This window comes from Morganella sp. HSTU-ASny43, from assembly GCF_022819185.1.
Lineage (GTDB): Bacteria > Pseudomonadota > Gammaproteobacteria > Enterobacterales > Enterobacteriaceae > Morganella > Morganella morganii.
On record NZ_WSPG01000013.1, the window covers coordinates 1 to 56,152 of the forward strand.

The 56,152-nt window shown below is 49.1% G+C and carries 64 protein-coding genes, 1 tRNA gene and 1 pseudogene (1 of these 66 cut by a window edge); 51 read left to right on the forward strand and 15 right to left on the reverse strand.

Annotated features, from left to right (window positions below):
• Nucleotides 1–1,105 (forward strand): hypothetical protein (locus tag GN208_RS08680; RefSeq protein WP_243828337.1); only part of this gene is annotated, 1,105 nt, incomplete at its 5' end.
• 1 nt (nt 1,106) lies between these two features.
• On the forward strand, nt 1,107–1,760 hold the full coding sequence (locus tag GN208_RS08685) for a hypothetical protein (protein WP_015422801.1): 654 nt from the start codon (nt 1,107–1,109) through the stop codon (nt 1,758–1,760).
• On the opposite strand, the pseudogene GN208_RS08690 reads toward GN208_RS08685, so the two are convergent.
• Together GN208_RS08690 and GN208_RS08695 are read right to left on the reverse strand one after the other, a co-directional pair.
• Nucleotides 1,753–2,220: pseudogene (locus GN208_RS08690) on the reverse strand (tyrosine-type recombinase/integrase); the annotation flags it as partial. The gene GN208_RS08685 and the pseudogene GN208_RS08690 overlap by 8 nt on opposite strands.
• Nucleotides 2,221–2,284: 64 nt before the next feature.
• Entirely contained in the window at nt 2,285–2,665 is a 381-nt protein-coding gene (locus tag GN208_RS08695; protein ID WP_243828338.1) for a helix-turn-helix domain-containing protein, read from the reverse strand.
• A gap of 89 nt (nt 2,666–2,754) precedes the next feature.
• On the opposite strand from GN208_RS08695, the gene GN208_RS08700 reads away from it, so the two are divergent.
• From GN208_RS08700 to GN208_RS08755, 12 genes are all read left to right on the forward strand, one after another.
• Nucleotides 2,755–3,603, forward strand: coding sequence for an SDR family oxidoreductase (locus GN208_RS08700; RefSeq protein WP_004235028.1), 849 nt, complete (start codon nt 2,755–2,757; stop codon nt 3,601–3,603).
• Nucleotides 3,604–4,083: 480 nt separating this feature from the next.
• A complete protein-coding gene (locus GN208_RS08705) occupies nt 4,084–4,356 on the forward strand; it encodes a helix-turn-helix transcriptional regulator (protein ID WP_015422800.1) in 273 nt (90 codons plus the stop codon).
• 229 nt (nt 4,357–4,585) lie between these two features.
• Nucleotides 4,586–4,942, forward strand: a complete 357-nt coding sequence (locus GN208_RS08710) for an MmcQ/YjbR family DNA-binding protein (RefSeq protein ID WP_004235029.1) — start codon at nt 4,586–4,588, stop codon at nt 4,940–4,942.
• Nucleotides 4,943–5,232: 290 nt separating this feature from the next.
• Nucleotides 5,233–6,279 (forward strand): ABC transporter substrate-binding protein, encoded by a 1,047-nt coding sequence (locus GN208_RS08715; protein ID WP_004235031.1) that lies wholly within the window; start codon nt 5,233–5,235, stop codon nt 6,277–6,279.
• Nucleotides 6,279–6,992 (forward strand): substrate-binding domain-containing protein, encoded by a 714-nt coding sequence (locus GN208_RS08720; protein ID WP_004235032.1) that lies wholly within the window; start codon nt 6,279–6,281, stop codon nt 6,990–6,992. The genes GN208_RS08715 and GN208_RS08720 overlap by 1 nt, the downstream gene beginning before the upstream one ends.
• Nucleotides 6,993–7,093: 101 nt before the next feature.
• Nucleotides 7,094–7,666, forward strand: coding sequence for an alpha/beta hydrolase (locus GN208_RS08725; RefSeq protein ID WP_015422798.1), 573 nt, complete (start codon nt 7,094–7,096; stop codon nt 7,664–7,666).
• 330 nt (nt 7,667–7,996) lie between these two features.
• Nucleotides 7,997–8,305 (forward strand): DUF3088 family protein, encoded by a 309-nt coding sequence (locus tag GN208_RS08730; protein ID WP_004239806.1) that lies wholly within the window; start codon nt 7,997–7,999, stop codon nt 8,303–8,305.
• A gap of 440 nt (nt 8,306–8,745) precedes the next feature.
• The gene (locus GN208_RS08735) at nt 8,746–9,129 is read left to right on the forward strand and encodes a hypothetical protein (protein WP_015422797.1); all 384 of its coding nucleotides are present in this window, start codon (nt 8,746–8,748) and stop codon (nt 9,127–9,129) included.
• A gap of 153 nt (nt 9,130–9,282) precedes the next feature.
• Nucleotides 9,283–9,504, forward strand: a complete 222-nt coding sequence (locus GN208_RS08740; protein ID WP_004239807.1) for a DUF465 domain-containing protein — start codon at nt 9,283–9,285, stop codon at nt 9,502–9,504.
• 68 nt (nt 9,505–9,572) lie between these two features.
• Nucleotides 9,573–10,061 (forward strand): acetyltransferase, encoded by a 489-nt coding sequence (locus tag GN208_RS08745; protein WP_015422796.1) that lies wholly within the window; start codon nt 9,573–9,575, stop codon nt 10,059–10,061.
• A gap of 118 nt (nt 10,062–10,179) precedes the next feature.
• On the forward strand, nt 10,180–10,365 hold the full coding sequence (locus GN208_RS08750) for a YegP family protein (RefSeq protein ID WP_004235045.1): 186 nt from the start codon (nt 10,180–10,182) through the stop codon (nt 10,363–10,365).
• A 107-nt stretch (nt 10,366–10,472) separates the two neighbouring features.
• A complete protein-coding gene (locus GN208_RS08755) occupies nt 10,473–11,348 on the forward strand; it encodes a sulfite exporter TauE/SafE family protein (protein WP_004235047.1) in 876 nt (291 codons plus the stop codon).
• 364 nt (nt 11,349–11,712) lie between these two features.
• Here the strand turns inward: GN208_RS08755 and GN208_RS08760 are convergent, their stop codons facing one another.
• From GN208_RS08760 to GN208_RS08770, 3 genes are all read right to left on the reverse strand, one after another.
• Nucleotides 11,713–11,931 (reverse strand): hypothetical protein, encoded by a 219-nt coding sequence (locus tag GN208_RS08760; RefSeq protein WP_004235049.1) that lies wholly within the window; start codon nt 11,929–11,931, stop codon nt 11,713–11,715.
• Between the two features lie 245 nt (nt 11,932–12,176).
• Nucleotides 12,177–12,347 (reverse strand): hypothetical protein, encoded by a 171-nt coding sequence (locus tag GN208_RS08765; protein WP_004235050.1) that lies wholly within the window; start codon nt 12,345–12,347, stop codon nt 12,177–12,179.
• Nucleotides 12,348–12,477: 130 nt separating this feature from the next.
• Nucleotides 12,478–12,624: a hypothetical protein gene (locus tag GN208_RS08770; protein ID WP_160312183.1), complete on the reverse strand. Its 147-nt coding sequence runs from the start codon at nt 12,622–12,624 to the stop codon at nt 12,478–12,480.
• A 108-nt stretch (nt 12,625–12,732) separates the two neighbouring features.
• On the opposite strand from GN208_RS08770, the gene GN208_RS08775 reads away from it, so the two are divergent.
• Complete coding sequence (locus GN208_RS08775; RefSeq protein WP_311133471.1) at nt 12,733–13,938, forward strand: M24 family metallopeptidase; 1,206 nt, start codon at nt 12,733–12,735, stop codon at nt 13,936–13,938.
• Nucleotides 13,939–13,970: 32 nt separating this feature from the next.
• A complete protein-coding gene (locus tag GN208_RS08780) occupies nt 13,971–14,633 on the forward strand; it encodes a CerR family C-terminal domain-containing protein (RefSeq protein ID WP_015422794.1) in 663 nt (220 codons plus the stop codon).
• Between the two features lie 40 nt (nt 14,634–14,673).
• On the opposite strand, the gene nlpA is transcribed toward GN208_RS08780, so the two are convergent.
• Complete coding sequence (nlpA, locus tag GN208_RS08785; RefSeq protein ID WP_015422793.1) at nt 14,674–15,489, reverse strand: lipoprotein NlpA; 816 nt, start codon at nt 15,487–15,489, stop codon at nt 14,674–14,676.
• Nucleotides 15,490–15,908: 419 nt separating this feature from the next.
• Between nlpA and GN208_RS08790 the strand changes: the two genes are divergently transcribed.
• Nucleotides 15,909–16,160, forward strand: coding sequence for a hypothetical protein (locus tag GN208_RS08790; protein WP_004235059.1), 252 nt, complete (start codon nt 15,909–15,911; stop codon nt 16,158–16,160).
• A gap of 366 nt (nt 16,161–16,526) precedes the next feature.
• Here GN208_RS08790 and GN208_RS08795 read toward each other — a convergent pair whose 3' ends face one another.
• Nucleotides 16,527–17,234, reverse strand: coding sequence for a S24 family peptidase (locus GN208_RS08795; protein WP_004235063.1), 708 nt, complete (start codon nt 17,232–17,234; stop codon nt 16,527–16,529).
• 365 nt (nt 17,235–17,599) lie between these two features.
• Here GN208_RS08795 and GN208_RS08800 point away from each other — a divergent pair, with 365 nt between their 5' ends.
• The 5 genes from GN208_RS08800 to GN208_RS08820 all read left to right on the forward strand — a co-directional run bounded on the left by GN208_RS08800 (nt 17,600) and on the right by GN208_RS08820 (nt 19,453).
• Nucleotides 17,600–18,037, forward strand: a complete 438-nt coding sequence (locus GN208_RS08800) for a hypothetical protein (RefSeq protein ID WP_004235065.1) — start codon at nt 17,600–17,602, stop codon at nt 18,035–18,037.
• Between the two features lie 72 nt (nt 18,038–18,109).
• Nucleotides 18,110–18,304 (forward strand): phage holin family protein, encoded by a 195-nt coding sequence (locus tag GN208_RS08805; protein ID WP_004235068.1) that lies wholly within the window; start codon nt 18,110–18,112, stop codon nt 18,302–18,304.
• Nucleotides 18,294–18,770 carry a lysozyme gene (locus GN208_RS08810; protein ID WP_004235069.1) on the forward strand — a complete coding sequence of 159 codons (477 nt, stop codon included), beginning with the start codon at nt 18,294–18,296 and terminating at the stop codon, nt 18,768–18,770. The genes GN208_RS08805 and GN208_RS08810 overlap by 11 nt, the downstream gene beginning before the upstream one ends.
• On the forward strand, nt 18,752–18,910 hold the full coding sequence (locus GN208_RS08815) for a hypothetical protein (protein ID WP_004239826.1): 159 nt from the start codon (nt 18,752–18,754) through the stop codon (nt 18,908–18,910). Before GN208_RS08810 ends, GN208_RS08815 begins: the two co-directional genes overlap by 19 nt.
• Nucleotides 18,911–19,135: 225 nt before the next feature.
• Nucleotides 19,136–19,453, forward strand: a complete 318-nt coding sequence (locus tag GN208_RS08820; RefSeq protein WP_004235071.1) for a hypothetical protein — start codon at nt 19,136–19,138, stop codon at nt 19,451–19,453.
• Between the two features lie 385 nt (nt 19,454–19,838).
• On the opposite strand, the gene GN208_RS08825 is transcribed toward GN208_RS08820, so the two are convergent.
• A tRNA-Arg gene (locus GN208_RS08825) sits at nt 19,839–19,913 on the reverse strand.
• 192 nt (nt 19,914–20,105) lie between these two features.
• Nucleotides 20,106–21,071 (reverse strand): DNA-binding transcriptional regulator DsdC, encoded by a 966-nt coding sequence (gene dsdC, locus GN208_RS08830; protein WP_004235072.1) that lies wholly within the window; start codon nt 21,069–21,071, stop codon nt 20,106–20,108.
• A gap of 217 nt (nt 21,072–21,288) precedes the next feature.
• Here dsdC and dsdX point away from each other — a divergent pair, with 217 nt between their 5' ends.
• Both dsdX and GN208_RS08840 read left to right on the forward strand, forming a co-directional pair.
• Nucleotides 21,289–22,626, forward strand: a complete 1,338-nt coding sequence (dsdX, locus tag GN208_RS08835) for a D-serine transporter DsdX (RefSeq protein ID WP_243828339.1) — start codon at nt 21,289–21,291, stop codon at nt 22,624–22,626.
• 12 nt (nt 22,627–22,638) lie between these two features.
• Complete coding sequence (locus GN208_RS08840; RefSeq protein WP_061057463.1) at nt 22,639–23,973, forward strand: D-serine ammonia-lyase; 1,335 nt, start codon at nt 22,639–22,641, stop codon at nt 23,971–23,973.
• A 65-nt stretch (nt 23,974–24,038) separates the two neighbouring features.
• Here the strand turns inward: GN208_RS08840 and proC are convergent, their stop codons facing one another.
• A complete protein-coding gene (proC, locus tag GN208_RS08845) occupies nt 24,039–24,848 on the reverse strand; it encodes a pyrroline-5-carboxylate reductase (RefSeq protein ID WP_032098653.1) in 810 nt (269 codons plus the stop codon).
• 182 nt (nt 24,849–25,030) lie between these two features.
• Here proC and mlaA point away from each other — a divergent pair, with 182 nt between their 5' ends.
• On the forward strand, nt 25,031–25,789 hold the full coding sequence (gene mlaA, locus GN208_RS08850; protein ID WP_004239833.1) for a phospholipid-binding lipoprotein MlaA: 759 nt from the start codon (nt 25,031–25,033) through the stop codon (nt 25,787–25,789).
• A 73-nt stretch (nt 25,790–25,862) separates the two neighbouring features.
• Here mlaA and fadL read toward each other — a convergent pair whose 3' ends face one another.
• Nucleotides 25,863–27,203, reverse strand: coding sequence for a long-chain fatty acid transporter FadL (fadL, locus tag GN208_RS08855; protein WP_004235077.1), 1,341 nt, complete (start codon nt 27,201–27,203; stop codon nt 25,863–25,865).
• A gap of 338 nt (nt 27,204–27,541) precedes the next feature.
• Here fadL and GN208_RS08860 point away from each other — a divergent pair, with 338 nt between their 5' ends.
• The 4 genes from GN208_RS08860 (at nt 27,542) to sixA (ending at nt 32,223) form a co-directional block, all read left to right on the forward strand.
• The gene (locus GN208_RS08860; RefSeq protein WP_004235078.1) at nt 27,542–27,838 is read left to right on the forward strand and encodes a DUF406 family protein; all 297 of its coding nucleotides are present in this window, start codon (nt 27,542–27,544) and stop codon (nt 27,836–27,838) included.
• A gap of 210 nt (nt 27,839–28,048) precedes the next feature.
• Entirely contained in the window at nt 28,049–29,341 is a 1,293-nt protein-coding gene (gene fadI, locus GN208_RS08865) for an acetyl-CoA C-acyltransferase FadI (protein WP_004235079.1), read from the forward strand.
• 12 nt (nt 29,342–29,353) lie between these two features.
• The gene (fadJ, locus tag GN208_RS08870) at nt 29,354–31,507 is read left to right on the forward strand and encodes a fatty acid oxidation complex subunit alpha FadJ (protein WP_004235081.1); all 2,154 of its coding nucleotides are present in this window, start codon (nt 29,354–29,356) and stop codon (nt 31,505–31,507) included.
• 245 nt (nt 31,508–31,752) lie between these two features.
• The gene (gene sixA, locus GN208_RS08875) at nt 31,753–32,223 is read left to right on the forward strand and encodes a phosphohistidine phosphatase SixA (RefSeq protein ID WP_036417769.1); all 471 of its coding nucleotides are present in this window, start codon (nt 31,753–31,755) and stop codon (nt 32,221–32,223) included.
• Here sixA and smrB read toward each other — a convergent pair whose 3' ends face one another.
• Nucleotides 32,224–32,769 (reverse strand): endonuclease SmrB, encoded by a 546-nt coding sequence (smrB, locus tag GN208_RS08880; protein WP_004235084.1) that lies wholly within the window; start codon nt 32,767–32,769, stop codon nt 32,224–32,226.
• Nucleotides 32,770–32,963: 194 nt separating this feature from the next.
• Here smrB and prmB point away from each other — a divergent pair, with 194 nt between their 5' ends.
• The 7 genes from prmB to GN208_RS08915 all read left to right on the forward strand — a co-directional run bounded on the left by prmB (nt 32,964) and on the right by GN208_RS08915 (nt 37,988).
• Complete coding sequence (gene prmB / locus GN208_RS08885) at nt 32,964–33,893, forward strand: 50S ribosomal protein L3 N(5)-glutamine methyltransferase (protein ID WP_015422786.1); 930 nt, start codon at nt 32,964–32,966, stop codon at nt 33,891–33,893.
• Between the two features lie 79 nt (nt 33,894–33,972).
• Nucleotides 33,973–35,061: a chorismate synthase gene (aroC, locus tag GN208_RS08890; protein ID WP_004235086.1), complete on the forward strand. Its 1,089-nt coding sequence runs from the start codon at nt 33,973–33,975 to the stop codon at nt 35,059–35,061.
• 52 nt (nt 35,062–35,113) lie between these two features.
• On the forward strand, nt 35,114–35,914 hold the full coding sequence (locus tag GN208_RS08895) for a sulfite exporter TauE/SafE family protein (RefSeq protein ID WP_004235088.1): 801 nt from the start codon (nt 35,114–35,116) through the stop codon (nt 35,912–35,914).
• 25 nt (nt 35,915–35,939) lie between these two features.
• Nucleotides 35,940–36,491, forward strand: coding sequence for an elongation factor P hydroxylase (locus tag GN208_RS08900; protein WP_004235090.1), 552 nt, complete (start codon nt 35,940–35,942; stop codon nt 36,489–36,491).
• A 36-nt stretch (nt 36,492–36,527) separates the two neighbouring features.
• On the forward strand, nt 36,528–36,809 hold the full coding sequence (locus tag GN208_RS08905) for a YfcL family protein (RefSeq protein ID WP_004235092.1): 282 nt from the start codon (nt 36,528–36,530) through the stop codon (nt 36,807–36,809).
• Nucleotides 36,806–37,333: a GNAT family N-acetyltransferase gene (locus GN208_RS08910; RefSeq protein WP_004235093.1), complete on the forward strand. Its 528-nt coding sequence runs from the start codon at nt 36,806–36,808 to the stop codon at nt 37,331–37,333. The genes GN208_RS08905 and GN208_RS08910 overlap by 4 nt, the downstream gene beginning before the upstream one ends.
• A 391-nt stretch (nt 37,334–37,724) precedes the next feature.
• Nucleotides 37,725–37,988, forward strand: coding sequence for a hypothetical protein (locus GN208_RS08915; RefSeq protein WP_004239841.1), 264 nt, complete (start codon nt 37,725–37,727; stop codon nt 37,986–37,988).
• Between the two features lie 92 nt (nt 37,989–38,080).
• Here the strand turns inward: GN208_RS08915 and glsA are convergent, their stop codons facing one another.
• Together glsA and mnmC are read right to left on the reverse strand one after the other, a co-directional pair.
• Nucleotides 38,081–39,088 (reverse strand): glutaminase A, encoded by a 1,008-nt coding sequence (gene glsA, locus GN208_RS08920; protein WP_004235095.1) that lies wholly within the window; start codon nt 39,086–39,088, stop codon nt 38,081–38,083.
• A gap of 244 nt (nt 39,089–39,332) precedes the next feature.
• Nucleotides 39,333–41,360, reverse strand: coding sequence for a bifunctional tRNA (5-methylaminomethyl-2-thiouridine)(34)-methyltransferase MnmD/FAD-dependent 5-carboxymethylaminomethyl-2-thiouridine(34) oxidoreductase MnmC (gene mnmC, locus GN208_RS08925; RefSeq protein WP_170950670.1), 2,028 nt, complete (start codon nt 41,358–41,360; stop codon nt 39,333–39,335).
• 195 nt (nt 41,361–41,555) lie between these two features.
• Here mnmC and fabB point away from each other — a divergent pair, with 195 nt between their 5' ends.
• From fabB to GN208_RS08945, 4 genes are all read left to right on the forward strand, one after another.
• Nucleotides 41,556–42,770 carry a beta-ketoacyl-ACP synthase I gene (gene fabB / locus GN208_RS08930; RefSeq protein ID WP_004235099.1) on the forward strand — a complete coding sequence of 405 codons (1,215 nt, stop codon included), beginning with the start codon at nt 41,556–41,558 and terminating at the stop codon, nt 42,768–42,770.
• Nucleotides 42,771–42,888: 118 nt separating this feature from the next.
• Nucleotides 42,889–43,158, forward strand: a complete 270-nt coding sequence (locus GN208_RS08935) for a DUF3811 domain-containing protein (RefSeq protein ID WP_004235101.1) — start codon at nt 42,889–42,891, stop codon at nt 43,156–43,158.
• Between the two features lie 202 nt (nt 43,159–43,360).
• Entirely contained in the window at nt 43,361–43,657 is a 297-nt protein-coding gene (locus tag GN208_RS08940) for a hypothetical protein (RefSeq protein WP_243828340.1), read from the forward strand.
• Between the two features lie 35 nt (nt 43,658–43,692).
• The gene (locus GN208_RS08945) at nt 43,693–44,115 is read left to right on the forward strand and encodes a colicin-like pore-forming protein (RefSeq protein ID WP_232056911.1); all 423 of its coding nucleotides are present in this window, start codon (nt 43,693–43,695) and stop codon (nt 44,113–44,115) included.
• A 627-nt stretch (nt 44,116–44,742) separates the two neighbouring features.
• On the opposite strand, the gene GN208_RS08950 is transcribed toward GN208_RS08945, so the two are convergent.
• On the reverse strand, nt 44,743–45,672 hold the full coding sequence (locus GN208_RS08950) for an EamA family transporter (RefSeq protein WP_015422784.1): 930 nt from the start codon (nt 45,670–45,672) through the stop codon (nt 44,743–44,745).
• 101 nt (nt 45,673–45,773) lie between these two features.
• Here GN208_RS08950 and GN208_RS08955 point away from each other — a divergent pair, with 101 nt between their 5' ends.
• From GN208_RS08955 to GN208_RS09005, 11 genes are all read left to right on the forward strand, one after another.
• Nucleotides 45,774–46,550, forward strand: coding sequence for a helix-turn-helix transcriptional regulator (locus GN208_RS08955; protein ID WP_004235108.1), 777 nt, complete (start codon nt 45,774–45,776; stop codon nt 46,548–46,550).
• 144 nt (nt 46,551–46,694) lie between these two features.
• Complete coding sequence (gene pdxB, locus GN208_RS08960; RefSeq protein WP_048884177.1) at nt 46,695–47,825, forward strand: 4-phosphoerythronate dehydrogenase PdxB; 1,131 nt, start codon at nt 46,695–46,697, stop codon at nt 47,823–47,825.
• A gap of 72 nt (nt 47,826–47,897) precedes the next feature.
• Nucleotides 47,898–48,908, forward strand: a complete 1,011-nt coding sequence (locus GN208_RS08965; RefSeq protein ID WP_004235112.1) for an aspartate-semialdehyde dehydrogenase — start codon at nt 47,898–47,900, stop codon at nt 48,906–48,908.
• Nucleotides 48,908–49,729 carry a tRNA pseudouridine(38-40) synthase TruA gene (gene truA, locus GN208_RS08970; RefSeq protein ID WP_004235114.1) on the forward strand — a complete coding sequence of 274 codons (822 nt, stop codon included), beginning with the start codon at nt 48,908–48,910 and terminating at the stop codon, nt 49,727–49,729. Before GN208_RS08965 ends, truA begins: the two co-directional genes overlap by 1 nt.
• Nucleotides 49,730–49,774: 45 nt before the next feature.
• The gene (locus GN208_RS08975) at nt 49,775–50,446 is read left to right on the forward strand and encodes a DedA family protein (RefSeq protein WP_004235117.1); all 672 of its coding nucleotides are present in this window, start codon (nt 49,775–49,777) and stop codon (nt 50,444–50,446) included.
• 101 nt (nt 50,447–50,547) lie between these two features.
• A complete protein-coding gene (accD, locus tag GN208_RS08980) occupies nt 50,548–51,498 on the forward strand; it encodes an acetyl-CoA carboxylase, carboxyltransferase subunit beta (RefSeq protein ID WP_004235120.1) in 951 nt (316 codons plus the stop codon).
• On the forward strand, nt 51,491–52,789 hold the full coding sequence (folC, locus tag GN208_RS08985; protein WP_243828341.1) for a bifunctional tetrahydrofolate synthase/dihydrofolate synthase: 1,299 nt from the start codon (nt 51,491–51,493) through the stop codon (nt 52,787–52,789). Before accD ends, folC begins: the two co-directional genes overlap by 8 nt.
• Nucleotides 52,779–53,471, forward strand: a complete 693-nt coding sequence (gene dedD / locus GN208_RS08990; protein WP_015422782.1) for a cell division protein DedD — start codon at nt 52,779–52,781, stop codon at nt 53,469–53,471. The genes folC and dedD overlap by 11 nt, the downstream gene beginning before the upstream one ends.
• A 179-nt stretch (nt 53,472–53,650) precedes the next feature.
• On the forward strand, nt 53,651–54,157 hold the full coding sequence (gene cvpA, locus GN208_RS08995) for a colicin V production protein (RefSeq protein WP_004235126.1): 507 nt from the start codon (nt 53,651–53,653) through the stop codon (nt 54,155–54,157).
• Between the two features lie 15 nt (nt 54,158–54,172).
• The gene (gene purF / locus GN208_RS09000; protein WP_004235129.1) at nt 54,173–55,690 is read left to right on the forward strand and encodes an amidophosphoribosyltransferase; all 1,518 of its coding nucleotides are present in this window, start codon (nt 54,173–54,175) and stop codon (nt 55,688–55,690) included.
• A 23-nt stretch (nt 55,691–55,713) separates the two neighbouring features.
• On the forward strand, nt 55,714–56,152 hold the 5' portion of the coding sequence (locus GN208_RS09005; RefSeq protein ID WP_004235132.1) for a UbiX family flavin prenyltransferase. 155 nt of this gene lie beyond the right edge of the window; 439 of the gene's 594 nt are visible here — the first part of the coding sequence; it begins with the start codon at nt 55,714–55,716; its stop codon lies beyond the right edge, outside the window.

A 56,152-nucleotide genomic window follows, 5' to 3' on the forward strand; every position in this document is an offset into this window, starting at 1 on the left:
AAATAGAATTAATAGTAGTTATTTATGGGATATAATGAGTATGCCACTTAAAATTGGAATAGTTAATTTAGCATCAAAATGCTGGGTAGTTCGTCCTGGTGTTAGATATCGGTTTGCTAGTGAGTTTATTGAGAATGAGATAATTGCTACAGCACATTTAGATAATCTACAGATTAACGAGCTTACATTTAGTGACCCAATAACACAGGCAAATAAGGCTAGTTTACTTGAAGGTTTTAATGCTATAACAGCAAAGAATGTTAAGCCTCAAATTGAGAGCTTTGTTATTGATATGAAAGTTGGTGATGTTGTTTTCACATTAAATTCTAGCCAAGTAATACCAGGGATTATCAAATCAAATCCATATTATGCTACAGATATATTTCCTGCAAATGAAGGATTTAAAGTTCGTAGAGACGTACAATGGGGTGATCCTATACCTAGGAATAGAATACCAATAACAATTCAAAAATCGTTTAATGCGTATCAAGCGATATTTTCTTTAGGTGATAATTCTAAGGAGGTTTTTCACTGGCTTTCTTCATTTTTTATCGATGGGAATGATTATTATAGTAGTTTGAGGATAGAGCAATCTGCTGCTTTAAAACATCATACATTAAAACAATTAGCTGAACTGATTGATAGAATACAAGTTTTATCGATCATGATTTCTGAGCATCAATCAAATGATGAGAACCCATTAAATATAAATTATGAAGATCTGAAAAATGCTATGGTCAGATATTCAAATGGTGGGCTTCTGGATTTAACTTCTCAACAAATTTTAATGTCACCAGGTGATTTGTGGTTAAAGTTTAGCAGTCAATCAAGATATGCAGGAGTTGCATTTTTATATTTAATATTGACAACCATAAGTCCAGCCCAAGAATTAGAATTTACCAATCAAACCTATACTAGTAATCTCGCGGAAATAACTGAACTCATTGAATCTAATCGTAATGTCATTGAGTATGAGTTAGATATTCCGAGCATTAGAAGGCAGTTAATACTGAGTGCTGCAAATCAAAATAGTGAATTTGTTGATTCTAATATTGAGGAAGATGACTTTCCCAGTGATGGTAGTTCAACGCATATAGGTGGATGATATGAGCATAATGTCTATAGTCATTATTGCTATATTAATTTTTATCATAGGTCTTACAGTCTATTATTTTCGAGCTATTTGGAATGAACATTCCAACTTCAGCAATATAACTGTAGGGCTATGTACTATATTTACGTTACTTTGGGGGGCTTATACTTTTGATGCTTTAAATCAAAGAGATAAGGCTGCTGCAGAATTACAGGAAATACAAGAGAGAATAAAAGGCACAGAATCAACTTTATTTTCTATAAATATTACAGAGGAAAAAGGGGACGATGGATTCTATATTCTTCCAGTTGTTACTATTAAGAATAATGGAACTGAGCCAATACATATAGGTTTAGATAAAGAATCATTAACTATACAGAGTGTTAAGGTTGTTAATGATAAAATAAAAGCATTGGAGACTTATCATCCTAATTTTTATGAGGTTATTTCACAAGATAAAAAAACTGATCACACACCAATGTATGATCTGATTGTACCTATTTCTGCGGAAAGGAGCATAAGTTATGCACTGTATGTTAAAAATCCTGGACTTTATTATTTAACGTTTAAAGCAAAAACTGTAGACAAAAATGGTAACGAAGACGTTAAAGTAAAAAATGGTAAACCAATAATTTGGTTTACTTCACGGTATGTGTATATTAAATAGATACTATATGCCAATCTTTTCCACGATCATCATGATATTTATCGGTTTGCTGCTGGTTTTTATGGCCCAGCAGGTTTTGGGTATTAATTCCCTGTTCCCGGTATAAACGCTCAGACAATGACCGCATTTCATGAAATGTTGCAGGCGTACCTTCTCCCCAATTGATGTCGGTTTTATCCCTGGCTTTTTTAAAGTTGGTGGTCAGGGTATTTGCGGTTACCTGACCGCCGGGTTGTGATTGTGATGTGCTTCGTGTGTAGTGGACTAAATATTTGCTGACATACAGATCACGGCATCCGGCAATCACATCCCGCAGGCTGATATTGAGTGCCTGACACCGTAGGGAGAGAGGGATAGCAAGGCGCTGTCCGGTAACAACAGCCAGCAACATGGCGTTCCCGGGATATTTATGGTCCTTACAAGGGATATCGTAAATTTTCTGCCACTGAAAAGCGGACAGAAATTTAACGGGACAAAGCGTCCGGAATAATGCCTGACGACCCGGGAACCAATAGTGTAAAGCACTATGCTGTTTTATCTTCCTTTTGCGCCAGTATTTTCGAAAGATTTATCTCTATCCAGTCTGCCAGTATGGTGACTTTTTCACTTATCTGTTCACCAAGATCGGTCAGTGTATACTCGACGTGGGGCGGTAATACCGGATATGACACGCGATTAATGAAGCCATCCTGTTCCAGCGCCTGTAATGACTGAGCTAACATTTTCTCACTTATTCCGCCGATTTTGCGTCGTAAATCGCTGAAACGGTGTGTCCCGTCACGAAGGGAAATTAAAATCAGTATCCCCCAGCGGCTTGTTACATGTTTAAGAATTTCCCGGGAAGAGCACTGCGCGGCAAATAAATTACCGTCGCGTAACTGTTGGGATAATGTTGAAGCTGCCACGTTGAACTTACCTTTTTGTATGTACTTACTTTAAGTAAGTCTAGGTGTTATGTTAACGAAACACAAGTGATACATTAAGGAGCTATCTTATGATTGCAATTACCGGTGCGACAGGCCTCCTGGGCCAGCATGTTATTGAAAATCTGCTGCAAACAGTCCCGGCAGGCCAGATTGTGGCGATTGTCCGTAATCCGGCAAAAGGTGCATCCCTGAGCCGGAAAGGAATTTCTGTACGTCAGGCTGATTACAATGATGAAGCATCATTAATCAGGGCCTTACAGGGGGTTGAGAAATTGCTTTTGATTTCTTCCAGTGAAATCGGACAGCGTGTCACGCAACATCGTAATGTGATTAATGCGGCAAAATCAGCTAATGTGAAATTCATTGCTTACACCAGTTTGTTACATGCCGACACCTCTCCGCTGGGTTTACATACTGAGCATGTGGAAGCAGAAAAAATGCTGGCTGATTCCGGTATCCGGTATGCCCTTCTGCGCAATGGCTGGTATACGGAAAACTATCTGGCCAGTGTACCTGCTGCACTTGAGCATGGTGTCTTTATTGGTGCGGCCGGAGAAGGCAAAATCGCTTTCGCTGCCAGAGCTGATTATGCGGCGGCTGCCGCCTGTGTTATCAGTGAAGACGGGCATGCGGGTAAGGTGTATGAGCTTGCCGGAGATGAGGCCCGGACATTAAGCCACCTGGCGAAAGAACTGACTGAACAGAGCGGAAAGAATGTTGTGTATCAGAATTTAAGTCAGGCTGATTTTGTTGCCGCACTGAAAAATGCGGGCTTGCCTGATGAGTTGTCTGAAATGCTTGCTGACTCTGATGTTGGTGCGTCCGTAGGAGGATTATTCGATGATAGTCATACTCTGAGTAAACTGATTGGACGACCAACAACAACACTTGCTGAGAGCATCAAAGATATTCTGTAATCTCTCTTTCGGTACAGAACACAGTATTTTCTGGTGGTAAATACCTTCGGGAAAAAGAAACTACGGGGATGATATGCGGAGGGGAAAGTATATCAAACTGGCACCTGCCAGGTCGGATAAACAGACACGATAACCGATGGATATTATTAAAGCAGATACAACTGAAAAAAAACAGCCCGGCTATTGCCGGGCAAATTGATTAACGGAAGGGATACTTGCGACTTCTGCAACCGAATATACCTGCCAAAAGTTAAACGTAATATAAACAAGTATAAATACTTGGCATTAGGTTTATAATTAAGGCTAATGGGGTTAATTGGTCTTTTTGCTTGTCGTTAAATAATAATTTAAGATTTTTTTCCGTCAATGCCTTTTGTTTTTAGATAATTATTCTGAGTTGTATATTTTTTGTTGATAGCTTGGTTTGTCAGTCAGCATATTATGCTTTACCTTTAATATATGTTTATCAGGAGGTTCATAATGAAAGATATTAATTTTATTGTAGGGCAGAATATCCGCGACTTAAGACACCGTAATGGCTTGACTACAAAGATGTTAGCTAAAATGCTGGGGGTCTCACAGCAGCAGTTGTCAAGGTATGAACGAGGTGTTAATAAAATAGATGTCAGTGTTGTATTTAAGATAATAAATATATTTCATGTGTCTTATGAATTTCTGTTTCCTGAAACTCAGAATGATTATACTGAATCAGTAAAAAGCTCCTTTGTATATATGGAGCCTTTAGCAATCTGATAATGCAAAAAATACAATCATAAATGTTATTCATTACCATATAAAAAATGAATATCATTCTTATTTAAGAAGAACAAATACACAATAAAGCCAGCTTAACATATTGTGAGCTGGTTTTAATTTGTACAAAAATATCACTGCATAAAAACAGGATATATCAGAGCGCCATGATAAATGCTGTAATATCGGTATCTGACATAGCCATTAATGGTTTACTTAAGGTGCTGATATGAAAAAGAACGATCTGATTGAATATATCCGGACTAATTACGGCTCAGCCCCTGACTATCCGTGGATTAAATATCCGGATTATGCGGTATTCAGGCACCGCGGAAATGCCAAATGGTTTGCTATCATAATGTCAGTATCTGCTGATAAAATAGGCGCCGGAGACGCAGAGAAAGTAGTGGATATTGTTAATGTTAAGGCTGCGCCGGAAATGGTTGGCTCTCTTCGTTTAAAGGATGGTATCTATCCTGCGTATCACATGAACAAAGAACACTGGGTTACGATAATACTGGATGCTGAGTTCAGTAGTGAAGAACTGAAGTCATTAATTGATGATAGTTACAGACTGACCTGGTAACGATAATTTACAGGATAAACTCTCCGCAATTCCTTGATAGTTAGCATGTTTCGTTATTCCGGAGCCCATATATTAAATTTTCATTTTGTACCTTTATCCAATCTTTGTTGTGATCACCATGATATTTATCGGTTTGTTGCTGATTTTTATGTCCCGGCAGATTTTTGGTTTCCGGGGCATTTACTGGCATGCAGAATATCGCATTCCGGTGCTGTAATACCCCCGGAAACAGTTGACCCATGAAATCAATCGATATATAACCAAGTATATATCGGTTAAAGTGGGTAATAATGATGAAAAAGTATCTGATTGGGTTTATTGCTGTCATTTTTTCATTCTCCGGCCAGGCGGCGCGGGAGTTTACAGATCAGCTGGGGCGCAAGGTTGTTATTGATGATCATGTTGAGCGCGTGGCTGTTCTTCAGCATCAGACACTGAATTTACTGGTTCAGTTGGATGCAACGGACAAAATTGTGGGCGTGATGGGAAACTGGCGTGAGCAGCTCGGTCAAAATTATGAACGGCTGGCACCTGAATTAGTGAAAGTGCCCAATGTAGGCGATCTGAAAAGCGTCAATCTTGAAAGTCTGGTGCAGTTGAAACCGCAGGTAGTTTTTGTCACTAATTATGCGCCACAGGAAATGATCGATAAAATTACGCAGGTGGGTATCCCGGTTATCGCCATTTCACTGCAGAAAGACAACAGCAGCCACGCTAAAAATAATGTGAATCCTGAGCTTGATAATGAAGAGCAAGCCTACAATGACGGGCTGAAAGAAGGGATTACCCTGATTGGTGATATCGTTAATAAGCCGGACAATGCAAAAGAGCTGATTAAACAAACCTTTGACAGCAGGAATATAGTGACCCAACGTCTGAAAGATATCCATGAAAGTCAGCGTGTCCGGGCCTATATGGCAAACCCGGATTTAACCACTTACGGATCAGGAAAATATACCGGTTTAATGATGCAGCACGCCGGCGCAATGAATGTTGCCGCTGCGACCATTAAAGGGTATAAACAGGTTTCTCTCGAGCAGGTTATCAGCTGGAACCCGGAAGTTATTTTTATTCAGGATCGCTACCCGGGCGTTGTTGACGAAATTAATAATGACCCCCGCTGGCAGGTTATTGATGCAGTGAAAAACAAACGTGTTTATTTAATGCCGGAATATGCCAAAGCCTGGGGATATCCGATGCCGGAAGCGATGGCAATCGGTGAGCTTTGGATGGCTGCTAAATTGTATCCGCAGAAATTTGCCGATATTGATGTGGATGCTGATGTTAATAACTGGTATCAGAAATTCTATCGCACTCAATATCAGGGCAGTCATTAATGCATATTATGGCGGCCGGCAGTCTGCGGGGAGCGCTGACTGCCATTTTAACCCGTTATTCCGGTAATAAAATACCGCCGGTAACCTGTGATTTTGGTCCGGCCGGTTTATTGCGGCAAAAAATTGAATCCGGGGTAAAGTGTGACCTGTTTTTGTCTGCGGACCGGACACATCCGGAAGCATTACTCCGGAATAAGACAGCATTCAGTGTTGAGCCTTTTATTGCCAATTACTTAGGAATTACCACCACCATTGAATTAGCTGAACAATATCCTGACTGGCAGCAATTACTGCGTGCTCCGGATTTAATTATCGGTACCTCAACGCCGGTTGATGATCCCTGTGGGGATTATGTGGTGCAGTTTTATTCTGAACTCAGTAAAGCCGATCCGGAACTGGCGGAAAATATCCGCAATCGTACACGGCATCTGGTGGGCGGAAAAAATTCCCCGGTGATCCCTGCGGGACAAATGGCGTCTCAGTGGCTGATTCATTCTCATCAGGCAGATATATTTATTGGTTACCGGCACTATCAGAAAAAAATGTCAGAACTTCCCGGACTCGCGACAATAGCTATCCCGGAGGCGCATAATGTCAAAGCAATATATTGTATGGCCTTAATGTCGCCGATAGCTCAGACTTTTGTTGATTACCTGTTACAGACTGAATCACAACAGATTTTTATGGAAAATGGTTTTGTGTCTCTTAGTTGAAACAACTAAAAAACGGCTAAAAATATGACGGGAAATGTTATATTAAAACAGTCAGATAAAACCAATATGTTGAAAATTCAACCTGAATACCGGGGCTGAGAGTGAAAGGAAAAAACGTTATTATTGTTCATGGTTATACTGCATCACCGGCAGATAACTGGTTTCCGTGGTTAAAAAAAGAACTGGAATTGCTTGGTGCCACAGTTGCCGTTCCTGCGATGCCGGAACCGCATTCTCCTGATCCGCAAAAATGGCAGCAATGCCTTATCAGCAACAATATAACAGCGGATGAAAATACAATTTTTGTCGGGCACAGTCTTGGTTGTATTACGGTGCTGCGATATATCACTGAACATATTCCGGAAGGGACAAAACTGGGTGGTTATATTTTAGTCTCCGGTTTTGATTGCAGTCAGGAAACACTGCCTGAGCTGGAGGCGCATGTTCAGTATCCTCTGGATTATACTAAGCTGACAGAGATTTCTGATAAACGAATTTCAGTCATATCTTCTGACGACTGGGTGGTCAGTCCGCAGGCATCGAAAACGCTGGCGGAGTCGTTGCAGACTCAGGTTATTATTGAAAATAACGCCGGACATTTTTTGGACAGGGAAGGATATACTGAGTTTTCGGCGCTGCTTAATATATTCAGAACTGTCTTTTCTGTTTCCTGAAATGCAATTTATATTATTCCTTATTATTCATGTCGTGCTGACAGGATGTTCAACCTGGCCGGAGGTCGGGCACAACAAAACGGATTGGCCGCAACCCCATAAAAATTCACGTACAGCGGAGCAGAAAAGGGCTGACAGGGCACCGGTGCATGAACAGCAGCGGGCTGTTATGAGAGGGGAGCGCCCTGATTATGAGGTATTTGAACGCTACTGAACCTGTTTTGCGGAAAGAGAATATTTATCCTTTTTTTCATTGGATCTGAGTGAGTTATGGAAATTATTTCCACCGGATGAATGGTAGATTATTTTTATAACAAAACGGAGGAACACATGAAAAATACACTGTATCTTTTAAAAATGGGATTTTCTGACTTAAATTATCCCGGTAGTCTCTTTCTTTGCCCTGACTGCACGCTGTTAGAAGGCGTTCTTGCCACGAATCCTGAATTGCGTGAATCAACAGATGTTGTTTATGTTGATTTTGATAAACCAAGAAAACTGCTGGTGGATCTTATCGGGGAAGAAAACCAGTCATTGCCTGTATTAGTTTTCGCGGACGGACAAAACTTTATTAATGACGTTGATGGTATTCTGGCCGAATTTGCCATGACAAACGGATGTCCTGCAAAACATCCTTAAGCGTCATCGATACACCAGAAATCAGCCTCACTTCTGGTGAGGCTTTTTCTGTGTCTTATCCGGTTTTACATCAGTCAATAACGGTTATTTTTAAAGGACGGAATTTACTGTAGCACCATAATCCGATAAAAATCATTGTTCCGAAGATAACAGTAAACGCACCAATAAGCACCGCAATAATCTCACAGGCGGGAACAGGAAATCCTTATAACTGATTAAAATATTAAAAGATTTATTTCAGCGAATAAATCATCTATTAAATGGATAAATATAGGTTATTTATTTTACAAATAAAAGTAATAGTGGTGAAATTCATTTTATATTTTACTTAGTCTCAGGCGGTATTATCAGTTGGTAACATATCGTTATTTTTCATTGTGTTTACATATAAAATAATCTTATGTAATAATGCGTGGGTTAAATTATCAGGAATTAACCTTATGCATTATGTAGTTATATCTCATTTGTCATTATGTCTTCTTGTCGGATGTGCTGAAGCAGGCAATAAAACTAACGCCGAATTAACCGTCGCCACCAAAAAAACACCTGAAAATCTTATGAATAAGCCGACCTATATGCTTGCCGGTCATTCGAAATTTGAACAGGATGCAGAGAAAAGCCGAAATAAACAGAATGAACTTTTTAAAGCCGGATTAAAGGAGAGCAGAAATACCGGTATCGATAGTGATTTTTCTTATAAGCCTGCGAAATTTCCTTCTTATGCATATGGCCAGTATGCATCGCCGGAATTTGTCTGGAATAGTGAAAAACAGCTCTATGAAGTAAAACCATCAGCCAGTATGACCTTAACAATAACCCCTTGATTTGTTGTCCGGTCGGTCGCTGCATAATCTTCATGCAAAACGGATACGGTATTAAACCGCAAACCTATGTCAAATTTTTTAAATCCGGCCTTTGATTTGCGAACTGAAATCGCAGATGATGGCACTATAGTCACTGACAGGAGGTAAGTTGTTATGTTTCCGGAATACCGTGATTTGATCTCCCATCTTCGCCAGAATAGTCATCAGTTTCGCACGCTGTTTGATAAACACAACCAACTCGATCATGAAATTGCCCGTCTGGAAAAATCGGACAGAAGCGGCTACAGTGAGGAAGTGGTGGAGCTGAAAAAACAGAAATTACGCCTGAAAGAAGAAATCCACCAGCTTCTTAAAGATCCGCCGGAAGATGACTGAATTTCCTTAATATGCCATCGGTTAATCCGGTGGCTTTTTGTTTACAGGGACAAAAAAGAGGAGGAAACATGATTTGTTACCGGCAGATGGTTAATACAGATTGCGGGCAGGTGGCGGCATTATTACAGGAGAATGCTCAGTCACGGCAGGGCGGATTGCTGGGGGAATATCCCCTGAAGAAAGTTGAAAATATGTTTGCGCATGCACTGACGGTGATTATTGCGCAGGATGGTGACGTGATTGCCGGGGTGGTGTTCAGTTTTCCGGTGCAGTCCGCACAAATATCGCCGGTGACCGCGGTGATTTCACAGCAATTCGGTGAGTTACTGGAAAATAACTGGTTTTACGGCCCGGTCTGTATTGGGGCAGATTATCGCGGGCAGGGAATCTTACCGGCGCTGTATCAGCGGCTATGTGCGGAAAACAGCGGAAAACCGGTTGCCTTTATTAACCAGGATAATGAACGTTCGGTTCGTGCACATCTGAAATCCGGTATGAAAGAAGCCGGTCATTTTATCTGTGATAATACCCCTTACTTACTGATGATTGGCCGCTGAATATCAGTGAATTTTATCTTTTCCGGTTTTTATTTCCTGTTTTTACGTATTAGTGACTATACTGAAATCGTCATTATGATTTGCCGTATTAACATGATTTTCAACCGAGGAGCTTGTTATGGGGTATTACGAGTTAAAAAAATCAACCAAAGATACACCGCAGCCGTACTATTTTGTTCTGAAAGCCGGAAACCATGAAATTATTGCCACCAGCGAAATGTATGCCTCAAAGCAGGGGGCAATGAATGGTATCGCGTCTGTACAGAAAAATGGCCCTTCTGAAGTGATTAAAGATTTGACCTGATCAATAAGCAGCAGATTTATTAAGGCCCCTGAGCACATCAGCGGGCCTTTTCTTTTTCCTGTGCCGCTGAATTCATCCTGGCTGAAATACAATACCGGTTGTCCTGCATGCAAAAGCAGATTGCCTGTCTGCTGTTTATAGTATGGGTAACAATTATGTTCAGCGGGGCGGTTCCTGTGTTTTTACTCTTATTTGCGTGTGGCTGTATTGTCGGGTCGACAACGGTATTGTTTGGTTTTGGCGGCGGATTTTTTATTGTTCCGCTGCTTTATGCATTGTTAACAGCCACGGCAGACAGCCATACCGCGGCGGCGGCCATGCATATTGCAGTGGCGACATCCACCGGGGTGATGATATTCAGCGCATCATTGGCAACCCTTCGCCAGCATCGTGCCGGAATGATTAACTGGCCGCAGGTACGCCCGCTGGCGGGATATATTGCCGCCGGTGCGGTGGCAGGTGCATTGCTGGCGATTGCAGTTCAGGGGATATGGGTTAAGTGGATGTTTATTGCTTACCTTGCCATCACTATTCTGGACAGTATTTTCCGCCCCGGGTTTATGACACAGTCAGCGTCTCATCTGCGGACAATGCCAGCGGGTGCTGTTGCGGTGGCCGGTACTGTGATTGGTGTGGTGGCAGCGTTTCTGGGGGTGGGCGGCAGTGTGATGACCGTTCCGTTGATGCGCCGTCGTGGTGCGGAAATGGCACAGGCGACGGCGATGGCCAATCCGCTGTCTTTGCCGATGGCACTGGCCGGTACGCTGACTTATATTTTGCTGGCCCGCCATGAAACGGCAGAATTCGGCAGCGGTTTTGCCGGTTATGTGGATATTCAGGCTTTTATGTTACTGATTGCCGGATCCTGGCTGGGGCAAAAACTCAGCGCGCCGCTGATTGGCCGGATCCCGGATAAACTCTATGCTAAATCTTATCTGGCGCTGCTGATATTTGTTCTGCTGGTGATGGTGATTGTGCAGTAAGCAGGATATCTCCGCCGAAAAGTAATAATCTGCAGCGAATTAACAGAGTGCAGGTTGCCGGTTGATTTTGTGATCTATCAGCTTTACTTATATCTCCGGATGTCCTTAAATATCTGCGGGTTCTTTGTTTGTCAGATACTAAGTAAGGTTTACAGGAGATTCGATCATGTCACCAATGACGAAAAGTACGATGGTATACCCTATTGGTTTCTTCACCTGCATGGCACTCATTATCTTTATTGTTGCGTTAGTGATTTGATAACGGGTAATGAAGAAGAAAGGAAAACCTCCCGCGTGAACGGGAGGTTTTTTTACGGCCCCGGTATGGCGCCGGTTTAATCCGCGGATAACACCGTTATAATGATCAGATTGCGCCCTGTTTTTCCTCTTTAACTTTTTTCGCTTTTTTCCCTTTTTCACTTTTTACTTTTGCTTCATGTTTTACGGCTTTCGCATGGCTGTCCGCTTTAGTGGCGGTAATACCGGAATGCGCAGCGGAAACTGCCGGTGCCGGAGTCGATGCCATTGCACCGAAAGAGAATAAACCGGCCAGAGTTGCAACAATAAGGGCTGAATGTTTCATTATGATATCCTCAGGATTACGGGAGTATTTATACCTGCTCAGCGGGTATGGATGAAACATATTCCTGTTTTTTTCGCCGCACAACGGGATATACATAAACAGTGGCAATATTTTCAAATCTCCAGAAAACTGACAAATCCTGATATTCCGCTATAGTTAACAATATTGAATTTATTGTTTAAAATCATTTTGTTATGTCGGTATTTTTTGAAGTTTAAACGGTTCATCAACAGGAAATAAATTTATTATTTTCCCGGATTAAGTTTTTTTTGTAATTCTTCTGTCAGCCGGACCAGTTGCATCTTGTCTTTTTCTGAAAGATATGCAGTGTAATTATCCGCAAAGCGGTTAATACGCTCCATTCCTTTGATTATTTTTGCTGCTGCCTTATCGATATCACTCTGATTTGTATTCATTGTTTTTTCCTTTACAGTGCCGGTGTTATTACTATTATCATAAAAAATAGTGATTAATAGCTTAAATTGAATTAATCCGGTTCATCATAAAGAATTAAGAGAGTCTTCATTTTCTTTTTTCCGGAGAGGATTATTGTGGAAAGTTAAATAAGAAAATCCGTTTTTCCACATTGTATAATCCGCCTTCGCGCATTTCCATCGGGTGAACGAGCACCGCGTAGCGGGGAAGCCAGGTGTTGATCCGGATCTTGTCATTGACGGATTTCGGATCATTCACTACGATATTAATTCGTTCAAATGAATTAATAATGGGTGGCTTATGAAAACAGTAAACACAGCAATACCGGCAGGCTTCTCTTTACAGGAGCGGGATCGCCGCTGAGATCTGGCGCGCGACATCATGCGCCAGCGTAATCTGGATGTTCTGATTGTTTATGGTGACCGGGAATCTGCTGCCCCGGCACCGTTCTGCGTGGATCACTATTTTACCAATGACCGCCTCGGGTCTGTGGTGATCTTTTATCAGGACAATGACCCGGTTGTGGTGACATTTGCGCCGATGATGATTGCCGACCATATGCAGGCCGCATTACGCGGGGACAATCAGTGGTTGTCGCCGTCGCAGATTATGGTCGGTAAAACCGGACGTAATATCGGGGCACTGCTCCGGGAGATGAATGTACCGGCGGCGGCACAAATCGGGGTGATCGGGCTGGAGCCGTATCCGCCGTTCTATTTTGATGGTGCTATGCCGTTCAATACACTGACCGGGATTAAAGAGGCGTATCCGCAGGCGGCGATTCTGCCGGTTTACCGTGACTTTTTTGTCCGCGCTTCCGTAAAAAGTGAGGAAGAGCTGGCACATATCCGCCACGCTGCCGCCATCGGTGAAGCAATGAGTGAAGCCATGCGCGTGACAGCGGTACCGGGAAACAGTGAGGCGGATATTGCGGCGGCAGTCACCGCCACCTGTTTATCTGCGGGGGGATTTACGGCGGAGATCCTGATGGGGTCCGGCCCGGAATATATCGGCTGGGGTCAGCCTGCCTGGCAGTACCGCTCACAGAAACCCCGGGAGATTGAGCGCGGTGATATTGTGTTGTCAGAAATTTTCGCGCTGTACGGAATGTATGAAACCCAGCATCAGGCAGCGGTTGCGGTCGGTAATATTCACCCGCAGCTGGAGAAAGCGGCACAGGTCGCACGGGAATGTTATGACATCGGGGTGTCATATCTGAAAGAGGGCGTGACATTCGGGGAAGTGGTGGATGAGATGGAAAAACCGCTGCTGGCTTCCGGCGGCTGGCATGTGCATCCGCTGATCCACAGTATCAATCCGTATGGTCCGATCGGGTTCGGTACTGCGCCGGGAATTGAATCTCTGCCGCTGGTATCCCGTTACCGCAAAGTGGAGCGTCTGCCGAATCCCGGCCGGGAACTGGTGCTGAAGGCAGGGATGAGCTTTGCATTTGAACCGAATTGTGCCTTTGGTTATCATCTGTGTAACCTTGGTGGTACGGTCATTGTCGGGAAAAACGGCGGAATTGAGCTGAATGATAATTCCACCCGGCTGATGCGTGCTGATCTCTGATTATACCGGTGAATCTGCAGATGACGGAAAAGATGAATAAACATACGCTCTCCTCAGAGCAGACCAGAGAGAAACTGATACAGGCGGGGATCCGCCTGTTTGCCCTCAGCGGTGTCAGCGGTGTCCGGACCCGGCAGCTGGCGGAGGAGGCGGGTGTGAATCAGTCAGCTATTCCGTATCATCTGGGCGGTAAGTCGGGGGTGTATGCCGCAGTGATCCGGAAAATTACTGATGATCTGGCCGCTGTGACGGATGTCAGCAGGATCGATGCTGCCACAGAGGCACTGACGGCACAGGAGCAGCCGGGCAAAACGGCACTGAAAACAGTACTGGTCAGTATGGTCTCCGGGCTGTGCAAGGCATTGTTATCGCCGGAACGCGCTCTGTACGGCACGCTGATCCTGCGGGAACAGCTGGAGCAGACTGAAAATTATGATGTGATTTATCAGTCATTTATTGAACCCTTTCATAAGCGGCTCTCTCTGCTGGCACAGCTTGCAGACCCGCAGGCGGATACAAAAACAACCATTATCAGGGCGCATGCCCTGATAGGGCAGATTCTGGGGTTTGTGGTGGCACAAAAGGCGTATCTGTGCCGCAGTGAAGCGAAATCTGTCAGTGAGGATGAACTGGCGGAAATCACCGGGCAGATTGTACTGCTTTCCTGCCGGGCTCTGGGACTGGATGAGGCGTGAATGACAGTGCCGGAGAGTATCCGGCACTGTATTGTCGTGATTACCAGCCGGGAATGGCGCCGCCGTTAAACAGCGTTTCTGCGGCTTTGGCAACTTCCGGTGACTGATAAGCTTTAATAAATTTTTGTACATTCTCCGCGTCTTTATTATCTTCACGGGTCACAATAATATTGACGTACGGTGATTCTTTATCTTCGATAAACACACTGTCTTTTACCGGTGATAAGCCGGTTTGCTGAATATAGGTGGTACTGATAATGGCTACTGTGACTTTCGGATCTTTAATCACCCGGGGTAACTGAGCGCCTTCCAGCTCCATGATATTCAGTTTCAGCGGATTTTCAGTAATATCCAGCGCAGTCGGTAATAAACCGGTGCCGGATTTTAATTTAATCAGTTTCTCTTTTTCCATTAATAATAATGCACGGCCGAGGTTTGTCGGGTCATTCGGCATGGCAATGGTATCACCGGTTTTTAATTCACTGATATTTTTAATTTTATCGGAATAACCTGCCATCGGAAATACAAAGGTATTTGCCACAGCGACCAGGTTATAACCTCTGGCGTTATTATCCTGGGCCAGGAACGGGCGATGCTGGAAGACGTTGGCATCAAGATCCCCATTGGCCGTCGGATCATTCGGTAACAATGAACCGCTGAAACCGACCAGTTCGACATCCAGTCCGTATTTTTCTTTGGCCACTTTTTTGGCAACCTCAGCCACATCCTGCTCGGCGCCATTAATCACACCGACTTTAATTTTTGTCATGTCAGTTGTGCCCTTATCACAGCCTGACAGTAAAAATCCCAGTGCTAAAACAGCACCGGAAAAAAACAGAGAAAATTGCTTTTTCATTATGTTCACCATTCTGTTTACTGAAAGTATGTATCAGTAAATAGCGGTAAAATGAAAGAAAGGTCAACGGGAAGGGTGATGCAAAAATTTCATCTTGACAGAAATAAAAAAAAGCCCGCAATCCGCGGGCATAATCACAACATTTCTTCAGGGTACTCTCTACTTGGATGAACTTACTATACCGGAGCGGATGTGTAGTAGTGTCCGGCTTTTTAAAGCTTGATTAATGTATTATCGGGATTTGTCAGCAAACCATGACAAAGTGTGACAGATAGCACATTAATATCCGAAAGTTATCATGATAAGAAAAAAAGAATATAGCAAACCGGAAAACAGCCGTTGTATTGAACAAATACGCAGTTACTGACCTGTTCAGGCGATATACTCATTCCGGAAGCCTGCATAATGATAAGTAATGCATGTTGTTATTTATCAATGATAAACGGAGCAACAATATGCCAAATAAAATCTTTTCACCAAAATATAATCCGGTAGAGCGGGTCGCTTTTGATATGGCACTGGCTCTTGCATCAAAAATTGAATCAGTTAACACACCAGCACAATTAATGGCCGAGATCGCGGCACTGTATCCTGAATGCTACAAAGCGGCTGATAACCAGCGTAAGCGGGAATATCTCGGATCACACGTCAAACTGCATTCGGTCGGATAATGTTGTCAATACCGGGTGAATTACAGCATAAGTGCGACGGACAGAGAGTGCTTTTGTGACTCTGTCCATCGGACGTCTGTTCAGAGATAAAACCGGCGGTTTTTCATTGCATTCTCCGTTGATGGCGGCTTTCAGCGCTGCATTGAGCCGGTATTCCGCTTGTAGTTGTTGTCTGCGTGCAGCCCGGCGGGCTCTGGCGCACTGATATCCGCGGCAACTCATTTTTACCTCCCTTTATTTCTGAACCATCAGCATAAAAATACTAATGGTATTATTATAAGGTATTATTTTTTCCGAAAAATAAATACTAAGAGTATTATCTGTGAATAGTAAAATGCCCTCCGGCAGGAGGGCGGCAGGAGATGATTACAGTTTCATCATCATCTGAACGGCAACACCGATAATTTTACAGTCACCGTTAACTTTCATGGCCGGCCACGTCGGGTTGAGTCCTTTCAGATACCAGTTGCCGCCATCGATCACCAGTTTTTTGAACGTTGCTTCGTTAGAATCCGTCAGCTTTGCGACGACCAGGCTGCCATTTTCGGAATCTTTGCCGGTGTCGATCAGGATCAAAGAGCCGTCAGGCACACTCTTGCCGGTTGGTGCGGTCATGGATTCGCCTTCGACTCTCAGCCAGAATGCGGCCCCCTGAACATGGGTTTCTGATTCATACCATTCGTCGATTTGATCCAGCCCGTAAGCTTCATTCGCCTCATTCCAGGCACCCGCCTGTACCCAGCTGATTAACGGGTATCTCGGGGAGGGTTTGTAAGGGCGAAGGCCGGAAATATTGCTGTCAATAGCGGCACTCAGTGCCTGCGCCTCTGCGGCAAGAGACGGACTGAAATCAGAAATAGGGACATTGAGTTGCGTGGCGAACACACTTGCTGTCTGTAAATTCAATGCATTACGGCCGTTAAGATAGTGACCGACGGCGCCCTGGCTGATATTCAGTATGTCAGCAATGCTCTGTTGGGTGATACCCAGCTCTTTTTTCTTTGACTCATACAAAGCTTTCAGTCTTCGGCAGTCTGCCAGCTGTTCTGTCGTCAGTTGTCGTTTTTCATTCATACAATATTAATACCAAAATCAGAATTTTTGTCAATACTAAAGATATTGACATATTTAATAGTTATGATATTATTTGTCTATCAACAGATACTGTTGCCCGCTCTTTAACAGACTGCGCTGAAAAATGCGCACCAACAGCCTGAACCACTCCGTGTGTGAACAGGCTCCGGCATGCTGAATGCATTGCCATCAAAAAAGCATCCCGTAAGCGGGATGGTCGCCGGTATTTCCCGGCACTATTTATATTCAGTAACTTTATTTAAATTTGCCCTGCACATTATTTTTATTTAATGACATCCGGCTCTGCTTCGTTTAATACGCAGCGCAGCCGGTAATTTACAGGATGATACTTCAGAGGATATATTATGACTGAGGAAAAATTTAAAATATACGTCAATATTATCCGGGCCTGCCGGGATTATGATTGCTTTACCAACAGTGATGCTGCGCGATATACAGAGACATCTGAAATATTTATCCGCACATATACCACTATCCTGCATAAAATCGGCAGTCTGATAAAAACAGGGATGGTTAAGCAGGGACGGCATTATATTCCGCAATATGCGGTGGCACCGGATGCTGTCACGCGTCTGTACCGCTATGTCCGTGAAATCAGGGGAGAACCTGAACCTAATCCTGTAATGAAATGTCCGTCAAAGGGAATGAAACGGATTAAATTCTGCGGGCGTGTGGTCAATAAAGCCTTTATTTCTCCGGGGTTCGGATGTTCTGCAATTACCGATATTGATTCACGATTAAAGGCAGTAAGGAATAAAGAACCGAAAACGACCTTACATTAATTTTTATATTTCAGACATTATCTGAGTTTACCTTTCAATAATATTTACGGAACACTCTGCAAGGGAGTGTATATGAGCATGTCAGATAAATATTCCGGGCCCGCAGCATATACCTGGGGGCTTATCACTTCCGTTTTGGGTGTGTTATCGCTGGATCAGTGGGCAGTCCTTATCGGGATTGTCTGCACCATCGGTACATTTTTTATCAATTGGTATTACCGACGGAAAGAGTTTCAGATAAAAGCCGGAGATCATCATGAAGGATAATCTGAGCAAAAAAGTCATTGCTGCAGCAGCTGGCGGCGCAATTTCTACCGCTCTGGTGCTGATTCCGGCCTATGAAGGCGTGGAATACCGGCCCTACCGCGATGTGGCCGGGGTGCTGACTGTCTGTTACGGGCATACCGGTAGTGATATTCAGGCCGGAAAGATTTATACGGCGGATGAATGCGGGGCGCTGCTGCACCGTGATCTGGATAAAATCCGCCGCGCGGTTGATCCGATGATTACGGTTCCTGTGGATGACACCACCCGGGCTGCCATCTATTCCTTTGTTTACAACGTCGGCCCGGGGGCGTTTTCCCGCTCTTCGATGCTGCGAAAACTGAACAGCGGTGATATTGCCGGTGCCTGTGAGGAAATGAAACGCTGGACATTTGCCGGCGGCCGGCAGTGGCAGGGGCTGATTAACCGGCGTGAAGCGGAGAGTGAGGTATGTCGTGCAACCCTGTAGTGCTGATCATTGCCGCGATTCTCATACTGACAGCCTGCCTGCTGGCAGGCTGTTACCTGTATTCACTCCCGGATTACTGTCAGCCGCTGCCGGGACATCCGCGGGCGGCCGTTATCCACTATCAGTGTGAAAATCCATGAATATACTGACAAAAATACTGGCCGGTCTCTGCATTGTAATACTGACTTGTCTGTTGCTGACACTGCATCTGTACAGCGGTGTAAAAGGTAATTATCTGATACTGAAAGATAAGTATGACCAGCAGCTGGCTGTTAATAATCTGACCCGGGTGGCGTTTATGGCCGGACATCATATTGCGCTCAGCAATATCCGGGCAAAGCAGACGGAGGAGGCGGAGCATATCAATGTTAAGACAATTATTAAAACCGTACTTAAAGAGGATGAATGTGCTGCCGCTTCTGTGCCTGGCCGTGTTACCGGCGGGTTGCAGCAATACGAGAGAGACATTCGTGCCCGCGCCGGTGGTGCCGGTTCCGGCTCATCTTCTCGCTGACTGCCCGCTGCCGGTTATCCCGGATGAACTGACTTACGGCGGCGCGATCCTGCTGCTGACGGATGCGATGAAAACAATCGCGGACTGTAATCACGATAAACGGGCAATACGGGAGTTTGAGCAGATGCGGGCTTCCGGAGCGGAAAGTAACAAAGGAAATGTGCTGTGAGGGTGGGCAGACGGTTATCAGCATTGTTGTTAACAACTGCTGTAAATGCGGGTGTGAATGTAAAGAGCCGGAAAAACCGGAACTGACGTGTCCGCCTGTAACGCCGAAACCTACGTGTCCGCCTGTAACGCCGAAACCTACGTGTCCGCCGGTCACTCAGACATGTACACCGCCGGATACACCGACAACACCAACATTTACTGGTGGGTTTACGCTCGATTTTTGATGCAGCTATAATTTCAAACATTAAATCAGCAATGCCCCGCTAAATTGCGGGGCTTTTTTATCCGGAGGATAGATTATAACTGCCGGGATCACGGACATTTTTTCCGAATCCGGTAAGTCTGGTGTTCATATTGTGGATACGGACAGACGAGCGGTATTTTGGTGTCCCCTGCAGGAATCGAACCTGCAATTAGCCCTTAGGAGGGGCTTGTTATATCCATTTAACTAAGAGGACATGATGTCTGATGGTATGGCCGGTTTTGCGGCGGGTCATATGTTAACGCTCAACCCCGCATTCTATCAAGTCTTTATTTCCGCTTTGTTTTTTCTTCGTTTCCGGTTACCGGTGCGTTTTTTATGTGGTGCGCCGGTCCCGGATGTGCAGATTGAACGCATTACCTGCGGGATCCCGGGTGTCCGGCTGTATTTATGGCAATGTCTTCGTAACCTTTTGTTTCAGCCACGAAATAAAGATATCTGCTTTCGGATTACGCCTGTCTCCAAGCATAGCAAAGTAATATCGCTGACTGCATGTCAGTGAAATATCGCCGAAGGGCATCACCAGCATCCGGCTCTGAATACGTTTTTCCACCAGTTGTTTACGTCCCATCGCGACACCGGCATGATTCATCGCGGCCACAATCGCCAAATCTGAACGATCAAAACACAAATTGCGCCGGTGAGGGAATAAATCAGGCTGATAGTGTTCACTCCAGGCTTTCCATTCGTCGTAATCCGAGTTACTGCTCCATGCCTGGCGGTCATGTAATAACATGCAGTTCCTGAGCTGATGAATATTGTTATGCAGCTCATAACGTTTCGCATATTCCGGGCTGCAAACCGGCACGATTGATTCTGACATCAAATCTTCGCAATAGAGATTAGGTCTTGATATATCATCGTAATAAATTGCGATATCAATACCATAGCCGCGGAAATTGACATCATCATTACCGGTTAACAGATTCAGCTGAATAGCCGGGTATTGATCCGTAAAATCCGCGATCCCCGGAATCAGCCAGCATTGCGCCAGTGACGGGCGGGAATAAACCGTTAACTCGCCGGAAATTTCCTGATTTTTGATATCAATGATTTCCTGGTTAATGTCATCCAGGTTTTTCCGTAATGCCCAGTAGATGCGTTCACCGTCTGATGTGAGTTCAACCCGCCGGTGAAAACGCTCAAATAACCGGAAACCCAGTTCACTTTCGAGGGTATTGATACGGTGGCTTACCGCGCCGGGCGTCAGAGCCAGTTCCTGGGCTGCCAGAGCAAATGAACTGTGCCGTGCCGCCGCTTCGAAAGTATGCAGACGTGACAGCTGATGACCTGATACCCGTTTGTTTCGCCGCAGGGATCCCGATGGTTCATACCGGTTTATATCCGATGACATAGCCACTCCCTTTTTATTATGCAGGATGATTTTACATAAAGAATACCGCGTTTAAGGTGAATTTATATGATGCAATTCACGGAAAAAGTGCTGATTTTGATGAATGTCACGCATTTGAGTTAACCCAGCTAACCCAAGGCTCCGGTTTCATCGTTTGTCACCCCTGAATATTTATTATCCAATGAATGCACAACAACAATATAACCAGGGGTAGGATATGGACTCTGTAATGTGGATGATCGGCACGCTGGTTTTCAGTATCTTGCTGATTATTATTTTAATTATTAAATTTAAGTTTCACCCGTTTTTAGCACTGCTGCTCACCAGCTTTTTTGTCGGTATCGCCATGAATATGGAACCGCAGGATATGGTCAGCGCCATCGAAAACGGGATTGGCGGGACACTCGGATTTTTGGCGGCCATTATCGGACTGGGAACCATACTCGGGAAGATGATGGAAATATCCGGCGCTGCTGAGCGAATCGGGATCACGCTGGAAAAATGCCGCTGGTTAAGTCCCGATGTCACCATGATATTGATCGGCCTTATTTGTGGTATCACACTGTTTGTCGAAGTCGGGGTTGTATTACTGATCCCGCTGGCATTTTCGATTGCCAAAAAAACAAATACCTCATTATTAAAACTGGCGATTCCGTTATGTACGGCGCTGATGGCCGTACACTGCATTATTCCGCCGCATCCTGCTGCGTTATTTGTCACCAATGAACTCGGCGCGGATATCGGAACGGTGATAGTGGCCGGGTTAGTGGTGGGGCTGGTTGCATCGCTGATTGGCGGGCCGCTGTTCCTGAAATTTTTGGGGGATCGTTTACCGTTCAAAGTTGTACCGGCCGCGTTTGCTGACCTGAAAGTCCGTGAAGAAAAAGATTTACCCTCATTAGGCGCGGCGTTATTTACGGTTCTGCTGCCGATTGTGCTCATGCTGATCAAAACAACCGCTGATTTAAACATGAGCAAAGATAGCCCGTTATTCATCTTTTTATTGTTTATCGGTAATCCGATAACTGCGATGTTTATCGCCGCTTTTGCCGCTTATTACGTATTGGGTATCCGCCGGAATATGGGAATGAGCGTCCTGCTCAGCAAAACAGAAGAAAGTTTTAGTTCGATTGCGAATATCTTGTTGATTATCGGGGCGGGAGGTGCATTTAACGGCATCCTGAAAGGCAGCGGGCTGAGTGATTCTCTGGCACTGGTGCTGTCCGGTATCGATATACACCCGATTTTACTTGCCTGGCTGGTGGCTATCATTCTTCATGCCGCAGTCGGATCAGCAACGGTCGCCATGATGGGCGCGACTGCAATCGTGGCTCCGCTGATGCCGCTGTACCCGCACATCAGCCCTGAAATTATGACGCTGGCTATCGGCTCCGGGGCAATCGGCTGCACCATTGTGACTGATTCCTTATTCTGGCTGGTGAAACAATATTGTAATGCCACGCTGGCGGAAACATTCCGTTATTACAGTGTCGCCACGCTGATTGCATCCGTTGTCGCGCTGGCCGGCACCTTTGCACTTTCCTATGTGATTTAAAAGAGAGTAATGATGACTCAGATTAATATTGAAAAGTTAATTGCTGACTATCCATTGGTTCAGAAACTGATTGATTTAAAACAGGTGGCATGGTTTAACCCCAGCGTAACCACCACGGAAGCGGGTTTGCCGTATGTGGGACTAACGCTTGAGGATGTGAAGGATGCACAAGCACGCTTAAGCCGCTTTGCCCCGTATCTGATGGAAGCCTTTCCTGAAACACAGGTCATGCAGGGGATCATTGAATCTGAAGCGGTAGCGATTCCGGAGATGCAGGCAGCTCTTGCGGCACGCTATCAGACGCCGCTGACAGGGAAAATGTATCTCAAAAAAGACAGTCATCTGCCGATCTCCGGTTCGATAAAAGCGCGTGGCGGGATCTATGAAGTGCTGACCCATGCGGAAAAATTAGCGCTGGAGGCAGGATTGCTGTCAACCGGTGATGATTATGCGGTGTTATTCTCGGATAAATTCAGGCAGTTTTTCAGTCAGTATCGTATTGCTGTCGGATCAACCGGTAACTTAGGGATGTCCATCGGCATTATGAGCGCGAAGCTGGGTTTCAGTGTCAGTGTGCACATGTCTGCGGATGCCAGACAATGGAAAAAAGACAAATTACGTTCTCATGGTGTCAATGTTGTTGAGTATGAACAGGATTACAGTATCGCGGTGGAGCAGGGGCGTAAGGAAGCCGAAAAAGATCCGTCCTGCTTCTTTATTGATGATGAGAACTCCTCCACACTCTTTTTAGGCTATGCGGTGGCGGGTCTGCGGCTGAAAACGCAATTTGCAGAAAAGGGAATTACCGTTGATGAGCAGCATCCGCTGTTTGTGTATTTACCGTGCGGTGTCGGCGGGGGCCCCGGCGGTGTTGCATTCGGATTAAAACTGGCATTTGGTGATGCGGTGCATTGTTTCTTTGCGGAACCGACACATTCACCCTGTATGCTGCTCGGGGTGCATACCGGTCTTCATGATGCCATCTCTGTTCAGGAAATCGGTATTGATAATATTACTGCGGCCGATGGGCTTGCGGTCGGCCGGGCATCCGGATTTGTCGGCCGGGCCATGGAGCGGCTGATCGACGGTTATTACACCATTGACGATGCGGAAATGTATAACCTGTTAGGATTGCTTGATCAGACGGAAGCTATCCGGCTGGAACCTTCCGCTTTAGCGGGCATGCCCGGTTGTGTGCATGTGACCCGGAATCAGGCGTATTTACAGGCTGAATCGCTGGCACCGGAACGGATGGCGAATGCCACACATCTGGTCTGGGCAACCGGCGGCGGCATGGTTCCGGAAGATGAGATGCAGAAATATTTATCACAGGCCAAAGGTAACTGACAGGGCGGTGAGCAACTGAACAGACCGGGACCGGCGCGATTGTTGCCGGTTCCGGTATCAGGTGATTATTTACGGCTCATTTCCTGTGATTTTTCTGTCGCACTGCGGACACCGGCTATCACCGCCTGACGTAAACCCATTTCTTCCAGTTTGATGACTGCTTCAATCGTGGTGCCGCCCGGCGAGCAGACCATATCTTTCAGTTCGCCCGGATGTTTGCCGGTTTCGAGAACCATTTTTGCCGCCCCCATTACGGTTTGTGCTGCAAACTCATAGGCTTGTTTACGCGGCATACCGCCAGCCACAGCCGCATCTGCCATTGCTTCAATAAACATAAAAACATACGCAGGAGCAGACCCGCTGACGCCGATCACGGCATCAATCAGTGATTCAGGGACTAACTCAGCGCGGCCGAAACTGCGGCACAGTGACATCACCAGCTCAGTTTCTTCATCCGTCAGATAAGCATTAACGGTAACGGATGTCATCGCGGCATTGACCAGCGCGGGGGTGTTCGGCATCAGACGGATCACTTTGGCGGATGACGGCAGGGCGGCTTCCAGAGCTTCCAGAGTCACACCGGCGGCCATCGAAACAATCAGGGTATCCGCTTTAAGGCAAGGGGAAATATCACGTAATACACCGGGAACGGCGTAAGGCTTTACACCTATAAAAATAATATCGGATTGTTCCGCCACCCGCTGAGCCTGTGTCTCACCGTGAACACCGAATTCCTGCGCCACGCGGTCGGTACTGGCCGGGCTGTGGTTATGTACAAAAACAGTATCAGGGGAAATAATTTTTCCTGAAATCAGGCCGTTAAGGATGGCTTTTCCCATATTTCCGCAACCAATAAATCCGACTTTTTTATTCATGATGGCTCCTGTATTGCTGACAAAGACTGACCTGAAGAGCAGGATACCACTCTGTGCTGCCGGGGTAACCCGGTAATTTCGGCATGATTTACATACACAAATATACAAAATCCGGGTAATATTGACCTATTATAGATACGTGAAACTGTAAATTTTGCTCACGTTTTGGCATGGAGAAACATATGAAGTATCAGGTAAGTGGCCTGACACTTGCTGCGGTGCTGCTGATTGGCGGGTGCGCAAGTTCGGATCAGACACCGGGAACGCGCAGTGATCCGCTTGAAGGATTTAACCGCTCAATGTTCAATTTTAACTATAACGTGCTGGATCCTTATGTGCTCAGACCGGTGGCGGTTGCCTGGCGCGATTATGTGCCGACACCGGCACGAAACGGCACCATCAACTTCCTCGGTAACCTCGAAGAACCGGCCAGTATGGTCAACAACTTTCTGCGCGGGGATTTTTACCAGGGATTTAAGCACTTTAACCGCTTCTTCCTTAACACAGTCTTTGGCCTGGGCGGCCTGATTGATGTCGCGTCTATGGCGAACCCTGAACTGGCGAAAACGGAACCGGCCCGGTTTGGTAATACCCTGGGTTATTATGGTATGGGTTATGGTCCGTATGTGGTTATTCCGGGTTATGGCGGCGCAACACCGCGTGTGGATGGCGGCGACTGGCTCGATACCACATATCCGATGCTGAGTTATCTGACTATCTGGATGGGTGTCGGCAAGTGGGCTATTGAAGGGATTGATAACCGTGCTCAGGCACTGGATGCGGAAGGGGTGCTGCATAACTCCAGCGACCCGTATCTGATGATGCGTGAGGCTTACTTCCAGCGTAATGATTTCCTTGCTTCCGGCGGGGCACTGAAAGTGCAGGAAAACCCGAATGCGGCAGCGATTGCCGATGAGCTGGATTCTATCGACAGCGAATAATGTGCTGGTGGCAGACAAATAAAAAAGTTCTGGTCAGTGACCAGAACTTTTTTTATGCATTCAGACCGGAAAATCAGAAGCTGTAGTTAAAGTTAACACCGTATAACCAGGCTTTACCGGAGGAGCTGAATTCGTAGTTTGGCATTTGCAGGTTCGGGTTACCCAATTTGCCACCGATAGCTGCAAGCTGATCTTTACTCATCAGCGGCTCAGAGATATTAACTTTACGCCCGTGCATATAGGCGACACCAACATCAACAGACGCATCTTTGTTGAAGGCGTAGGTTGAGCCCAGGCTGAACCAGATACGATCCTGGTCCGGAATAGAGATAGAGCGGTTGTTTGCCGGGACCGGGCTGTCATCAAAGGCAATACCACCACGGAAGGTCCAGTTATCATCATGATAATAAGTGGTACCTAATGCTACGCGGTATGCATTTTTGAAACCTTCATGCTTTTCAAACAGAACGCCGCCGTTACCTTTATCTGTCGCTTTCAGCTCCTGGAATGAATCCCAGCCGGTGTAAGCAAAGGTATAATGAACCGCCCATTTTGGTGCAACGCGGTGATAAGCGGAGAATTCCCAGATATCCGGTAAATTCAGATCCAGTTTACCTTTGGTGGAGCGGTCAAGAAGACCCGGAATGTTTTGGGTGAAATCACCGTCTTTAAATTTCACAGTGACTTTAGAGCGATATGTCAGACTGAAACGGTTATCTTTATCCAGCTCATATAACATCCCCGCATTCCAGCCGTAACCCCAGCCGTCTCCTTTCAGTTTGGCGAGGTTAGAGTTTGCAGGAATTTTTGCTAATGCAGGATTTTTGGTCAGCCCGGCTGCAACCTGGCCCAGCTCACCGGTATGACGCGAAATTTCCGCATCAGCATAAACGGCATTCAGTCCCAGACCAAAGCTGAAGTTATCATTCAGACGATAAGCACCGGCCACGTTAAAGTTGGCCGTCACGAGATCGGTTTTGCCGCCGATAGCACCGGCAGAGTAATTATCTTTAAATTCTGTTGCCAGACCAAAGTTTGTGGTGGTTGATGCACCGACTGACCATTTTTCATTAATCGGCATAATAAAATGCAGATTCGGGACAACCGCGCTTGGCGCGATATCTTTGGCATCAGTGCTGTTACCGGTCAGCGGGGATTTACCGCTGATATCCACTGACGGGTTGATCAGGATCGCACCGGCGGACATGGACGGGCGATCAAATAATGTCATTGCTGCCGGGTTGCGGCTGCCGACGCTGGCATCATCTGCCACGGCACCTTCCCCTGAAAACGCACGTCCGAGTGCAGACGTGGAATACTCATTTAATTGAAAACCCGCCGCAAAAGCCTGAGTTGCTGTTAATGAAACTGCCACTGCCAGTGCTGAACGAGTGAACAGGTTTTTCTGGTTCATGACCAAAACCCTCTTGTTTATTTTGTTTATGTACTACTTTGGTAGTTAGAAGTAGCGCTGGATTGTATGTTTGCTTGTTGATATGACAAATCAGACCAGTTGACAGAGTATAGAATCAGCACACTGAAATGTTATTTTTTTGTACGAAAATAAGCGGATTGAGATGCAAAAATGCGATTTGGATTACAAAAATTTAACAATAACGTGATTTTTGAGAGCAAAAAGTGGCTTTAGCCCGAGTAGATCAAACAATAGATTGAATTTTTATGGTTTACTTTGATAAATGGTATGATTCAGTACTAAGACTGCAGGCTATTTTTAACTAACGGGAGACTGAAATGGCTGATGAAAAAAAACTGTGCAGCGCAGAAGAAACCGCAGCATGCTGCTGTGTGGATGTAGGCACTATTATTGATAACGAAAGCTGCACCTCTTCTTTCGAGCGCGTATTTGCATCTAAAGCAGACGCTGAGCAGATGATGGCAGCACTGACTGCCAAAGCAAATGCAGCAGCATCTGAACCATGCAAAATCCACAGCGAATATAAAGAAACGGCTGACGGCGTTCTGCTGAAAGCGGATTTCACTTTCAGCTGCCAGGCTGAAACACTGATCTTTGAACTGGGTCTGCGTTAATTCATCAGAATAATACGCAAACTAAATTCAGGCCTCCGGTGAATGCGGGGGCCTTTTTTATCGTTTTTTTTGTTATAAAAAGTTTATTTCCTGAGCCACCTCGCAGTTTTCAGTTATTCACATTGCGTGAATGCAACACGATGTTAACAATATCAGCAGGTCAGACCACCGGCAGTTCGTGATAACCTCTCATCATGTAAGGATGAACGAATGAAGCAGGCACAGGCAGAACGCATTGCAGTTGTTGACGGATTACGAACACCGTTTGCCCGGCAGTCCACGGTATACCGTGATATCCCGGCGGTTGAACTTGGCCGGGCGGTGGTGCAGGAACTCCTTTTTCGCCAGTCATTTCCGGCAGAACTGGTTGACCTTGTCGTTTTCGGCCAGGTGATCCAAATGCCTGCCGCGCCCAATATTGCCCGTGAAATTGTGCTCAGTACCGGGTTGCCGGTAACCACAGATGCGTATTCAGTAACCCGTGCCTGTGCCACCAGTTTTCAGGCCATCGCCAATGCGGCACAGGCGATACAGTGCGGACAAAATCAGATAGCCGTCGCAGGCGGGGCAGATTCCGCCTCTGTGCTCCCGATTGGTGTATCACGCAAACTGGCCGGAGTATTACTGGATCTCAGTAAAGCCCGGAAATTATCGCAGAAACTCCGGTTGCTGGCCGCATTGCGGCCGCGCGACCTCCTGCCTGTTGCCCCTGCGGTGGCGGAATATTCCACTGGTCTGCGCATGGGCGATACCGCCGAACAGATGGCAAAACGTTACCATATCAGCCGTCAGGCACAGGATGCGTTCGCCCATCAGTCACATCAGGCCGCCACTCAGGCGTGGACATCCGGTGTCCTGCGCGATGAGGTGATGACCGCCCGTTTCCCGCCGTTCAGTCAGGTATGTGAAGAAGATAATACGCTGCGGAAAAACTCTCTGCCCGGCAGCTATGCACAACTGAAACCGGCATTTGATAAACGTCACGGTACAGTGACAGCGGCAAACAGCACACCACTGACAGATGGCGCGGCAGCCGTATTGATGATGACCGAAGCCCGCGCCCGTGAACTCGGGCTGACGCCGCTGGGCTTTCTGCGCAGTTATGCATTTACGGGTAACGCAGTGCAGGAAGATATGCTGCTGGGGCCGTCGTATGCCGCACCGCTGGCTCTCGATCGCGCCGGTCTGACATTATCTGACCTGACACTGATTGATATGCATGAAGCTTTTGCAGCCCAGGTTCTGACTAACCTGCACTGTTTTGCCAGTGAGGACTTTGCCCGTGAAAAACTCAACCGGACAGCGGCGTTGGGAGAAGTGGATCCGGCGCGGTTTAATGTGCTCGGCGGGTCAATTGCCTACGGACATCCTTTTGCTGCAACCGGTGCCCGGATGGTGACACAAACACTGCGGGAGCTGCGGCGGCGGGGCGGCGGTTTTGCAATGACCACGGCCTGTGCGGCGGGCGGTCTCGGCGTGGCGATGATCTGGGAAACGGAATAAGACGGGAGACTGATGATGACACAACATGATGAAACACCTTCTGCCTTCCGCCTGACTGTGCGTCCGGATCACACCGGGGTCATCACGATTGATGTCCCGGGTGAAAAAGTGAATACCCTGAAGGCGGAGTTTGCCGCACAGTTTGAGGCAGTACTGCGTGATGCCCGGCAAATCCCGGGATTACGGGCAATGGTGATTATCTCCGGTAAACCGGATACGTTTATCGCCGGTGCGGACATTCATATGATAGCCGGATGTACAGAGGCCGCACAGGCGCAGGCACTGTCTGAATCCGGTCAGCGGTTATTTAATCTGATTGAGAATTATCCTCTGCCGGTTGTGGCAGCGATTCACGGCAGCTGTCTCGGCGGCGGACTTGAGCTGGCCATGGCCTGTCACAGCCGTGTTGTCACAGACAGTGATAAAACCCGGCTGGGGCTGCCGGAAGTTCAGTTGGGTCTGTTACCCGGCTCCGGCGGTACACAACGTCTTCCTGCCCTGATCGGGCTGGTGGCCGCCCTGGATATGATGCTGACAGGGCGGCAGTTACGGGCAAAGCAGGCAGTCAAAATGCGGCTGGCCGATGATATTGTTCCGCCGGACATTTTACTGGAAACAGCGGTGGCTCGTGCTTTGTCGGCAAATCCGGCACAGCGGGATCCGGTACCTTTCCGGCAGAGACTGGAAAAAATGAAGGGACTGCGGGATATCATCTTTCGTATAACCCGCAGTCAGGTTCACCGCCGCAGTGGCGGACACTATCCGGCGGCTGAACAGATTATTGACGTGGTGCAGTGCGGCCTTGAAAAAGGCCGGGAGGCCGGGTTTAAAGCCGAAGCCGCGGCATTCGGTAAACTGGCGGTTACCCCGGTATCCGGTGCACTCCGTCATCTCTTTTTTGCCTCAACCGCACTGAAAAAAGAGTCTGCCGATGGGGTAAAACCCGCAGAACTGCATCATGTGGCGGTGCTGGGCGGCGGGCTGATGGGGGCGGGAATTGCCGCGATTACCCGTCAGCGCGCAGGGCTTCCGGTCAGAATCAAAGATGTTTCGCAGGAAGGGGCAAATAAAGCACTGGCTTTTTTCTGGCAGCATCTGAGCAAACAGGTTAAACGCAGACGGCTCTCCCCGCGTGAGCGGACACAACTGATGAGCGGCATGACCGGCACTACGGATTACCGGGGATTTCACCGCATTGATTTTGTGGCGGAAGCGGTTTTCGAATCGCTGGCACTGAAACAACAGATGATTGCTGAGATCGAGGCAGTGACATCACCGGATACTATTTTTGCCTCGAACACCTCGTCACTGCCTATCCGTGATATTGCCGCCAGGGCATCACGGCCTGAAAAGGTGATTGGTTTACATTATTTCAGCCCGGCCGAAAAAATGCCGCTGGCGGAGATTATCCCCCATGAAGGCACTGATGCGGTGACACTGGCAACCACGCTGCAACTGGCGCGCAGACAGGGAAAAACAGCGATTGTGGTTGGTGATAAAGCCGGGTTTTATGTTAACCGGATTCTGGCACCTTATATTACAGAAGCGTTACGTTGTCTGACGGAAGGTGAACCGCCGGAAAAAATTGATAAAGCGCTGACTGATTTCGGTTTTCCGATCGGGCCGGTAGCACTGCTGGACGAAGTGGGCATTGATGTCGGTACAAAAATTATGCCGGTGCTGGAAGCCGCATTTGGTGAGCGGTTTGCACTGCCGCCGCAGCTGGATGCGCTTTTCCGTGACAACCGGCTGGGCAGGAAAAACAAACGCGGATTTTATGATTACACCCCGTTACCGTGGTGGAAACGCTGTGGCCGCAAGGCACCGCGTAAAGCGGATAAAGCGATTTATCCGTTGCTGGGTATCACCGTACAGGAGTGTCTGACATCACAGGAAATCACAGAGCGCTGCCTGATGATGATGTTAAATGAGGCTGTAAGGACGCTGGATGAACAGGTTATCCGTTCACCGGCGGACGGGGATGCCGGCGCGGTGTTTGGTATTGGTTTTCCGCCATTCCTCGGCGGACCATTTTACTATATGGATAGTATGTCAGCCGTCGTTATGACAGAAAAACTGACGGCACTGGCGGCACGTTACGGTGGTCGCTTCACACCGTGTGAGGCATTACAGCAGCGGGCTGCGGATAACCGCCGTTTTTACTGAGGAAGTGCAGTGAAGTCACTGAGAACAAGGGGCGGTTGTTTCATTTTTCTGAACAGGTTCTGAACAAAATTCAGGTTTATCTCTGTGCTGAATCATTTTAATTATGATTAATTTGAGGCAGAATGCCTTTCACCTCCCCTGACGGGGACACAGAAATAACGATAATTTTAAACAGATCATTCTTTGATGTGATACGGCCCGGGGATTCAGACATGACCGTATCCGTCCTGTTCAGACGGTGACGTATGCAAGTTCTTATTATGCGACATGGCGATGCTGCTTTGCAGGCCGCCAGTGATTCAGTCCGGCCCCTTACCGCAAAAGGGATAACAGATTCCCGCTGCATGGCAAAATGGCTCGCCGGGCAGCACGTTCAGATTGATACCGTTCTGGTCAGCCCGTATCTGCGGGCAGAGCAGACACTGACCGAAATCCGTGATGCGCTGAGTTTACCTGCTCAGGAAGAGGTGATGCCGGGACTGACGCCCTCCGGGAATGCGGAGAATGTGGCGGATTATATCCGTTTTCTGGCGGAAGAGGGGCGCAATGGGGTGCTGGTGGTATCGCATCTGCCGCTGGTCGGTTATCTGGTAGCGGCATTGTGTCCGCAGGAAACGGCACCGATGTTTGCAACATCGTCAGTTGCCTGTATTGAACTGGGTGATGACGGACGCGGCACACTGCTCTGGCACCGCGGTCCCGGACAGATTGACTGATTACTCGCGCCGGGCGGTTTCAGCAATCTCAATCAGCAGCAGTAATGCTGCGGTACCGCCCCATTCCTTAGGGGCCTGGTGAAAGGCAATCACATCCGGGTGTTGTGCCAGCCATAACGGTGTCTGTTGTTTCAGTACATGCTTGCCGTGCCCGTGCATAATACAGACACAATAGGTGTTTTCACGGCGGGCTGCGGCTATCAGGGCACCAATTTCCTGTTTGGCCTGAAGCTGAGTCAGTCCGTGCAGATCCAAAAACAGCTCCGGCACATAATCCCCGCGACGCAGTTTTTTCAGCTCATAAGGGCTGGCATTTTCCCGCAGATAGCGCGCCGGACCGTCCATATCCAGATTCGGGCGATACTCATCTGAGAAATAAAAACTGGCATCAATCTGATCCTGCAACAGCCGTTCAGGCGCAATTTTAGTCACACCTGCCCGTGGTTTCGGGTGCACCACAATATCCTGTCTGATTTTACGTGTCCCGCTGATGGCCTCTTTAAACAGGTTCAGGTCATCATCAGTCAGGGGCGTCTTCTTTTTCATAACATCTCATCACTCAGTATTTTCCATAGTGTAACTGATTTTTTTACGGATGTTGACGCTATACTGCCGGTCACCGCTGACGGGAGCCACCGGAAAATTGCCGCGCATTTCACAAGATATGCTGATTTAGCAGCGACTTCATGGCAAACTACGCTATCAGATATCTTATTTTGTTTTACCCCGCCGGAGGCACTTTGGATAAAATTTACGTTGATGAAGCCGTCAGTGAGCTTCACACGCTGCAGGATATGCTGCGCTGGGCAATGAGCCGTTTTAATGCGGCCAATATTTACTATGGCCACGGTACAGATAATGCCTGGGATGAAGCCCTCCAGCTGGTACTGCCGACACTGTTCCTGCCTCTGGATTTACCCGCCGAACTGTATCAGTCCCGGCTGACCTCTTCAGAGCGTCACCGCATTGTGGAGCGCGTACTGCGCCGGATCACCGAGCGCGTGCCGGTGCCGTACCTGACTAACCGTTCCTGGTTCTGCGGCCATGAATTTTATGTCGATGAGCGCGTGCTGATCCCGCGTTCACCGATTGGTGAGCTGATTAACAATCACTTTGCAGGATTGCTGGATGCTGAACCGGAAACGATTCTCGATCTCTGCACCGGCAGCGGTTGTATCGCAATTGCCTGCGCATATGAGTTCCCGGATGCGGAAGTGGACGCGGCAGACATCTCTGCCGATGTGCTGGAAGTCACAGAAATGAACATTGAGAATCATGGCTTATCTCACCGTGTGGTGCCGATGCGTTCAGATCTGTTCAACGATCTGCCCGGGGTGAAATATGACCTGATTGTCACCAATCCGCCGTATGTGGATGCGGAAGATATGAGTGACCTGCCGGATGAATTCCGCATAGAACCAGAGCTGGCGCTGGCTGCAGGCAGTGACGGACTGAAACTGGTACGCCGGATCCTCGCCAATGCGCCGGATTATATGTCAGAAGATGCGGTGCTGATTTGTGAGGTCGGTAACAGTCAGGTGCACCTGATGGCCGAATTCCCGGAAGTGCCGTTTATCTGGCTGTCATTTGAAAACGGGGGTGACGGTGTCTTTATGTTAACTCGTGATCAATTAGCAGAACATCATGACGCTTTTAAACTTTTCAAATAACCGTTCCTCCTGTAGGAATAGAAACATAAAAACAGGTTAAAACCATTCACTTGCACACAATCAGAGACAGGAAAACACGATGGCCGGAAACAGTATCGGTGAACTTTTTCGCGTAACCACCTTTGGTGAATCACACGGCCCGGCGCTGGGTTGTATTGTTGACGGCGTACCGCCGGGACTGGCGCTGACTGAAGCCGATATGCAGGCAGATCTTGACCGCCGCCGTCCGGGCACATCCCGCTATACCACGCAGCGCCGTGAGCCGGACCAGGTCAGAATTCTGTCAGGGGTATTTGAAGGAAAAACCACCGGAACCAGTATCGGGCTGCTGATTGAAAATACCGATCAGCGCTCACAGGATTACGGTGCCATCAAAGATCTCTTCCGGCCGGGACACGCGGATTACACCTATGAGCAGAAGTACGGCTTTCGTGACTACCGCGGCGGCGGCCGTTCATCAGCCCGTGAAACGGCGATGCGCGTGGCAGCCGGGGCTATCGCCAAAAAGTACCTGCATGAGAAATTCGGTGTGACAGTCCGTGCCTGTCTGACTCAGATGGGGGATATCAAATGTGATATCCGCGACTGGGCACTGGCAGAGCAAAATCCGTTTTTCTGTCCTGATGAACGTCAGCTGGATGCGCTGGATGAATTATTGCGCGGCCTGAAAAAAGAGGGAGATTCCATCGGTGCGAAAGTCACGGTAGTGGCGGAAAACGTCCCGGCGGGTCTGGGTGAACCGGTCTTTGATCGTCTGGATGCGGATCTGGCGCATGCGCTGATGAGCATCAACGCGGTAAAAGGCGTCGAAATCGGGGACGGATTCGGTGTGGTTAACCTCAAAGGCAGCGAAAACCGGGATGAAATTTATCAGACCGGCTTTACCGGCAATCACGCGGGCGGCATTCTCGGCGGCATCAGCAGCGGCCAGCCAATCATCGCGCATATTGCCCTGAAACCGACATCATCGATTACCGTTCCCGGTAATACGCTGAACCGGCAGGGCGAAGAGGTGGCTATGATCACCAAAGGGCGTCATGACCCCTGTGTCGGGATACGTGCTGTGCCGATTGCCGAAGCAATGACAGCGATTGTGCTGCTCGATCACCTTCTGCGTCACCGCGGACAATGTGCGGATGTCACGCCGCCGTTACCGGCCTGGTCATGATTTAAACAGACGTCCCGGGTATTGTGCCCGGGATTTTATTGGCAGGTAAAAAATGGAATGGTTTCAGTTCGGTGTTGAAATCTATATATTGCTGTTCTTTGTTGCTCTGATTGCCGGGTTTATTGATGCGATTGCCGGAGGCGGCGGATTACTGACAATCCCGGCGCTGCTGGCTGTCGGCGTACCGCCGGTGCAGGCACTGGCGACCAACAAATTACAGGCGGTCGGCGGCTCTTTCTCTGCCAGTTTCTATTTTGTCCGGCGCAAAGCGGTGGATCTTGCGGGGCAACGGGTGCCGATAATGATGACGCTGATTGGCGCGGTTATCGGCTCCGGGCTGGTGCAGTTTGTGAATCCGGAATTCCTCCGCCAGTTGCTGCCGCTGCTGGTGATTGCCATCGGCCTCTATTTCCTGCTGACACCCTCCATTGGTGCTGCTGACCAGAAACAGCGCCTGATGCCGTTTGCCTTCGGCTGTACCGCCGGTATCGGCATTGGTTTTTATGACGGTGTTTTCGGGCCGGGCGCGGGCTCTTTTTATGCACTGGCGTATGTGACCCTGGCCGGTTTTAACCTGGCGAAAGCCACCGCTCACGCCAAAGTGCTGAACTTTGCCTCTAACGTCGGTTCACTCTCATTCTTTATTTTCAGCGGTCATGTTATCTGGCTGATGGGCTTTGCCATGCTGGGCGGACAGCTTATCGGTGCCCGCCTCGGTGCCCGTATGGTGCTGAGCCGCGGACAAAAACTGATCCGGCCGATGCTGGTAACTGTCTCTTTCCTGATGAGCATCAAACTGATTTATGACAATCACGGCGATACTATCAGTACGTGGCTGTCTCAGCTTTTTTAATTTTCATTAGTGGTTCATATAATCAATGAGTACACATCAATATCAGCAGTTAATTGAGATTTTTGATAACGAATTTTTTGCTGATTTCAATACCCGCCTGATTAAAGGTGACGATGAGCCGATTTATCTGCCTGCAGATGATGAAGCGCCTTATAACCGTATCGTGTTTGCTCACGGTTTTTATGCCAGTGCTATCCATGAAATATCGCACTGGTGCATTGCCGGGAAAGAGCGCAGAAAGCTGGTGGATTTTGGTTACTGGTACTGCCCGGATGGCCGGGATGCACAAACGCAGTCAGAATTTGAGGTTGTGGAAATAAAACCGCAGGCGCTGGACTGGTTATTTTGTCAGGCTGCCGGTTATCCGTTTAACGTCAGTTGTGACAATCTTGACGGCGATTTCGAGCCTGATCGCGTCAAATTCCGGCGTATTGTTCACGGGCAGGTGATGGAGTATCTGGCGCAGAACTCAATACCCCCGCGTGCAGCAAGGTTTATTAATGCCCTGCAATCGTTCTACAATACGCCGCCGCTGACTGCGGACCAATTTCCATGGCCGGAAGATCCGTTTGCCTGACAAACGATTCCGGTGACTGAACTTTAAGGAACAAACATGCTTGCGGATTATGAAACGCGTATCCTCGCCCAGATTGATGACATGGTCGAACATGCCACAGACGATGAACTGTTTGCGGGCGGCTATCTGCAGGGGCATCTGACCCTCGCGGTGGCAGAGCTGGAGCAGTCGGGTGATCACTCCGTTGAGGCGCTTCACAACCGGGTGGAGGAGAGTATCCGTCAGGCAATCAGTGCCGGGGAACTGACACCACCGGATCAGGTGCTGGTGCTGGAAACCTGGAAACGACTGCTGCAAACCGCGCAGGAGCAGGAATGACAGCCAAACCGCAATACCGTATCCGCCAGGCCCGTCCGGCGGATGCCGCATTGTTACCGGCCGTTGAATCCTCTGCCGGTGCGTTATTTGCGACAGTGCCGGGTTATGAATGGATAGCGCGCAGTGAAGGCCATTCCGAAACGGCATTCCGCAATTATATTGCCAATGGCAATGCGTGGGTGGCGGCGGACAGTCAGGATCAGCCGGCCGGGTTTGTGCTGGTATCCAACCTCGGTACCGGGCTGCATATTGATGAGCTTTCTGTCTCTGCGGCGCATCAGCGTCAGGGGCTGGGGCGTCAGCTGATTGAGCGGATACAGAATGTGGCGATTGCACGCGGCTGTGCGTCAGTTACGCTGACCACATTCCGGGATGTGGCCTGGAACCGGCCTTATTATGAGCATCTTGGTTTTGAGGTGTGCGATGTTTCCCGCGCACCGGCACTTGAGGCTGTTATGCTGAAAGAGGCAGAATACGGGCTGCAATTCTGTGATCGCTGTTCCATGATTTACCGGATTTTCTGAAAAAGTAAAATATCTGAAGTAATGAGAAAAGGTCGCACTAATATGCGACCTTTTTTATTTATGGTGAACTAAACATCTGACTATTAAGATGTGAGCAGATAATAATAAAAGATCTTGTGATTGTTACATTAACGGCGAAAATGGTGCCGTTTTTTTATGTCTCAGCGATGGATGTTGTTATCAGATTATAGATTTTTCTGTTCAACAGAATGATTTTTAATCATTTTCCGTATATGCAATATGATGTTTATTTCTGAGATTACAGTCTCTTTTGTTGCGATAAAGTCAACAACTACGTATATATGTTGAGTAAATAGCATAAACTATTAACTTGCTATTAACATTTATTGTGTCAAAATGTGTTCGTCCCCACAAAACACAGGTATTGATTATGTTTGAATTACAACCGAAAAACGCAGCACAACAGGCTGTGACTATTTACACGAAGATAGCGGTTGCTGCGGTGGTCTTGCTGGCACTGTTATTTTCTTTCTGGTTTAAACTTGACGGAATGAGCGTCATTGAAAGAGCAGTCCCTTCCATCGGTATGATTTTATTTACCGGATTAATAATTTTTAATGCCAAACGGGAATTAGATTCGCTGTACCGTTCAGAGGATAAATGCGCGAAAAGCGTGGTTGCCCTGAACGCCTGACAGAAACAGGATCGCATCACGCGGACTGACAAATATAAAGAAGAGACGATCACGGATCATCAGCGATGCTGATGATCCTTTTTTATGTCACATTACTGATACAAATCAGCGCCGGTTTCCTGAGCAATATAGCGGATAGCCGCCTGTGCCCTGACACTGTTGCCTGCTTTATCCAGCGGCGGGGAATAGACCGCCACGGCATATTTACCCGGAACCACGGCCAGAATACCGCCGCCGACACCACTTTTCGCCGGAATACCGACCTGATACAACCAGGTGCCGGAACCGTCATATAACCCGGCAATAGCCATCTCTGCCAGTACTTTGCCGGTGTTTTCGGCACTCAGTAACTGTTTGCCGTTGTACGGGGACTTACCGTGATTAGCCAGTACCGCCCCCATTTTGGCCAGATCAACCGTTGTTGCATCCACAGAACACTGACGGGTATAGAGATCAACCGCCTCATCCGGATTGCCGTATAACATGCCGTAAGACTGCATCAGCCGCGCCAGTGCCTGGTTGTGCTGATTGGTTTCGGATTCAGAGCGGTACACTTCATCGTTTACCGTCAGTTTGGTATCAGCGTAAGCTTCCATGTTCTCCATAATCTGCTGCCAGCGGTCGTCAGGGTTTTTGGCCTTGATCAGACTGACGGCGCTGATAGCCCCGGCATTGACCAGCGGGTTCTGCGGGCGATCAGGCCGCAGTTCAATCGCCAGCCCTGAGTTAAACGGTAATCCGGTGGCATTGGCGCCCAGTTTCTCCAGAACCACCTCTGAACCCTGCTGATCCATTACCATTGCGAGGGTAAAGACTTTTGACAGGGATTCCAGCGGGAACAGCTTATCTTTATCCCCGGCGCTGTAGATTTTGCCGTCCACCGTGGCAATCACAACGGCGTAATTATCGGGGCTGTATTTGGCGAGAGCCGGAATATAATCCGCCACATCACCGGCTTTTTCGCTTTTGAATTTCTGATACGCCTGCTCAGCAATCGTATCGTAGCGAACAGTATTATCGGGAATATTATTGTTCTTTGCATAAGCAGAGGTAAAACAAAACAGCGAAAAGGTTAGGGCGATAACTATTTTATTCTTCATAATCTTCTCCGGTTATTATTTCCGGATGAAGCGTATAGGCGCACTGACTTTTCTGTAAATTGATCATTGAGCAAGAGAAATTGCCGCTGACAGGCGAACAGAGCCGGTTTTTGTGAGAATGAACACAAAATGACCCGGGTTTGTGGCGGTGATCAATAAAGTCTGCTGATGAAATTTCGTTTAACCGGCGGAAAAAATATCAATAATGTGATGAAGACCAGCCCGGTGGCCGGTCAGAAGCGGGTCAGGATTTTTTCGGCAGCGGACGGCCTTTCAGCAATTTACGGACATAGAAACGGGCGGGATGAATAGCAGCGAGTGTTTCATCATCCAGCGGAAGGGCCTCACCGAAAATCTGTGCTGCCAGCACTTCAGCCGCCAGCGGGGCGGTGCATAACCCCCGCGAGCCGAGAGCGGCCAGCAAAAACAGCTGAGGCAGATGCGGAACACTGCATACGGTTTCCGGGGACGATTTTTGTTCATCCAGATGTGCATAACGTTCTGTTAATTCCGCAAAATCGGGAACATTTCCGGCCAGCGGCAGGTGATCGCGTAATGTGCAGCGGATCCCCTGACGGGACTCCCCGGCGCTGATATCCACCATCTCCGGCCAGCTGACATCCGGCAGCGAGGCGAGCAGCCGCTGTTTGTTGGCAGTTTGTTCCTCTTCGCGGTATTCCGTGCCCAAGTCGTTGCGCTGGTGGCTGGCACCAATACAGTGCAGACCGTCAGCCGGATTCACCGGGGTCAGATAACCTTCATAACACAGCACTTTTTTCAGCCCGGCAATCGCCGGTACCGATGGCACATGGCTGACCTGGCCGCGCACCGGCGTGACCGGCAGCGGGGCGGTCTGCGGGAACTGCGTGATACAGTGACCGTTGGCCAGCACCACCACATCCGCCTCTGCTGTGCTGTTATCTGCAAAGCGGAGCTGCCAGCCCTGTTCTGCCGGGATCAGCGCTTTCACCTCACAGTTTAAACGCAGATGAAGCCCTTCTTTCTGTGCCAGCGCTGCGGTATTGCGTACCAGTTCCTGCGGGCAGAGCCAGCCGCCCTGCGGGTAGTACAGGCCGTCAAAATTGACATCGGTTCCGGCAAGCTCAGAAAGCTGTTCCCGTGACAGGCGCTGCACCATTTCATCCGGCCATGGGACAGATGAAATATTATTGATTTTTTTACTGCTTTTTTCGTGATACATCAGTTGGATCACGCCGCACCAGTCATGGTCGTATTTCACACCCTGAGCTGACAGTGCATCATATGTACGCCGGGCAAACGGAAATGCGGCGGTAAAAAAGCGCTCAAGCGGATCATCCCGTCCGGTCAGCAGCGGATAAAGCGCACCCTGGCGGTTGCCGGAAGCATTGAGTGCCAGAGCCGCATCCGCGCAATATAAGGACACATCCGCACCACGGCGCAGCAGGGCGAGGGCAGAGAAAACTCCGGCTATCCCGCCGCCAATGACTGCTATCTTCTGCCGGGCAGCAGCCGGATGGCGATCAAACCAGGGTGTCACGGACGGTGCCGCGTCACGGGGATTCACCCCGGACAGGCATTCCCGCTTGTGCGCAAAGCCTTTGCGGCGCTCAACGTCAAACCCTGCCTGCTGTAAACCCCGGCGGACAAACCCGGCGGCAGTAAAGGTGGCAAAGGTGCCGCCCGGTTTTGAAAAACGAATCATCAAATCAAACAGCGACTGCTGCCACATATCCGGGTTTTTGGACGGCGCAAACCCGTCGAGAAACCAGGCGTCGATTTTGTTGTCCAGCGCGTGAGTGAGGGAAGGGAGCAGCTCATTAACATCTCCCAGCCATAAATCGAGGGTAATTTCACCGCCGGACAACTGAATACGGTGACAACCGGGTAATGGCTGCGGCCACTGAGCGCACAGCTGTAAGGAGAAATCCGCGAACTCCGGCCAGTGGCGGTGGGCGGCCTGTAAATCAGCCACGGTCAGCGGAAATTTTTCAAAACTGATAAAGTGCAGGCGCTTCAGAGGATGCACAGGATTGGCATTCCGGAACGCCAGGAAGCTCTGCCACAACGTGAGAAAATTCAGTCCGGTACCAAACCCGGTTTCTGCGACAGTACAGACCGGAGTGGTCATTTGTGAAAATCTGTCCGGAAAACCGTTTCCGTTAAGAAACACATAGCGGGTTTCCGCCAGTCCGTCATCGTTCGAAAAATAGACGTCATCAAAATGTTGCGAAACAGGTGTACCCTGTTCATTCCAGGTTAAATGTGCAGTTTCAATTGCGGTTTTTTTCACGTTACGGCCTGAGGATTCTGTTCGGTTTTCCCTGATTTTACTCTGCTTTGCGCTGTACTGCCATGCCGGATGTGACATAGCACAACATCGGTATGTAAAGATGCGAAAAAACGTCTGATCGGACTTGTTCAGCTTACAGGTGTAAGCTAAAGTAGCGCTAAAATCCCGTACTACTTAAAATGACAGAGGTATTAAATGAAGCGTGCAGTAATCACCGGTCTGGGGATTATCTCAAGTATCGGTAATAACCGGGAGGAAGTACTGGCTTCTTTGAGAGAAGGTCGTTCCGGGATCACATTCTCAGAAGAATTTAAAGAGATCGGCATGCGCAGCCAGGTTTGGGGTAACGTCAAACTGGACACTGCGGGTCTTATTGATCGTAAAACTGTCCGTTTCATGAGTGATGCTTCTGTCTACGCGTATCTTTCCATGGAACAGGCCATTGCAGACTCCGGTCTGACAGAAGAGCAGGTATCTCACTACCGTACCGGTGTGGTTGCCGGTTCAGGCGGCGGTTCCCCGCGCACTCAGGCTATCGCGGCTGACGGCATGCGTGCCAAAGGTCTGCGTGGTGTCGGTCCTTACCTGGTGCCGCGTGCAATGGCATCCGGTGTGTCCGCAAACTTAGCGACACCGTTTAAAATCAAAGGCGTGAACTACTCAATCAGTTCTGCCTGCTCCACCTCTGCACACTGTATCGGCCACGCGGTGGAACTGATTCAGCTGGGCAAACAGGATGTGGTGTTTGCCGGCGGCGGTGAAGAACTGTGCTGGGAAATGAGCTGCGAATTTGACGCAATGGGCGCACTGTCCACCAAATACAACGAAACACCGGACAAAGCATCCCGTACTTATGATCAGGGCCGTGACGGCTTCGTGATCGCAGGCGGCGGCGGTATGGTCGTGGTGGAAGAGCTGGAACACGCGCTGGCGCGCGGTGCGCATATCTACGGTGAAGTGGTCGGCTACGGCGCGACATCTGACGGCGCGGACATGGTTGCCCCGTCCGGTGAAGGTGCGGTCCGCTGCATGCAGATGGCGATGCACGGCCTGGATACGCCGGTTGATTACATCAACACCCACGGCACATCCACACCGGTCGGTGATACCAAAGAGTTGGAAGCTATCCGTGAAGTCTTCGGTGACCATACCCCGGCACTGTCAGCGACCAAAGCCATGACCGGTCACTCACTGGGTGCGGCAGGTGTTCACGAGGCTATCTACAGCCTGCTGATGCTGGAGCACGGTTTTATCGCGCCGAGCATCAACGTGGAAAACCTCGATGAGAAAGCGGAAGGTATGGCGATTATCACCGAACCGACCGAACGCAAGCTGACGACTGTGATGTCCAACAGCTTCGGCTTCGGCGGCACCAACGCCACACTGGTTATGCGCAAATATCAGAACTGATTTTGCCCTGTTGATCAGATAAATGCCCCGGTTTAATCACCGGGGCATTTTCTTTTGCGGCAAACTCTGTCAGGGTATAACGGTACTGTTTATCCTTTTACTGCCACAGGGGTGATGAATGAAAAAGCTGACTATCGCAGAGATGACTGAGCCGCAGAAAATCCGTGTCCGCACCCGGCTGGCTCAGGAACAAAAGAAACTGGGGCGTCCGCTGACCAATGCGGAGCAGAATAAAGTCAAAGATCAGATTATCACCGAGATTTCCAAAGAAGTGGATGCCGCTGCCGCCAAAGTCCGGGCACAGAAAAAAAAGGATAAAATCAAACCCGGCGGCGGAGAAGAAACCTTTAACTGGTCAGCGAAAACCCATACGCGGGGATTGCGCTGAACCTTCCGGATAACTTACTTCCGTTTTTATTACGATAACCGCCACACGGCGGTTTTTTGTATCCCGCCTTGTTACCTTATTTTATAAGATACAGACCTGCGTAATTTTAGTTTTAATAAACAACATATTCCTGAATTACAGTGAAAAACACGGCCGGGAGCCGATTTGTATTCACTGAGCATTTTTATAAAAGGAATATGTTATGACGAATCGATACGAAGACACCACACCGTTTGAACGTGATGTGATGACCTCCATGGGATATCACTGGAAAGGAGAGGGCTGGCAAAAAGCATCAGATAATGGCGAGACTATGGTTGTTACCGGATGGACCGGGGATATCCCGGCAGACAGCAGCAGGATAACTCATATCTGGGATCAGAATATTGCGGATATGAACACATCCCCCAATCCTGTATGGGATGATGCCGATGATGGCTGTATGCATCCGGTGGATGAAGAAATCAGAAAGGAACCGGAGACAAGGCGGAACAATTAGCTGGTGCTCTGGCAGAGCAGGCAAAAGGGAAGAAAATCCGGGATATTGATGATGCATTGAAAGCTTACGAAAAATATAGGAATAACTTTAATAAGAAAATGAATTCTGAAGATCGCAGGGCTATTGTCGCGGCGTTAGAGTCAATCAAGTCAGCAGAAACCGCAAAAAATTTTACAAAATTCAGCAAGGGTATGGGGGTTCTGAGTCATGCAATCAATGCATTTGATTGGGTTGGTGAATTGATTAAATCTGTAAAAACAGATAATTGGCGGCCATTTTTTGTTAAAACCGAAGTCATCGCAGCCGGGAATGCTGCGACTGTTGTAGTTGCATTCATCTTCAGTGTATTGCTGGGAAATCCCGTCGGCCTTATAGGCTATGGTTTGATAATGGCCGGCACCGGAGTATTGATTGATGATGAACTGGCTGAAAAAGCTAATCTGTTTTGGGGGATTTAATTTATAAAAACAGAGGCTGCCTATTTCTGTGGTAGCCTTTTTATAAGAATAGCAATAATAAAAATTATTATTATAGGCAGTGATAATAAAAATACAGAGCAACCATATATGGCCAATAAACCAGTTCTTCCCGGTGTATCAATGAAAAAACCACTTTTCCAGAATTGTGGTGTCGTGAATTTAAGGAAAAAGTATTCAGTTATCCATTTTGCAACAGGATAAAAAATAAATCCAAATATGGATAATAGCAAAAAGGTCAGTCTGTATTTAAAATTATCATTCCAGCAATAGTAAAAGAAAATAGAAGTATAAAACCAGCCCCAGCACATATTTTGAATATAATATTTTTTAGTCACTGTATGGTATTCCGTCGTTTGGTGTGCCACTGACAGGACTTTAACATAGTCATATATGATAATAAGAATCAATACTGATACTGTTTTGTCACTTTGTGACGGATATGAAAAATTGCAAAGATACTAAAAAATAGCAGAGTAAAAATAAGGCATTGATAAAGTTAGTAAAAAAGGGATAACAACAAAAGAAAATTATATGATTCATCAATGAATTAATACTTTTCATTTTTGTTGGTTATCCCTGAATACCGGACCCTGATTTTGTTTTTACCTATTCCCCCGCACCACACCGCTGCGGCTGTGTTTTTTTCGTTTTGCGGCGTATAATCTGTGTCAGCGGTGTGCGCAGACGCTGCGCCATAATGACCCCGATCAGTACCACACCACCGCCGATAATATGATAGCTGTGCAGCTCTTCTTTCAGGAAGACAGCGGCGATAATGGCGGTCAGTACCGGTGCCAGGTTCATAAAGATAGAGGCGGCGTTTGCACCCAGCCGGGTAACGCCCAGGATCCACAACAGCGGCGCAAAAATAGAGGCCGCAATCCCCGCATACAATACCAGCCCGATATTATCGCGGTTCAGTGTCACATCACCGGCGCTGAGGAATACCGGGATCAGCAGCAGCACGCCAAAAACAATCTGCATATACAGCGAGTGAATGCTCGACAGCGGGATAGCCCAGCGTTTGGTCAGCACGCCGTAGAAGGCATAAGCGAGACCGGCGATAAACATCAGCATTTCACCCTGTCCCAGCCCCTGATGCAGTAAATCCGCCGGATGTCCTTTGCTGATAAGCCAGGTCAGGCCGCTCAGGGAGAGAATTGTGCCGAGTACAATACCGATGGTCGGTGCGATCCGCAGTACCGGGATACTTAACACCACGGTCAGCAGCGGGATCAGCGAGGTGATAATCCCCATAAAGGTGGCGCTGACGGTATAAGCAGCGTAGTACGCCAGGCTCTGATACAGCCCCATGCCGAGAAAACCGAGGATAAACAGTTTCCACGCGTGTTGTTTGATCACCGCACGCTGCTGCCAGACCGGCATAATCAGGAACGGCGTCATCACGGCGAGTGCCAGTGCCCAGCGGTAAAAGGAAATCGCGCCGGGGGCGATGGCACCGGCGGCCAGTTTATTCACCACGGCATTCACAGACCAGATTAATACAGCCCCGAGGGGTAAAAGCAGGTTTTTCATTCTTAAACTCATTTTCATTATCAGGCAGGTGGTGTAGTGTAATCTGTCTTAATTATTCTATATAACGATATCCCGCCAATTTATAGAGAGGATCTGACAAGATGGCCCGTAAGTCAGATATTTCATCACTGGGTGTGAAAGACCCGGTGACATTAATCTGCCGTCATGAACAGTTTTATTCGGAAACGGAGTTTGCCCTTCATCATCACCCCTTCGGCCAGTTGCTGTATGTCGCCAGCGGCGTGATGGAAATGACCGTTGAGGGACAGCGCTATCTGGCGCCGGCGGGGTTTTGTATCTGGATCCCGCCGGGAACGGAACATGCCAGTTATAACAAAGCCTGCGCCTCTTTCAAAATTATTGATATTTCGCCGCAGTGGGCACCGCAGTTACCGCAGATGGCCTGTGTGATAGAGCTGACGCCGGTGTTCAGTGCCGTGATGCAGGATTTGTTCGGCCGCAAAGTCCGTGAACCGGAAACTGACGCGGACAGACGGCTGGCGCTGGTACTGACGGATCAGCTGCTGCTGTCGCGTTGTCAGCCGACCTATCTGCCGGTCACGGATGATAAACTGCTGGCACCGGTACTCAGCGCGCTGGAGAACGATCCGTCTGATAACACGTCACTGGCGGAGTGGGCGGCGCGGCGCTTTACTTCAGAGCGGACATTATCCCGCCGCTGTCAGCAGAAACTGGGAATGTCCTTCAGTGAATGGCGTCAGCGCCTGCGTTTTCTGCGGGCGGTGGCGTTATTACAGGAAGGCCGCAGTGTGCAGAATGTCGCGCTGGATGTGGGTTACAGCTCATCATCCGCCTTTATTGCCATGTTTTCTCAGCTGGCCGGTGTCACGCCGGAGCGCTTCCGTCATCAGCCTTAATTGCTCTCTTTAGCAACAATCGGTGTTCCGGGCGTAGGTTTTATCCCGCAGAAGTGGCAAAATAGCGGCCATCCGTTTCAATTCCGGTTGTGCCGCCGTACCGACAGGTCTCCGCCGGCCGCCGACAGTATGAAGGTGAAGCCCGTGAAAATCGTTGTAGATGAGAATATGCCTTACGCCGAAACCCTGTTTTCCCGTCTCGGGGACGTGGTGGCGGTGCCGGGACGTCCGTTACCGGACGGGGTGCTGGATGATGCTGACGCACTGATGGTGCGTTCTGTCACGAAAGTGAATGCACAGCTGCTGGAAAATACCCCGGTGAAATTCACCGGTACCGCAACCGCCGGTTTTGACCATGTGGATAAAGCCTGGCTGGCGGAGCAGGGAATTGGTTTCTCCTCAGCGCCGGGTTGTAACGCAATTGCTGTGGTGGAATATGTCTTTTCTGCCCTGATGCTGCTGGCGGAGCGTGACAGTTTTCAGCTGGCAGATAAAACCGTCGGGATTATCGGGGCCGGGAATGTCGGCGGCCGTCTGGCGAAGCGTCTGGAAGCACTGGGTGTTAATATTCTCATCTGTGACCCGCCGCGTGCGGATAACGGTGATGCCGGGGCATTTTATGATATCGATACCCTGGTGGCACAGGCTGATATCCTGACATTCCATACCCCGCTGAATAAATCCGGGCCGTACACCACACTGCATCTGATGGATGAAACCCGTCTCAGTGCCATGAAAGACAACGGCATTCTGATCAACGCCAGCCGTGGTGCGGTGGTGGATAACCGGGCGCTGTTATCGGTACTGGCCGGCGGCAAACCACTGAGTGTGGTGCTGGATGTGTGGGAGCCGGAGCCGGATCTGTCAACTGAACTGCTTTCACTGGTTGATATCGGTACGCCGCATATTGCCGGTTATACCCTGGAAGGCAAGGTGCGTGGTACCACGCAGGTCTTTGAAGCCTTTGCGGAATTCACCGGACAACCACAGCAGGTTGCGCTGTCAGAATTGTTACCGGCACCGGAATTCGGCTGTATCACACTGTCAGGTAAAGTAACGCAAAGTATTCTCAAACGTTTAATGCATCTGGTTTATGATGTCCGCCGTGATGATGCGGCATTACGTGCGGTGGCCGGTGTGACGGGTGAGTTTGATAAACTGCGTAAGTTTTATCCTGATCGCCGCGAGTGGTCATCACTGACTGTTATTTGTGATGATGCACAGAGTGCGGCGCTGTTGGCTGACCTGGGTTTCACGGCAGAATACCGCGCATAAAATCATTTTTTCATCATTCTTTTTCTGACTGTACCGCGCTGACGCGGTGCAGTCTTTGTTCCGGAGATAACTATGTCAGAAGGCTGGAATATTGCCGTATTGGGTGCGACCGGTGCTGTCGGCAGCGCCGTGGTGTCATTACTGGAAGAGCGTGAATTTCCGGTGGGAGAGTTATATTTACTGGCCGGGGAGCGCAGCGCGGGAGAATCGGTGCGCATGAACGGCAAAAGCTATCTGGTTACCGAAGCCCGTGATTTTGACTGGTCACAGGTGCAGCTGGCCTTTTTCATGGCCGGTGCGGAAGCCACCGCCGCGTATTATGAAGCGGCGACAGACAGCGGCTGTATTGTGATTGACAGCAGCGGTCTGTTTGCGCTGGAGCCTGATGTGCCGCTGGTGGTGCCGTCGGTGAACCCGCAGGCACTGAGCGAATACCGCAACCGTAACCTGATTGCGCTGGCAGACAGCACCGTCAGCCAGTTACTGACCGCTATCCGTCCGCTGGTGGAGAGTGCCGGGTTATCCCGTATCAATCTGACCAACCTGTTCTCTGTTTCCCGTTTCGGGAAAAGTGCGGTGGAAGAGCTGGCAGGGGAGTGTGCAAAACTCCTCAACGGCATCCCGCCGGAAGCCGGTCGTTTCAGCAAACAGCTGGCGTTTAACCTTCTGCCATTGCTGACCGATGAGCAGGGCAGTGTGTCAGAAGAGCGCCGTATCGCGGAAGAAACCCGCAAAGTCCTGCAGGATGCCGGTCTGCCGATCAGCGTGAGCTGTGTGCAGTCCCCTGTGTTCTACGGCAACGCGCAGATCGTGCAGCTGGAAACACTGCGTCCGCTCGGCAGTGAGGAAGCCCGTGATGAACTGGAACGGGCAGAGGATATTCAGCTCTCAGAAGAGCAGGAGTTCCCGACTCAGGTGACGGATGCCTCCGGCAATCATCTGCTGAATATCGGTTGTCTGCGTAATGATTACGGTATTCCGGAAATTCTGCACTTCTGGTCAGTGGCGGATAACGTACAGTTTGGCGGCGCACTGATGGCAGTCGAAATTGCCGAGCGTCTGACGCAGGAGCAGTTTTACTGATGTCAGAGGTGATTTTACCGGCGGAAGAGGGTAAAACCACGATCGCGCTGGGCATTGAATATGACGGCAGCCGTTATTACGGCTGGCAGCGTCAGTCAGAAGTCGCGAGTGTGCAGGGCTGTCTGGAAAAAGCCCTGTCAAAAGTGGCTGCAGAGCCGGTCTCGGTTTTCTGTGCGGGCCGGACCGATGCCGGGGTGCATGCCACCGGCCAGGTGGTGCATTTTCATACGGCAGCTGTCCGTAAAGATGCCGCCTGGACGATGGGCGTAAACACCCATCTGCCGCCGGATATCGCGGTACGCTGGGTCAAGACCGTGCCGGAGAATTTTCACGCCCGGTTCAGTGCCACAGCGCGGCGTTACCGCTATGTGATTTTCAATCACCGCTTTCGCCCGGCTATCCTCAGTAAAGGTGTGACCCATTTTCATTATCCGCTGGATGAAAAGCGGATGCATGAAGCGGCACAGAGCCTGCTGGGGGAGAATGATTTTTCCTCTTTCCGCGCGGCGCAGTGTCAGTCCAGAAGCCCGTGGCGTAATGTGATGCATGTCAACGTCACCCGTCAGGGGCAGTATGTGATTGTGGATATCAAAGCCAATGCTTTTGTGCATCATATGGTGCGTAATATCACCGGCGCTCTGCTGGAGGTCGGCTGCGGTAATTTACCGGTCAGCCGGATGGCGGAGTTGCTGGCACTGAAAGACCGGACACAGGCACCGGCGACAGCACCGGCGGAAGGTTTGTATCTGGTTTCAGTGGATTACCCGGAAGAATTTGCCCTGCCGTCACCGGCGATGGGGCCGCTTTTCCTGGCAGATTAATTTATTGGCCGGATAAGCAGAAAGCCGCGTCCGGCGGGGTGAAATATGGAATACATTAAATTTCTGATCGATTTTATTCTGCACATTGATTTGCATATGCAGGAGATGGTGGCGCAGTACGGAATCTGGGTTTATGCGATTTTATTCCTGATCTTGTTTTGTGAGACCGGGCTTGTGGTCACGCCGTTCCTGCCGGGAGATTCGCTGCTGTTTGTGGCGGGGACACTGGCGGCACTGCCGACCAACGACCTGAATATTCATATCATGGTGCTGCTGATGATTACGGCGGCGATTATCGGTGATGCAGTTAACTATACGATCGGCCACTTTTTCGGGGAGCGGCTTTTCCGCAATCCGGACTCGAAAATTTTCCGTCAGAGCTATCTGCGCAAGACCCATGCGTTCTTTGAAACTCATGGCGGTAAAGCGATTATTCTGGCGCGATTTGTTCCGATTGTGAGGACATTTGCCCCGTTTGTTGCCGGTATGAGTAAAATGTCTTACCGCCACTTTGCGATGTTTAACGTTATCGGCGCAATTGTATGGGTGGTATTATTTGCCTATGCAGGGTATATCTTCGGGGAAACGAAGATTGTGCAGGAAAACTTGAAATTACTTATCGTGGCGATTATTTTCATCTCCATATTGCCCGGTATTATCGAGGTATGGCGTCACCGCCGTGCGGCGAAAAAAGCACAGAAACGTGATGACGCCTGAGTGGTTTGAGCAGTTTTTTATCCACAGTGCATAAGCAATGTGGTTTAATGGCAGATAATAATTACACTGGCTGAGCCAGATTTCAGACGGAAAGGTCATTAATGAGCTGGATTGAAAAAATTCTGAATAAGACCCCAATGAACCAGACACGCAAGGCGAGCATTCCTGAAGGTGTCTGGACGAAGTGCGACAGTTGTGGTCAGGTACTGTACCGCCAGGAGGTGGAACGTAATCTTGAGGTGTGTCCGAAATGTGATCATCACATGCGGATCCCTGCACGTGCGCGCCTGCTGACGTTTCTGGATGAAGGCAGCACCACGGAACTGGGAACTGATCTGGAGCCGAAAGACGTCCTGAAATTCCGTGATTCCAAAAAATACAAAGACAGACTGGTGTCCGCCCAGAAAACAACCGGGGAAAAAGAAGCCCTGATTGCGATGAAAGGCACCCTGAAAACCATGCCGGTTGTCGCGGCGGCGTTTGAGTTTGCCTTTATCGGCGGTTCGATGTCCTCTGTGGTCGGTGCACGGTTTGTCCGCGCGGTTGAACAGGCGCTGGAAGATAACTGCCCGCTGGTCTGCTTCTCCGCAAGCGGCGGCGCACGTATGCAGGAAGCGCTGATGTCGCTGATGCAGATGGCCAAAACCAGTGCGGCTCTGGCTAAAATGCAGGAGCGCGGTCTGCCGTATATCTCTGTGCTGACTGACCCGACCATGGGTGGTGTCTCCGCAAGTCTGGCTATGCTGGGTGATATCAATATCGCCGAGCCGAAAGCCCTGATCGGCTTTGCCGGTCCGCGTGTTATCGAGCAGACTGTCCGTGAGAAATTACCGCCGGGATTCCAGCGCAGTGAGTTCCTGATTGAAAAAGGGGCGATCGATATGATTGTCCGCCGCCCGGAAATGCGTGATACCGTCGCGGAAATTCTGTCAAAACTGACGAACTATCAGTTCCCGCAGGAAGGTGAAATCATTGAAATCCTGACCGCGGATGAACCTGATACCGACTTATCTTCTGAAACAGAGACTGATGTCAAAAAACACGATGTCTGATAAGCGAGAAAGACCGACAGCCGCGTCATCGATGATGACGTGGCTTTCTTATCTGGGTGATCTGCATACGCAGGTTATTGATATGGGACTGGAACGTGTCGGTGCGGTGGCGGATATCATGAATCTGCGCTATCCCGCCCCGAAAGTCATTACCGTTTCCGGAACCAACGGCAAAGGCACCACCTGCCACACGCTCGAATCCATCCTGCTGGCCGCAGGGTTGCGGGTCGGGGTGTACAGTTCCCCGCATCTGGTGAATTACACCGAACGGGTCCGGATTCAGGGGCAAAACCCGCCGGAAGCGGATTTCTGCCGTGTCTTTGCGGATATTGACGCGCAGCGCGGCGATATCACACTGACCTATTTTGAAGCGGGCACACTGGCAGCACTGCAGCTGTTCCGCGAAGCCAACCTTGATGTGGTGATTCTGGAAGTCGGCCTCGGCGGGCGTCTGGATGCCACCAATATCGTCGATTCTCATATCACGGCTATCACCAGTATCGCGCTGGATCACACCGACTGGCTCGGTGCTGACCGCGAGCATATCGCCCGTGAGAAAGCCGGGATTTTCCGCCCGCATTGTGTGGCGGTGATCGGTGAGCCGGATGCGCCTTATACCATCGCTGACGTGGCAAACAAGCTGGAAACCTCGCTGTTCTGCCGTGCCGATGACTGGTCTTACAAAGAGCAGGGCGACCACTGGACGTGGCAGTGTGAGGATGAAACCCTCGACAATCTGCCGCTGCCGAATGTGCCGCTGGCAAATGCCGCGACTGCCCTTGCGTTGATCCACAACCTGCGTCAGGTGAAAGACAAAACCGGCCGTGCCATCACCCGTGAGGCGATTGATACCGGGCTGCGTCAGGCACAACTGCCGGGCCGTTTTCAGATTGTCTCACAGCAACCGCTGACCGTGCTGGATGTGGCGCATAACCCGCATGCCGCCGGTTATCTGGTCTCAAAACTGGCACAGTTACCGCGTACTGCGCAGAGCCGTGTCCGTGCCGTGATCGGTATGCTGGGCGACAAAGATATCAAAGGTACCCTGGCTGTGCTGGGTGAGCAGGTGACAGACTGGTATGTCGCGCCGCTGACCGAACTGCGCGGAGCCCCGGCAGAACAGCTGGCGGAGCATCTGACCAACCCGCAGCAGTTTGCCGATGTGGAAAGTGCCTGGGAACAGGCGCGCCGTGATGCTTCACCGGAGGATATCGTGGTGGTGTGCGGGTCATTCCACACGGTGGCTCATGTTATGGATGTTTTAGCGAAGGAAGGTGCGGGTGGCCAGTAAATTTCAGAATCGCTTAGTCGGAACCATTATCCTGGTGGCGGTGGGTGTGATTGTCCTGCCGGTGCTGCTGGACGGCGATAAGAAATATAACGAAGACCAGTTCGCAGCCATCCCGCTTATCCCGAAAGAAGGGGAGCAGGATGAGATTGATGCGGTGAATCCGATCAATCAGACCATGCCGACGATGCCGTCAGAAGGGGCATCCAGCGCCATGATTACCGAAGCGGCACAAACCGGGACGGAAGAAGCTCCTGCGGAAGCATCTGCGGGCGGCAGTACCACCTCCAATGTACCGCCGGGTGCGGATCCGCTGCCGCCGGTGGTGATCCCGGATAAACAACCGCCACCGAAACAGGAACCTAAGCCGGAACCGAAACCTGAACCAAAACCAGTGCCTGAGCCGGAACCAAAACCTGAGCCGAAACCGGAACCCAAACCGGAAAAAGCGCCGCAGGGACAGGCTTATGTTGTGCAGCTGGGCGCATTATCTAATGTCCGTAAGGTGGAGGAGATTGTCGCCACACTGCGGTTATCCGGTTATCAGGTGTATACCGTGCCGCGTGGCAAGCTGACGCTGATTATGGTCGGGCCGTCAGCCTCGCAGGCCGAGCTGAAGTCCTCGCTGGGGGAACTGAGACAGCTTACCGGGCTGGATGGCCGGGTGCAGTCTTATAAACCGTAGCGAATTTAAGGAATTAGCAATATCCGTTAATAAAATCAGTTAACTCTTTGCGGCGATTATAATTTTTTATTTCGCCGCAATTTATTTTCGGATGGAGCAAAAATCCGTTACGCAAACGTTTTCGTTTTCTGTTAGAATGCGCCCGTCACTGATGCCGGGGCATCAATTTGGATAGTGATATGGTTTGGATTGATTACGCAATTATTGCAATTATTGCTTTCTCGGCATTAGTCAGCCTGGTTCGTGGTTTCGTTCGCGAAGCCTTATCGTTAGTGACCTGGGTCTGTGCGTTTTATGTGGCCAGCGAGTTTTTCCCGCTGCTGGCGGACTATTTTACGCGCTTTGATGACCCGCTGGTCCGCAACGGAATCGCCATTGCGATTTTATTTGTTGCGACACTGATTGTCGGCTCGGTGATTAACCATGTTATCGGTTCACTGGTTCAGCGGACAGGCTTATCAGGCACAGATCGTGTTCTCGGGGTTTGTTTTGGTGCTCTGCGCGGGGTGCTGATCGTGGCGGCAATTTTGTTCTTCCTCGACAGCTTTACGCAGATGAGTCAGAGCAGCGACTGGCAGCAGTCACAACTCATCCCCCAATTCAGTCATGTTATCAGGTGGTTCTTTGACTACCTCCAGAATGCGTCAAGTTTCCTGCCGGAGAATTTTCCTTCTCCGCCCGGCTGATGAGGAAAAAACTACATGTGTGGTATTGTTGGTATCGTTGGTTTTACGCAAGTCAATCAATCAATTTATGACGCGCTCACGGTGTTACAGCACCGGGGCCAGGATGCAGCCGGTATCGCAACCATTGACAGTAACAATGGTTTCCGGCTCCGTAAAGCCAACGGACTGGTGAAAGATGTTTTCGAAACCCGCCATATGCTGCGTTTGCAGGGCACACTCGGGATTGGCCATGTCCGTTACCCGACCGCAGGCAGCTCCAGTGCATCGGAAGCACAGCCGTTTTATGTCAATTCACCGTTCGGTATCACTCTGGCGCATAACGGCAATCTGACCAATGCGCACACGCTGAAACATCAGCTGTTTGAAACAGCCCGCCGTCATGTCAATACCACCTCCGATTCTGAAATTCTGCTCAACGTGCTGGCGTATGAGCTGGATCGCTTTGATGCTCACCCGCTGGAGCCGGATAATATTTTTGCCGCTGTCAGCGCGATGCACACCAAAATCCGCGGCGCGTATGCCTGTGTGGCACTGATTATCGGCCACGGTCTGCTGGCGTTCCGTGACCCGAACGGTATCCGTCCGCTGGTACTCGGCAAGCGTACTCTGGTTGATGGCCGTGAAGAGTACATGGTCGCGTCTGAAAGTGTCGCACTGGATACCCTCGGTTTTGAATATCTGCGGGATGTGGCGCCGGGTGAGGCGGTGTATATCACGGAAACCGGGCAGCTCTACACCCGCCAGTGTGCGGCGAATCCGTCACTGACACCGTGTCTGTTCGAGTTTGTCTATTTCGCCCGTCCGGATTCCGTTATCGATAAAGTCTCTGTCTATAACGCCCGTCTGCGTATGGGGCAGAAACTCGGTGCGAAAATTGCCCGCGAGTGGGAAGACCTGGATATCGATGTGGTGATCCCGATTCCGGAAACCTCAATGGACAGTGCGCTGGAAATCGCTCATATGCTGAACAAGCCGTACCGTCAGGGGTTTGTGAAAAACCGCTATGTGGGACGCACCTTTATCATGCCGGGGCAACAGGAGCGGAAAAAATCTGTCCGCCGCAAACTCAATGCCAACCGCACCGAATTCAAAGGGAAAAACGTGCTGCTGGTGGATGATTCCATTGTGCGCGGCACCACGTCAGAGCAGATTGTGGAACTGGCACGGGAAGCCGGGGCGAAGAAAGTCTATTTTGCTTCTGCGGCACCGGAAGTGCGTTTCCCGAATGTCTACGGCATCGATATGCCTAATGCCAACGAGTTAATCGCACATGGCCGTGAAGCAGATGAAATCTGCCGTCTGATTGGGGCGGATGCCCTGATTTTCCAGGATCTGAGTGACCTTATCGATGCGGTGCGTGAAGAGAATCCGGATATCCGGGGTCTTGAGGCATCGGTGTTTGATGGTATCTATGTCACCAAGGATATCGACCAGGATTATCTCGACTATGTGGAAAACTTACGTAAGGATGATGAATTAAAGTTGCGGGATCATAACGAAATTGAGAACCTTGAGATATATAATGAGGGTTAATCTCTTTTTTGTCAGGTGATGTTATGAAAAAACTGATTGTGGGGCTGACCGGCGCAAGTGGTGCTGTCTATGGTGTGCGGCTGCTGGAGGTCCTGCAAACGGTGCCGGAAGTGGAAACCCATCTGATTGTCAGTCAGGCGGCCCGTCAGACACTGGCACTGGAAACGGCGTACAGTCTGCGGGATGTGCAGGCACTGGCGGATGTGGTACATGATGAGCGTGATATCGCCGCCTGTATATCTTCCGGCTCTGTCAGGACACTGGGGATGGTTATCCTGCCCTGTTCGGTGAAAACCCTGTCAGGGATTGTTCACAGTTACACGGACACCCTGGTGACCCGCGCGGCGGATGTGGTGCTCAAGGAAGGGCGCAAACTGGTGTTGGGCGTTCGTGAAACGCCGCTGCATCTGGGACATCTGCGGCTGATGACACAGGCGGCGGAAATCGGTGCGGTGATTATGC

Coding starts and splice junctions, on each gene's coding strand:
- GN208_RS08910 (WP_004235093.1), top strand. CDS start 36,806: ATGACAGCCAAACCGCAATACCGTATCCGCCAGGCCCGTCCGGCGGAT.
- GN208_RS08940 (WP_243828340.1), top strand. CDS start 43,361: ATGACGAATCGATACGAAGACACCACACCGTTTGAACGTGATGTGATG.
- fadJ (WP_004235081.1), top strand. CDS start 29,354: ATGATGACACAACATGATGAAACACCTTCTGCCTTCCGCCTGACTGTG.
- aroC (WP_004235086.1), top strand. CDS start 33,973: ATGGCCGGAAACAGTATCGGTGAACTTTTTCGCGTAACCACCTTTGGT.
- GN208_RS08905 (WP_004235092.1), top strand. CDS start 36,528: ATGCTTGCGGATTATGAAACGCGTATCCTCGCCCAGATTGATGACATG.
- GN208_RS08975 (WP_004235117.1), top strand. CDS start 49,775: ATGGAATACATTAAATTTCTGATCGATTTTATTCTGCACATTGATTTG.
- GN208_RS08805 (WP_004235068.1), top strand. CDS start 18,110: ATGAGCATGTCAGATAAATATTCCGGGCCCGCAGCATATACCTGGGGG.
- cvpA (WP_004235126.1), top strand. CDS start 53,651: ATGGTTTGGATTGATTACGCAATTATTGCAATTATTGCTTTCTCGGCA.
- GN208_RS08820 (WP_004235071.1), top strand. CDS start 19,136: ATGTTAAGACAATTATTAAAACCGTACTTAAAGAGGATGAATGTGCTG.
- dsdC (WP_004235072.1), bottom strand. CDS start 21,071: ATGTCATCGGATATAAACCGGTATGAACCATCGGGATCCCTGCGGCGA.
- GN208_RS08740 (WP_004239807.1), top strand. CDS start 9,283: ATGTTTCCGGAATACCGTGATTTGATCTCCCATCTTCGCCAGAATAGT.
- GN208_RS08705 (WP_015422800.1), top strand. CDS start 4,084: ATGAAAGATATTAATTTTATTGTAGGGCAGAATATCCGCGACTTAAGA.
- GN208_RS08780 (WP_015422794.1), top strand. CDS start 13,971: ATGAATAAACATACGCTCTCCTCAGAGCAGACCAGAGAGAAACTGATA.
- GN208_RS08950 (WP_015422784.1), bottom strand. CDS start 45,672: ATGAAAAACCTGCTTTTACCCCTCGGGGCTGTATTAATCTGGTCTGTG.
- dsdX (WP_243828339.1), top strand. CDS start 21,289: ATGGACTCTGTAATGTGGATGATCGGCACGCTGGTTTTCAGTATCTTG.
- smrB (WP_004235084.1), bottom strand. CDS start 32,769: ATGAAAAAGAAGACGCCCCTGACTGATGATGACCTGAACCTGTTTAAA.
- GN208_RS08710 (WP_004235029.1), top strand. CDS start 4,586: ATGAAAAAGAACGATCTGATTGAATATATCCGGACTAATTACGGCTCA.
- sixA (WP_036417769.1), top strand. CDS start 31,753: ATGCAAGTTCTTATTATGCGACATGGCGATGCTGCTTTGCAGGCCGCC.
- GN208_RS08715 (WP_004235031.1), top strand. CDS start 5,233: ATGATGAAAAAGTATCTGATTGGGTTTATTGCTGTCATTTTTTCATTC.
- glsA (WP_004235095.1), bottom strand. CDS start 39,088: ATGAAGAATAAAATAGTTATCGCCCTAACCTTTTCGCTGTTTTGTTTT.
- GN208_RS08765 (WP_004235050.1), bottom strand. CDS start 12,347: ATGAATACAAATCAGAGTGATATCGATAAGGCAGCAGCAAAAATAATC.
- nlpA (WP_015422793.1), bottom strand. CDS start 15,489: ATGAAAAAGCAATTTTCTCTGTTTTTTTCCGGTGCTGTTTTAGCACTG.
- mlaA (WP_004239833.1), top strand. CDS start 25,031: ATGAAGTATCAGGTAAGTGGCCTGACACTTGCTGCGGTGCTGCTGATT.
- folC (WP_243828341.1), top strand. CDS start 51,491: ATGTCTGATAAGCGAGAAAGACCGACAGCCGCGTCATCGATGATGACG.
- GN208_RS08750 (WP_004235045.1), top strand. CDS start 10,180: ATGGGGTATTACGAGTTAAAAAAATCAACCAAAGATACACCGCAGCCG.
- GN208_RS08755 (WP_004235047.1), top strand. CDS start 10,473: ATGCAAAAGCAGATTGCCTGTCTGCTGTTTATAGTATGGGTAACAATT.
- fabB (WP_004235099.1), top strand. CDS start 41,556: ATGAAGCGTGCAGTAATCACCGGTCTGGGGATTATCTCAAGTATCGGT.
- fadI (WP_004235079.1), top strand. CDS start 28,049: ATGAAGCAGGCACAGGCAGAACGCATTGCAGTTGTTGACGGATTACGA.
- GN208_RS08735 (WP_015422797.1), top strand. CDS start 8,746: ATGCATTATGTAGTTATATCTCATTTGTCATTATGTCTTCTTGTCGGA.
- truA (WP_004235114.1), top strand. CDS start 48,908: ATGTCAGAGGTGATTTTACCGGCGGAAGAGGGTAAAACCACGATCGCG.
- GN208_RS08795 (WP_004235063.1), bottom strand. CDS start 17,234: ATGAATGAAAAACGACAACTGACGACAGAACAGCTGGCAGACTGCCGA.
- GN208_RS08685 (WP_015422801.1), top strand. CDS start 1,107: ATGAGCATAATGTCTATAGTCATTATTGCTATATTAATTTTTATCATA.
- accD (WP_004235120.1), top strand. CDS start 50,548: ATGAGCTGGATTGAAAAAATTCTGAATAAGACCCCAATGAACCAGACA.
- GN208_RS08815 (WP_004239826.1), top strand. CDS start 18,752: ATGTCGTGCAACCCTGTAGTGCTGATCATTGCCGCGATTCTCATACTG.
- GN208_RS08720 (WP_004235032.1), top strand. CDS start 6,279: ATGCATATTATGGCGGCCGGCAGTCTGCGGGGAGCGCTGACTGCCATT.
- fadL (WP_004235077.1), bottom strand. CDS start 27,203: ATGAACCAGAAAAACCTGTTCACTCGTTCAGCACTGGCAGTGGCAGTT.
- GN208_RS08730 (WP_004239806.1), top strand. CDS start 7,997: ATGAAAAATACACTGTATCTTTTAAAAATGGGATTTTCTGACTTAAAT.
- GN208_RS08955 (WP_004235108.1), top strand. CDS start 45,774: ATGGCCCGTAAGTCAGATATTTCATCACTGGGTGTGAAAGACCCGGTG.
- GN208_RS08700 (WP_004235028.1), top strand. CDS start 2,755: ATGATTGCAATTACCGGTGCGACAGGCCTCCTGGGCCAGCATGTTATT.
- GN208_RS08935 (WP_004235101.1), top strand. CDS start 42,889: ATGAAAAAGCTGACTATCGCAGAGATGACTGAGCCGCAGAAAATCCGT.
- GN208_RS08860 (WP_004235078.1), top strand. CDS start 27,542: ATGGCTGATGAAAAAAAACTGTGCAGCGCAGAAGAAACCGCAGCATGC.
- GN208_RS08745 (WP_015422796.1), top strand. CDS start 9,573: ATGATTTGTTACCGGCAGATGGTTAATACAGATTGCGGGCAGGTGGCG.
- proC (WP_032098653.1), bottom strand. CDS start 24,848: ATGAATAAAAAAGTCGGATTTATTGGTTGCGGAAATATGGGAAAAGCC.
- GN208_RS08840 (WP_061057463.1), top strand. CDS start 22,639: ATGACTCAGATTAATATTGAAAAGTTAATTGCTGACTATCCATTGGTT.
- purF (WP_004235129.1), top strand. CDS start 54,173: ATGTGTGGTATTGTTGGTATCGTTGGTTTTACGCAAGTCAATCAATCA.
- GN208_RS08965 (WP_004235112.1), top strand. CDS start 47,898: ATGTCAGAAGGCTGGAATATTGCCGTATTGGGTGCGACCGGTGCTGTC.
- GN208_RS08915 (WP_004239841.1), top strand. CDS start 37,725: ATGTTTGAATTACAACCGAAAAACGCAGCACAACAGGCTGTGACTATT.
- GN208_RS08900 (WP_004235090.1), top strand. CDS start 35,940: ATGAGTACACATCAATATCAGCAGTTAATTGAGATTTTTGATAACGAA.
- GN208_RS08810 (WP_004235069.1), top strand. CDS start 18,294: ATGAAGGATAATCTGAGCAAAAAAGTCATTGCTGCAGCAGCTGGCGGC.
- GN208_RS08760 (WP_004235049.1), bottom strand. CDS start 11,931: ATGAAACATTCAGCCCTTATTGTTGCAACTCTGGCCGGTTTATTCTCT.
- GN208_RS08800 (WP_004235065.1), top strand. CDS start 17,600: ATGACTGAGGAAAAATTTAAAATATACGTCAATATTATCCGGGCCTGC.
- GN208_RS08790 (WP_004235059.1), top strand. CDS start 15,909: ATGTTGTTATTTATCAATGATAAACGGAGCAACAATATGCCAAATAAA.
- GN208_RS08895 (WP_004235088.1), top strand. CDS start 35,114: ATGGAATGGTTTCAGTTCGGTGTTGAAATCTATATATTGCTGTTCTTT.